This window comes from Rhodococcus sp. NPDC055112 (assembly GCF_053607505.1).
In genome coordinates this window covers 1-55,698 of the sequence record NZ_JBSGTR010000035.1, presented here as the reverse complement: position 1 = coordinate 55,698, position 55,698 = coordinate 1, and the positions used below count along the sequence as shown (strand labels likewise).

Annotated in this window: 59 protein-coding genes, 1 pseudogene and 1 riboswitch; of the genes and pseudogenes, 25 read left to right on the top strand and 35 right to left on the bottom strand. The window is 69.5% G+C overall.

Annotated features, from left to right (window positions below; all coding sequences use genetic code 11):
* Positions 1-154: 154 nt before the first annotated feature.
* The 6 genes from ACWFRB_RS16335 to mnhG are packed head-to-tail and all read left to right on the top strand — an operon-like array spanning position 155 to position 6,368.
* Complete coding sequence (locus ACWFRB_RS16335) at positions 155-2,983, top strand: Na+/H+ antiporter subunit A (RefSeq protein WP_452642176.1); 2,829 nt, start codon at positions 155-157, stop codon at positions 2,981-2,983.
* Positions 2,980-3,564 (top strand): Na(+)/H(+) antiporter subunit C, encoded by a 585-nt coding sequence (locus ACWFRB_RS16330; protein ID WP_452642175.1) that lies wholly within the window; start codon positions 2,980-2,982, stop codon positions 3,562-3,564. Before ACWFRB_RS16335 ends, ACWFRB_RS16330 begins: the two co-directional genes overlap by 4 nt.
* The gene (locus ACWFRB_RS16325) at positions 3,561-5,189 is read left to right on the top strand and encodes a Na+/H+ antiporter subunit D (RefSeq protein ID WP_452642174.1); all 1,629 of its coding nucleotides are present in this window, start codon (positions 3,561-3,563) and stop codon (positions 5,187-5,189) included. Before ACWFRB_RS16330 ends, ACWFRB_RS16325 begins: the two co-directional genes overlap by 4 nt.
* Positions 5,186-5,773 (top strand): Na+/H+ antiporter subunit E, encoded by a 588-nt coding sequence (locus ACWFRB_RS16320; protein WP_452642173.1) that lies wholly within the window; start codon positions 5,186-5,188, stop codon positions 5,771-5,773. The genes ACWFRB_RS16325 and ACWFRB_RS16320 overlap by 4 nt, the downstream gene beginning before the upstream one ends.
* Positions 5,770-6,030 (top strand): monovalent cation/H+ antiporter complex subunit F, encoded by a 261-nt coding sequence (locus ACWFRB_RS16315; protein WP_027501268.1) that lies wholly within the window; start codon positions 5,770-5,772, stop codon positions 6,028-6,030. The genes ACWFRB_RS16320 and ACWFRB_RS16315 overlap by 4 nt, the downstream gene beginning before the upstream one ends.
* Positions 6,027-6,368, top strand: a complete 342-nt coding sequence (mnhG, locus tag ACWFRB_RS16310) for a monovalent cation/H(+) antiporter subunit G (protein ID WP_452642172.1) — start codon at positions 6,027-6,029, stop codon at positions 6,366-6,368. Before ACWFRB_RS16315 ends, mnhG begins: the two co-directional genes overlap by 4 nt.
* Position 6,369: 1 nt before the next feature.
* Here the strand turns inward: mnhG and ACWFRB_RS16305 are convergent, their stop codons facing one another.
* The gene (locus tag ACWFRB_RS16305; protein WP_452642171.1) at positions 6,370-6,681 is read right to left on the bottom strand and encodes a DUF6191 domain-containing protein; all 312 of its coding nucleotides are present in this window, start codon (positions 6,679-6,681) and stop codon (positions 6,370-6,372) included.
* On the opposite strand from ACWFRB_RS16305, the gene ACWFRB_RS16300 reads away from it, so the two are divergent.
* A complete protein-coding gene (locus ACWFRB_RS16300; RefSeq protein WP_452642184.1) occupies positions 6,672-7,181 on the top strand; it encodes a transposase in 510 nt (169 codons plus the stop codon). The two genes, ACWFRB_RS16305 and ACWFRB_RS16300, sit on opposite strands and share 10 nt — an antisense overlap.
* A 571-nt stretch (positions 7,182-7,752) precedes the next feature.
* Here ACWFRB_RS16300 and ACWFRB_RS16295 read toward each other — a convergent pair.
* From ACWFRB_RS16295 to ACWFRB_RS16280, 4 genes and pseudogenes are all read right to left on the bottom strand, one after another.
* Positions 7,753-8,250: a hypothetical protein gene (locus ACWFRB_RS16295; protein ID WP_452642170.1), complete on the bottom strand. Its 498-nt coding sequence runs from the start codon at positions 8,248-8,250 to the stop codon at positions 7,753-7,755.
* A gap of 126 nt (positions 8,251-8,376) precedes the next feature.
* A complete protein-coding gene (locus ACWFRB_RS16290; protein ID WP_452642169.1) occupies positions 8,377-8,514 on the bottom strand; it encodes a hypothetical protein in 138 nt (45 codons plus the stop codon).
* A gap of 271 nt (positions 8,515-8,785) precedes the next feature.
* Entirely contained in the window at positions 8,786-9,637 is an 852-nt protein-coding gene (locus ACWFRB_RS16285; RefSeq protein ID WP_452642168.1) for an alpha/beta fold hydrolase, read from the bottom strand.
* Positions 9,638-9,731: 94 nt separating this feature from the next.
* Positions 9,732-10,963, bottom strand: a pseudogene (locus tag ACWFRB_RS16280) (IS110 family transposase).
* 424 nt (positions 10,964-11,387) lie between these two features.
* On the opposite strand from ACWFRB_RS16280, the gene ACWFRB_RS16275 reads away from it, so the two are divergent.
* Complete coding sequence (locus tag ACWFRB_RS16275; RefSeq protein ID WP_452642167.1) at positions 11,388-11,756, top strand: hypothetical protein; 369 nt, start codon at positions 11,388-11,390, stop codon at positions 11,754-11,756.
* Here the strand turns inward: ACWFRB_RS16275 and ACWFRB_RS16270 are convergent.
* Positions 11,753-12,055, bottom strand: coding sequence for a hypothetical protein (locus ACWFRB_RS16270; RefSeq protein ID WP_452642166.1), 303 nt, complete (start codon positions 12,053-12,055; stop codon positions 11,753-11,755). The genes ACWFRB_RS16275 and ACWFRB_RS16270 overlap by 4 nt on opposite strands.
* Positions 12,056-12,680: 625 nt before the next feature.
* On the opposite strand from ACWFRB_RS16270, the gene ACWFRB_RS16265 reads away from it, so the two are divergent.
* Positions 12,681-13,121 (top strand): Ig-like domain-containing protein, encoded by a 441-nt coding sequence (locus ACWFRB_RS16265; protein ID WP_452642165.1) that lies wholly within the window; start codon positions 12,681-12,683, stop codon positions 13,119-13,121.
* A gap of 301 nt (positions 13,122-13,422) precedes the next feature.
* On the opposite strand, the gene ACWFRB_RS16260 is transcribed toward ACWFRB_RS16265, so the two are convergent.
* The 8 genes from ACWFRB_RS16260 to ACWFRB_RS16225 all read right to left on the bottom strand — a co-directional run bounded on the left by ACWFRB_RS16260 (position 13,423) and on the right by ACWFRB_RS16225 (position 20,722).
* Complete coding sequence (locus ACWFRB_RS16260; protein ID WP_452642164.1) at positions 13,423-13,758, bottom strand: hypothetical protein; 336 nt, start codon at positions 13,756-13,758, stop codon at positions 13,423-13,425.
* Positions 13,759-14,691: 933 nt separating this feature from the next.
* Positions 14,692-14,910 carry a DUF2510 domain-containing protein gene (locus tag ACWFRB_RS16255; RefSeq protein WP_452642163.1) on the bottom strand — a complete coding sequence of 73 codons (219 nt, stop codon included), beginning with the start codon at positions 14,908-14,910 and terminating at the stop codon, positions 14,692-14,694.
* Positions 14,911-15,009: 99 nt separating this feature from the next.
* Entirely contained in the window at positions 15,010-16,173 is a 1,164-nt protein-coding gene (locus tag ACWFRB_RS16250; protein WP_452642162.1) for a hypothetical protein, read from the bottom strand.
* 183 nt (positions 16,174-16,356) lie between these two features.
* Entirely contained in the window at positions 16,357-17,682 is a 1,326-nt protein-coding gene (locus tag ACWFRB_RS16245; RefSeq protein WP_452642183.1) for a DUF5933 domain-containing protein, read from the bottom strand.
* A gap of 38 nt (positions 17,683-17,720) precedes the next feature.
* Entirely contained in the window at positions 17,721-18,845 is a 1,125-nt protein-coding gene (locus tag ACWFRB_RS16240; RefSeq protein WP_452642161.1) for a glutamate--cysteine ligase, read from the bottom strand.
* Positions 18,846-18,957: 112 nt separating this feature from the next.
* Complete coding sequence (gene sodC, locus ACWFRB_RS16235; protein ID WP_452642160.1) at positions 18,958-19,698, bottom strand: superoxide dismutase[Cu-Zn]; 741 nt, start codon at positions 19,696-19,698, stop codon at positions 18,958-18,960.
* Positions 19,699-19,778: 80 nt separating this feature from the next.
* Positions 19,779-20,357: a LytR C-terminal domain-containing protein gene (locus ACWFRB_RS16230; protein WP_452642159.1), complete on the bottom strand. Its 579-nt coding sequence runs from the start codon at positions 20,355-20,357 to the stop codon at positions 19,779-19,781.
* Between the two features lie 38 nt (positions 20,358-20,395).
* Entirely contained in the window at positions 20,396-20,722 is a 327-nt protein-coding gene (locus tag ACWFRB_RS16225; protein ID WP_452642158.1) for a DUF3263 domain-containing protein, read from the bottom strand.
* 215 nt (positions 20,723-20,937) lie between these two features.
* Between ACWFRB_RS16225 and ACWFRB_RS16220 the strand changes: the two genes are divergently transcribed.
* The 3 genes from ACWFRB_RS16220 (at position 20,938) to ACWFRB_RS16210 (ending at position 23,379) form a co-directional block, all read left to right on the top strand.
* Positions 20,938-21,528 carry a peptide deformylase gene (locus ACWFRB_RS16220; protein WP_452642157.1) on the top strand — a complete coding sequence of 197 codons (591 nt, stop codon included), beginning with the start codon at positions 20,938-20,940 and terminating at the stop codon, positions 21,526-21,528.
* On the top strand, positions 21,521-22,480 hold the full coding sequence (locus ACWFRB_RS16215; protein ID WP_452642156.1) for an N-acetylglutamate synthase, CG3035 family: 960 nt from the start codon (positions 21,521-21,523) through the stop codon (positions 22,478-22,480). Before ACWFRB_RS16220 ends, ACWFRB_RS16215 begins: the two co-directional genes overlap by 8 nt.
* 83 nt (positions 22,481-22,563) lie before the next feature.
* On the top strand, positions 22,564-23,379 hold the full coding sequence (locus ACWFRB_RS16210; protein ID WP_452642155.1) for an exodeoxyribonuclease III: 816 nt from the start codon (positions 22,564-22,566) through the stop codon (positions 23,377-23,379).
* Here the strand turns inward: ACWFRB_RS16210 and ACWFRB_RS16205 are convergent.
* Positions 23,376-24,050, bottom strand: a complete 675-nt coding sequence (locus ACWFRB_RS16205) for a hypothetical protein (protein WP_452642154.1) — start codon at positions 24,048-24,050, stop codon at positions 23,376-23,378. The two genes, ACWFRB_RS16210 and ACWFRB_RS16205, sit on opposite strands and share 4 nt — an antisense overlap.
* 191 nt (positions 24,051-24,241) lie before the next feature.
* On the opposite strand from ACWFRB_RS16205, the gene ACWFRB_RS16200 reads away from it, so the two are divergent.
* A complete protein-coding gene (locus ACWFRB_RS16200) occupies positions 24,242-25,414 on the top strand; it encodes a methyltransferase (protein ID WP_452642153.1) in 1,173 nt (390 codons plus the stop codon).
* Between the two features lie 19 nt (positions 25,415-25,433).
* Here the strand turns inward: ACWFRB_RS16200 and ACWFRB_RS16195 are convergent, their stop codons facing one another.
* The 3 genes from ACWFRB_RS16195 to ACWFRB_RS16185 all read right to left on the bottom strand — a co-directional run bounded on the left by ACWFRB_RS16195 (position 25,434) and on the right by ACWFRB_RS16185 (position 27,112).
* On the bottom strand, positions 25,434-26,093 hold the full coding sequence (locus ACWFRB_RS16195) for a hypothetical protein (protein ID WP_452642152.1): 660 nt from the start codon (positions 26,091-26,093) through the stop codon (positions 25,434-25,436).
* A gap of 160 nt (positions 26,094-26,253) precedes the next feature.
* Positions 26,254-26,631, bottom strand: coding sequence for a GNAT family N-acetyltransferase (locus tag ACWFRB_RS16190; protein WP_452642182.1), 378 nt, complete (start codon positions 26,629-26,631; stop codon positions 26,254-26,256).
* 148 nt (positions 26,632-26,779) lie between these two features.
* Positions 26,780-27,112 (bottom strand): GNAT family N-acetyltransferase, encoded by a 333-nt coding sequence (locus tag ACWFRB_RS16185; RefSeq protein ID WP_452642151.1) that lies wholly within the window; start codon positions 27,110-27,112, stop codon positions 26,780-26,782.
* Between the two features lie 254 nt (positions 27,113-27,366).
* Here ACWFRB_RS16185 and thiC point away from each other — a divergent pair, with 254 nt between their 5' ends.
* Together thiC and thiD are read left to right on the top strand one after the other, a co-directional pair.
* On the top strand, positions 27,367-29,058 hold the full coding sequence (gene thiC / locus ACWFRB_RS16180; protein ID WP_452642150.1) for a phosphomethylpyrimidine synthase ThiC: 1,692 nt from the start codon (positions 27,367-27,369) through the stop codon (positions 29,056-29,058).
* A 10-nt stretch (positions 29,059-29,068) separates the two neighbouring features.
* The gene (gene thiD, locus ACWFRB_RS16175; protein WP_452642149.1) at positions 29,069-29,908 is read left to right on the top strand and encodes a bifunctional hydroxymethylpyrimidine kinase/phosphomethylpyrimidine kinase; all 840 of its coding nucleotides are present in this window, start codon (positions 29,069-29,071) and stop codon (positions 29,906-29,908) included.
* A gap of 58 nt (positions 29,909-29,966) precedes the next feature.
* On the opposite strand, the gene ACWFRB_RS16170 is transcribed toward thiD, so the two are convergent.
* The 8 genes from ACWFRB_RS16170 to thiO form a co-directional block, all read right to left on the bottom strand.
* Complete coding sequence (locus ACWFRB_RS16170; RefSeq protein WP_027501286.1) at positions 29,967-30,146, bottom strand: hypothetical protein; 180 nt, start codon at positions 30,144-30,146, stop codon at positions 29,967-29,969.
* A gap of 46 nt (positions 30,147-30,192) precedes the next feature.
* Complete coding sequence (locus ACWFRB_RS16165; protein ID WP_452642181.1) at positions 30,193-30,948, bottom strand: adenylate/guanylate cyclase domain-containing protein; 756 nt, start codon at positions 30,946-30,948, stop codon at positions 30,193-30,195.
* 147 nt (positions 30,949-31,095) lie between these two features.
* Positions 31,096-32,577, bottom strand: a complete 1,482-nt coding sequence (locus tag ACWFRB_RS16160; protein ID WP_452642148.1) for a M28 family peptidase — start codon at positions 32,575-32,577, stop codon at positions 31,096-31,098.
* A gap of 108 nt (positions 32,578-32,685) precedes the next feature.
* Positions 32,686-33,480, bottom strand: coding sequence for an ABC transporter permease (locus tag ACWFRB_RS16155; protein ID WP_452642147.1), 795 nt, complete (start codon positions 33,478-33,480; stop codon positions 32,686-32,688).
* Positions 33,480-34,424, bottom strand: coding sequence for an ABC transporter ATP-binding protein (locus tag ACWFRB_RS16150; protein ID WP_452642146.1), 945 nt, complete (start codon positions 34,422-34,424; stop codon positions 33,480-33,482). The genes ACWFRB_RS16155 and ACWFRB_RS16150 overlap by 1 nt, the downstream gene beginning before the upstream one ends.
* 108 nt (positions 34,425-34,532) lie before the next feature.
* Entirely contained in the window at positions 34,533-35,303 is a 771-nt protein-coding gene (gene thiG / locus ACWFRB_RS16145; protein WP_452642145.1) for a thiazole synthase, read from the bottom strand.
* On the bottom strand, positions 35,296-35,514 hold the full coding sequence (gene thiS / locus ACWFRB_RS16140) for a sulfur carrier protein ThiS (RefSeq protein ID WP_027501293.1): 219 nt from the start codon (positions 35,512-35,514) through the stop codon (positions 35,296-35,298). Before thiS ends, thiG begins: the two co-directional genes overlap by 8 nt.
* 7 nt (positions 35,515-35,521) lie before the next feature.
* The gene (gene thiO / locus ACWFRB_RS16135) at positions 35,522-36,589 is read right to left on the bottom strand and encodes a glycine oxidase ThiO (protein WP_452642144.1); all 1,068 of its coding nucleotides are present in this window, start codon (positions 36,587-36,589) and stop codon (positions 35,522-35,524) included.
* Positions 36,586-36,696: riboswitch (TPP riboswitch) on the bottom strand. (Overlaps the previous gene by 4 nt.)
* 26 nt (positions 36,697-36,722) lie before the next feature.
* Between thiO and thiE the strand changes: the two genes are divergently transcribed.
* Positions 36,723-37,430: a thiamine phosphate synthase gene (gene thiE, locus ACWFRB_RS16130; RefSeq protein WP_452642143.1), complete on the top strand. Its 708-nt coding sequence runs from the start codon at positions 36,723-36,725 to the stop codon at positions 37,428-37,430.
* 18 nt (positions 37,431-37,448) lie between these two features.
* Here thiE and ACWFRB_RS16125 read toward each other — a convergent pair whose 3' ends face one another.
* Positions 37,449-38,348, bottom strand: a complete 900-nt coding sequence (locus ACWFRB_RS16125; protein ID WP_452642142.1) for an NUDIX domain-containing protein — start codon at positions 38,346-38,348, stop codon at positions 37,449-37,451.
* 169 nt (positions 38,349-38,517) lie between these two features.
* On the opposite strand from ACWFRB_RS16125, the gene ACWFRB_RS16120 reads away from it, so the two are divergent.
* The 3 genes from ACWFRB_RS16120 (at position 38,518) to ACWFRB_RS16110 (ending at position 43,279) form a co-directional block, all read left to right on the top strand.
* The gene (locus tag ACWFRB_RS16120; RefSeq protein WP_452642141.1) at positions 38,518-39,870 is read left to right on the top strand and encodes a hypothetical protein; all 1,353 of its coding nucleotides are present in this window, start codon (positions 38,518-38,520) and stop codon (positions 39,868-39,870) included.
* 89 nt (positions 39,871-39,959) lie between these two features.
* Positions 39,960-40,895, top strand: a complete 936-nt coding sequence (locus ACWFRB_RS16115; protein ID WP_452642180.1) for a glutamate ABC transporter substrate-binding protein — start codon at positions 39,960-39,962, stop codon at positions 40,893-40,895.
* 137 nt (positions 40,896-41,032) lie between these two features.
* Complete coding sequence (locus ACWFRB_RS16110) at positions 41,033-43,279, top strand: tetratricopeptide repeat protein (protein ID WP_452642179.1); 2,247 nt, start codon at positions 41,033-41,035, stop codon at positions 43,277-43,279.
* A gap of 46 nt (positions 43,280-43,325) precedes the next feature.
* Here ACWFRB_RS16110 and ACWFRB_RS16105 read toward each other — a convergent pair whose 3' ends face one another.
* The 3 genes from ACWFRB_RS16105 to pta form a co-directional block, all read right to left on the bottom strand.
* Complete coding sequence (locus ACWFRB_RS16105) at positions 43,326-43,922, bottom strand: dihydrofolate reductase family protein (RefSeq protein ID WP_452642140.1); 597 nt, start codon at positions 43,920-43,922, stop codon at positions 43,326-43,328.
* 76 nt (positions 43,923-43,998) lie between these two features.
* Positions 43,999-45,216: an acetate kinase gene (locus ACWFRB_RS16100; protein ID WP_452642139.1), complete on the bottom strand. Its 1,218-nt coding sequence runs from the start codon at positions 45,214-45,216 to the stop codon at positions 43,999-44,001.
* On the bottom strand, positions 45,213-47,309 hold the full coding sequence (gene pta / locus ACWFRB_RS16095; protein ID WP_452642138.1) for a phosphate acetyltransferase: 2,097 nt from the start codon (positions 47,307-47,309) through the stop codon (positions 45,213-45,215). Before pta ends, ACWFRB_RS16100 begins: the two co-directional genes overlap by 4 nt.
* A gap of 656 nt (positions 47,310-47,965) precedes the next feature.
* Between pta and ACWFRB_RS16090 the strand changes: the two genes are divergently transcribed.
* Both ACWFRB_RS16090 and ACWFRB_RS16085 read left to right on the top strand, forming a co-directional pair.
* Positions 47,966-48,313: a hypothetical protein gene (locus tag ACWFRB_RS16090; RefSeq protein WP_452642137.1), complete on the top strand. Its 348-nt coding sequence runs from the start codon at positions 47,966-47,968 to the stop codon at positions 48,311-48,313.
* Positions 48,300-48,905: a hypothetical protein gene (locus tag ACWFRB_RS16085; protein WP_452642136.1), complete on the top strand. Its 606-nt coding sequence runs from the start codon at positions 48,300-48,302 to the stop codon at positions 48,903-48,905. Before ACWFRB_RS16090 ends, ACWFRB_RS16085 begins: the two co-directional genes overlap by 14 nt.
* A 17-nt stretch (positions 48,906-48,922) precedes the next feature.
* On the opposite strand, the gene ACWFRB_RS16080 is transcribed toward ACWFRB_RS16085, so the two are convergent.
* A complete protein-coding gene (locus tag ACWFRB_RS16080; RefSeq protein ID WP_452642135.1) occupies positions 48,923-49,282 on the bottom strand; it encodes a YybH family protein in 360 nt (119 codons plus the stop codon).
* Between the two features lie 116 nt (positions 49,283-49,398).
* On the opposite strand from ACWFRB_RS16080, the gene ACWFRB_RS16075 reads away from it, so the two are divergent.
* On the top strand, positions 49,399-50,352 hold the full coding sequence (locus tag ACWFRB_RS16075; protein WP_452642134.1) for a LysR family transcriptional regulator: 954 nt from the start codon (positions 49,399-49,401) through the stop codon (positions 50,350-50,352).
* On the opposite strand, the gene ACWFRB_RS16070 is transcribed toward ACWFRB_RS16075, so the two are convergent.
* Entirely contained in the window at positions 50,283-50,885 is a 603-nt protein-coding gene (locus ACWFRB_RS16070; protein ID WP_452642133.1) for a suppressor of fused domain protein, read from the bottom strand. The genes ACWFRB_RS16075 and ACWFRB_RS16070 overlap by 70 nt on opposite strands.
* Before the next feature lie 208 nt (positions 50,886-51,093).
* Between ACWFRB_RS16070 and ACWFRB_RS16065 the strand changes: the two genes are divergently transcribed.
* Positions 51,094-51,702, top strand: coding sequence for a glyoxalase (locus ACWFRB_RS16065; protein ID WP_452642132.1), 609 nt, complete (start codon positions 51,094-51,096; stop codon positions 51,700-51,702).
* A gap of 75 nt (positions 51,703-51,777) precedes the next feature.
* On the opposite strand, the gene fgd is transcribed toward ACWFRB_RS16065, so the two are convergent.
* The gene (gene fgd, locus ACWFRB_RS16060) at positions 51,778-52,785 is read right to left on the bottom strand and encodes a glucose-6-phosphate dehydrogenase (coenzyme-F420) (protein ID WP_452642131.1); all 1,008 of its coding nucleotides are present in this window, start codon (positions 52,783-52,785) and stop codon (positions 51,778-51,780) included.
* A 101-nt stretch (positions 52,786-52,886) separates the two neighbouring features.
* Positions 52,887-53,228 carry a YidH family protein gene (locus ACWFRB_RS16055; protein ID WP_452642130.1) on the bottom strand — a complete coding sequence of 114 codons (342 nt, stop codon included), beginning with the start codon at positions 53,226-53,228 and terminating at the stop codon, positions 52,887-52,889.
* A 237-nt stretch (positions 53,229-53,465) separates the two neighbouring features.
* On the opposite strand from ACWFRB_RS16055, the gene ACWFRB_RS16050 reads away from it, so the two are divergent.
* Positions 53,466-53,933 (top strand): C40 family peptidase, encoded by a 468-nt coding sequence (locus ACWFRB_RS16050; protein WP_452642178.1) that lies wholly within the window; start codon positions 53,466-53,468, stop codon positions 53,931-53,933.
* A 97-nt stretch (positions 53,934-54,030) separates the two neighbouring features.
* On the opposite strand, the gene ACWFRB_RS16045 is transcribed toward ACWFRB_RS16050, so the two are convergent.
* Entirely contained in the window at positions 54,031-54,507 is a 477-nt protein-coding gene (locus ACWFRB_RS16045) for a hypothetical protein (RefSeq protein WP_452642129.1), read from the bottom strand.
* A 383-nt stretch (positions 54,508-54,890) separates the two neighbouring features.
* Here ACWFRB_RS16045 and ACWFRB_RS16040 point away from each other — a divergent pair, with 383 nt between their 5' ends.
* Complete coding sequence (locus tag ACWFRB_RS16040; protein ID WP_452642177.1) at positions 54,891-55,652, top strand: HAD-IIA family hydrolase; 762 nt, start codon at positions 54,891-54,893, stop codon at positions 55,650-55,652.
* The last annotated feature ends 46 nt before the right edge of the window (positions 55,653-55,698 follow it).

Here is a 55,698-nt window from a genome sequence, read left to right as displayed (position 1 = left end):
CTTTTGGCCTGCGGGGCGACGCAAAGGACTCACGGGCGGCGAAGCCGCCTGCGTTCGGACACGGGGCATCCACTAAACTCGGACACAGACCCCCGGATACCTCCGGGGCGTACCGACACCCCGCCGCCGCACACGACAAACGACGGAGTGCCCATTGCTTGCTGTCCTGCTCGCCCACGCTCTCGCCGCCGTCCTGGCGCCGCTTGTCGTGCGAGCGATGGGCCGCAACGCATTCCTCCCGCTGTCGCTGGTGCCGCTGGCGAGCCTCGGCTGGGTGATCAAGAACTGGGGCACGCAGCAGAGCCTGCACATCCAGTGGGCGCCCGGGCTGTCGATGGACATCGACATGCGCTTCGACGCGCTCGCCGCGATCATGTCCGCACTGGTCCTCGGGATCGGCAGCCTCGTACTCGTCTACTGCTCGCGGTACTTCACCGACGACGAGCCCCGCCTCGGCATCTTCGCCGCCGAGATGGTCGCGTTCGCCGGCGCCATGTTCGGCCTGGTCACCAGCGACAACATGCTCATCCTCTACATCTTCTGGGAACTGACCACGGTGCTCTCGTTCCTGCTGGTCGGGCACTACGCGGAGCGGGCGTCGAGCCGCAGGGCCGCCACCCAGGCGCTGCTGGTGACCACCGCGGGCGGCCTCGCGATGCTGGTCGGCTTCCTCATCCTCGGCCAGGTCGGCGGCAGCTACCTGATCTCCGACCTGCTCGCGGACCCGCCAGGCGGCTGGCTCGCCGGGGTCGCTGTGGTGCTGGTGCTCATCGGCGCGCTGTCGAAGTCCGCGATCGTGCCGATGCACTTCTGGCTGCCCGGCGCGATGGCCGCCCCGACACCGGTCAGCGCGTACCTGCACGCGGCGGCGATGGTGAAGGCTGGCATCTACCTCGTCGCCCGGCTCGCGCCCGGGTTCGCCGACTCCGCGCCGTGGCGGGTCACCGTGATCACCCTCGGGCTGGCGTCGATGCTGCTCGCGGGCTGGCGGTCGTTGCGGGCCTTCGACCTGAAGCTGATCCTCGCCTTCGGCACCGTCAGCCAGCTCGGCTTCCTCATCACCCTCGTCGGTATCGGCGACAGGAACGCCGCGCTGGCGGGCATCACCATGGTGGTCGCGCACGCGATGTTCAAGGCCGCGCTGTTCATGGTGGTCGGCGTCATCGACCACACCACCGGCACCCGCGACATCCGCAAGCTGGCCCACCTGGGCAAGCGCGCCCCGGCGCTGTGCGTCATCGCGGTCCTCGCCGCCGCCAGCATGGCGGGGCTGCCGCCGTTCCTCGGCTTCGTCGGCAAGGAGGGCGCCCTCGAGGCGATCGCCACCACCGATGCGCTGAGCCCGCCCGTGCGGACCCTCGTGCTCGCCACGGTCGTCGCCGGCTCGATCCTGACGGTGACGTACAGCATCCGGTTCATCTGGGGCGCGTTCGGCCGCAAGCAGCTCAAGCGGCCGAGCCCGGCCGTCCAGGGCATGCACGCCGCCGGCCCGCTGTTCCTGTTCGTCCCCGCCCTGCTCGCCGTCGGCGGACTGGCCGCAGGCCTGGCGGCCCCGGTGATGGACCGCCTGCTCAGCCCGTACGCACAGACGCTGCCCGCGGGCGAGCACGCCGACTATCACCTCGCGCTGTGGCACGGTTTCGGCCTGCCGCTGTACCTGACCATCCTGGTGATCGGCTGCGGTGCGGTGCTGTTCGTCGCGCACCGCTGGGTCAGCAGGCTGCGCTTCGAGCATCCGCCGCTCGGCAACGCCGACCGCGTGTACGACGCCACCCTGCGGGCCATGGACACCATCTCGATCAAGCTCACCGGCACCACCCAGCGCGGTTCGCTGCCGCTGACGCAGGCGTCGATCCTCGTCACCCTGGTGCTGCTGCCGACGATCCTGCTGGTGCTCAACACCGACACCGGGGTCCGGCTGCGGCTGTGGGAGTCCCCGATCCAGTTCGCGGTCGGGCTGATCATGATCGCCGCCGCGCTCGCCGCGACCGTGATGCGCAACCGCCTGGCCAGCGTCATCCTGGTCGGCGTCGGCGGCTACGGCTGCGGCGTCATCTTCGCCCTCGACGGCGCGCCGGACCTGGCCCTGACCCAGTTCCTGGTGGAGACCCTGACACTGGTGATCTTCGTGCTGGTGCTGCGCAAGCTGCCCGCCGAGACCGACGAGCGGCAGTCCGTCGGCTTCAAGGCGCCGCGCGCCCTGCTCGGCGCCGCGGTCGGCGCCACCGTCACGGCGCTCGGCGCGTACGCGATGAACGCCCGGAACACCGCGCCGATCTCGCTGCAGCTGCCCGAGGCCGCCTACACCCTCGGCAACGGCAAGAACGTGGTGAACGTGCTGCTTGTCGACATCCGCGCCTGGGACACCCTCGGCGAGATCTCGGTGCTGCTCGTCGCCGCGACGGGCGTCGCCTCGCTGGTCTTCCGCACCCGCCGGTTCGGCACCGCGCCGCGTGTGTCCGACGCACCGGGGGCCGAGGAGGCCGCGTCGAGCTCGGAAACCACCTGGCTGCGCGGCGGCGACCTGATCGACCCCCGGCACCGGTCGCTGGTCCTGGAGATCACCACCCGGATGATCTTCCCGACCATGATGGTGCTGTCCGTCTACTTCTTCTTCTCCGGCCACAACGCCCCCGGCGGCGGCTTCGCGGGCGGGCTCACGGCGGGCCTGGCGCTGGTGCTCCGGTACCTGGCAGGCGGCCGCTACGAGCTCGGCGAGGCGGTCCCCATCGACGCGGGCAAGATCCTCGGGCTCGGCCTGATGTTCTCCGCGGGCACCGCGCTGGCCTCGCTGTTCCTCGGCGCCCCCGCGCTCTCGTCCGCGACCCTGGAGGTCACGCTGCCGCTGCTCGGCCACATCAAGATGGTGACCGCGATCTTCTTCGACCTCGGTGTCTACCTCATCGTCGTCGGTCTGGTGCTCGACGTGCTGCGCAGCCTCGGCGCGCGCCTGGACGCCGAGGTCGAGGTGAACGCCCGATGAGCGCGAACTTCGGCATCCTCATCATCGTCGGCGTGCTGGTCGCCTGCGGGGTGTACCTGCTGCTCGAGCGCAGCATCACCAAGATGCTGCTGGGGCTGTTGCTGTTCGGCAACGGCGTCAATCTGCTCATCCTCACCGCCGGCGGGCCGCCGGGCAGCGCCCCCATCGTCGGGCGGGCGAACGCGGTGTACGACACCATGGCCGACCCGTTGGCGCAGGCGATGATCCTGACCGCGATCGTGATCACCATGGGCATCGCGGCGTTCGTGATGGCGCTGGCCTACCGGTCGTTCAAGATAAACACCAAGGACGCCGTCGAGAACGACCCCGAGGACACCAAGGTCATCCGCCGCCGCGGCCCCGCCGAGGCACCGGACCACGACCGTTCCGACGACCCGATCACCGGCGACTCCACCTTCGGCGGCGACGCCTTCGACGACAAGGGCAATCCGATCCCGCTCGAACAGCTCAAGAACCTCGAGGACCTCGAGTGCTATGAGGATCTGCGCGAGGGCGACTTCGACGAGTTCGACCCGGACGGCGACGGACCGGTCCGGGTTCCCGGCGGTGATCGCGAATGACCCTGTCCCCCGACCTGATCCAGACCCTGATGCCGCTGCCCGTGCTGGTGCCCATGCTGGCCGCGGCGGTCACCCTCATCGGCGGCCGCAGGCCGCGGTTCCAGCGCGCGGTCACCATGTCCGCGCTCGTGGTCGGCCTGGTCGTCGCCTGCCTGCTGCTGTACCTCACCGACCGGGACGGCATCGCCACGCTGCAGGTCGGCGGCTGGGACTCGCCGATCGGCATCACCCTGGTGGTGGACCAGTTGTCGGCCGTGATGCTGGTGGTCTCGAACATCGTCCTGCTCGCCGTCATGGGGTTCGCGGTCGGGCAGGGCATCCACGACGGCACCGAACGCCAACCGGTGTCGATCTTCCTGCCCACCTACCTGGCGCTGACCGCGGGCATCTCCAACGCGTTCCTCGCGGGCGACCTGTTCAACCTGTATGTCGGGTTCGAGGTGCTGCTCGCCGCGTCGTTCGTGCTGCTGACCCTCGGCGCCAGCGCCGACCGGGTGCGCGCGGGCGTGTCCTACGTCATGGTCTCGATGGTGTCCTCGCTGATCTTCCTGGTCGGCATCGCCCTCGCCTATGCGGCCACCGGCACCCTGAACCTGGCCCAGATGGCCACCCGGCTCGACGGCATCCCGGTCGGCACCAGGACCGCGATCTTCGGCGTGCTGCTGGTCGCGTTCGGGATCAAGGCCGCGGTGTTCCCGCTGTCCACCTGGCTGCCCGACTCCTACCCGACGGCGCCTGCCCCGGTCACCGCGGTGTTCGCCGGCCTGCTCACCAAGGTCGGCGTGTACGCGATCATCCGGGCGCACACCCTGCTGTTCCCGCAGGGCGAGCTCGACAACGTGCTGATGATCTGCGGCCTGCTCACCATGCTGGTCGGCATCTTCGGCGCCATCGCGCAGACCGACATCAAACGGCTGCTCTCGTTCACCCTGGTCAGCCACATCGGCTACATGGTGTTCGGCATCGCGCTGTCCACCCAGCAGGGCCTGTCCGGCGCCATCTACTACGTCGCGCACCACATCATCGTGCAGACCGCGCTGTTCCTGGTGGTCGGCCTGATCGAGCGGCAGGCCGGTTCGTCCTCGCTGCGCAGGCTCGGCGGCCTCGCCGCTGCCAGCCCGGTGCTGGCGCTGGTCTTCCTGGTGCCCGCGCTGAACCTGGCAGGCATCCCGCCGTTCTCCGGCTTCATCGGGAAGATCGCCCTGCTGCAGGCGGGCGTCGCCCACCCGAGCGCGCTGTCCTGGGTGCTGGTCGCGGGCGGCACGGTCACGAGCCTGCTCACCCTGTACGTGGTGGCCCGGATCTGGACGAAGGCGTTCTGGCGCTCGCGCGCCGACGCCCCGGAGGGCGACCTCGCCGACGTCAGCCCGTCCGCCCTGATCGACGAGTCCGAGGCGGACATCGCCTTCGACGACCGCGCCGACGTCGGCCGGATGCCCGCCCTGATGCTGATCCCCACGATCGGCGTGGTCGTGGTCGGCCTCGCCCTCACCGTGTTCGCCGGCCAGTTCATCGCGATCACCGACCGTGCGGCCGCGGACCTGCGGGACCGCTCGATCTACATCGACGCCGTCCTCGGGCCCGGGTACGCCGAGCAGGCGGCCGCGACGGGGGGTACGCGATGAACCGGGAACGGGTGCTCCGCGTCGGGGTCCTGGTGTGGCTGACCCTCGTGTGGATCCTGCTGTGGGGCAACATCAGCGTCGCGAACATCCTCGGCGGCCTGGCCGTCGGGGTGCTGATCATGGTGCTGCTCCCGCTGCCGCGGGTACCGGTCGAGGGCCGGATCCACCTGTGGTCGATCGTCAAGCTGGTCGGGCTCTGCATCGTGTACGCCGCGCAGTCGAGCGCACAGGTGGCCTGGCTCGCGGTGCGCCCCGGCCCGCCCCCGGTGACGGGAGTGCTGCGCGCCCGGTTGGCCATCAAGTCCGATCTGGTGCTGACCCTGTGCATCGACGTCCTCAACCTGATCCCCGGCACCATGGTGCTGGAGGTCGATCAGGTCAAGCGGATGGTGTACGTGCACGTGCTCGACGTGGGTACCGACAAGGCCGTCGACCAGTTCTACCGGACCGTGCGGCAGCTGGAGCGGCTGTTCATCGCCTCGTTCGAGCGCGACGAGGAGTGGAAGCCCTCGCCGTGGCACGTGGACAACCCCGTCTTCGACCCCTCGGCGCACGAGCCAACCGACCGAAAGGATCTGCCGTGACGACAGTGCTCGTGATCGCCGGGGTGATGCTCTCGGTGGCCGCCGTGATGACCTCGTACCGACTGCTCGACGGGCCGTCCACGCTGGACCGTCTGGTCGCGATGGACACCCTGGTCGCGGTGGCCATCTGCGGGCTCGCGGTGTGGGCCGCCTACAGCCTCGACACCACGCTGGTGCCCGCCATCGTCGCGCTCTCCCTGGTCGGCTTCGTCGGCTCGGTCAGCGTGGCTCGGTTCCGGGTGCGTGACGACCAGTGAACACCGTGCTCGAGGTCGTCGCCGCCACCCTCATCCTGCTGGGCGCGCTGCTCGCCATGACCGCGGCCATCGGGATCGTGCGCTTCCCGGACACCCTGTCCCGCATGCACGCCGCGACCAAGCCCCAGGTGATCGGCCTGGTGCTGGTGTTGATCGGGGCGGTGATCCGGCTGCGCGGCAACGTCGACATCTGGATGCTGGTGCTGGTCGGTTTGTTCACCCTGCTGACCGCGCCGGTCATCGCGCACACGGTCGGCCGGGTGGCCTACCGCGAGCAGCGCAGCCGCGACGGGCTCGGCATCGTGGGGGACCTCGACCGCCGGGACGAGCAGGAGTAGCTCAGTCCCCCGAGCCGTCCGTCCGGTCGAGCCGGACCGTGCCGCCGCGCAGGTCGATCCGCATCCGGGTGCCGTCGCCGCTCGACGCGTCGTGCCGCAACGACTTCTGCGTCCGCTGCTCGTCGACGACGTGCCGGTGCGACGGCGACAGCAAGGACTGGATCTCCCCGAACGCACCGGTGACCGCGCCACCGTCGACCGGCGGTCTCCGCTTGCGCCAATAGACCCACCCGCGCCGCTCGGCCCACAGTCCGACCTGATCGAGGACGATGCAGGCCGCCGCGAGAGCGGCGATCGCCACCGCTGCGTGCATCCGCGTCCCCCTTCGCCCGACTGTCGCCCACATTACCGGCGGTTCCCACCGGTAGTAGGTCCCTCACGCCGCCCGCCCGCAGCGCCGACGCGACCCGCTCGAGTAGTTCGTCCGGGTGCCGCACGACCATCTCCTGCGTCGGCACCGTCACCGCGGCACGGATCCTCGCCCGCACCGACAACCCAACCAGATTCGCCAACGAGGCCGCCTTCGCCAGCTACACCGGCACCGCGCCCGTCGAGGTCGCCAGCGCCGACAAGCAACGCCACCGGCTCTCACGCAGCGGCGACCGCTCCCTGAACGCCGCGATCCACATCGTCGCTGTCACCCAAGCTCGAACGCCCAGTAGCGACGGATACACCTACCACCGGCGGAAGATGGCCGAAGGCAAGACGTCGCGTGAGGCCATGCGATGCCTCAAACGGCAAGTTGCGAAACGACTCTGGCGAACCATGCGTGACGACCTCGCCTACCGACTCGAACCGCGGCTCACCGCGTAGTGGCTAGCCGCGTGTCGAACCGTCTACGCGTTGACGGTCGCTAGCCGTTGCTCAGTGAACGCGGGCGGATCAATACCCGTGTCGTACCCGACGCCGTGTCGGCGCGCTCATCGCGGCCGCGCCGCTGGTCGTCCCGGCCGTGGTCGTGCCGACGGTGGCCGGCCTGACCGCGGTGGCCGCTCGTACGCCGCAATGTCGAGCCGACGCCTTCCGCGTTTGGGAGTCGGCCATGCGAGTGCTGAAGGCGTTCTTCACGGCATGGAGCCATCGTGGCCCCGGCGCCAGCAAGTGAATGCCCCCTGGCTCGCTACCTGCCGATGTCGGTTCCGTGATCGCGACCGGGTGACGCGCCCGGGGACGGTCGGCGTTCGGTTGCGGTCGCGCGGTTCGATTGACCGCTGAGGGGACGAATGAACATCGCGCACTACACCGGGTTCGGGCTCAGGCTGGTCCAGCGATCCCCAGGCCGCTGTGGAGATCCTCGAATCCCGCAGCGCGCGCTACGGAATCGACGAACTGATCGTCCCCGGCGAACTCGCCGAGTCGTTCGCACCGACCCTGGAACTGGCGCTCAGTAGATGACGCTCCAGTACGCCTCGACGGCGAAACCGACGATGTAGCGCGGATTCTGCGGGTCGTCGGTCACCGTGACGGTCGCCTTGGACAGGTCGATCTTCATGCCGTCGCCGTTCAGGAACTGCTGGCTGTTGGCGGTATTGGTGAAGAACGGCGCCTCGAACGGCTGCGCACGCAGGCTCGGTGCCGCGGCCCGCAGCACGCGGGTCGCGTCGGTGCCTTCGCACACCGCGAACTTCTCCTTGGAGCTCCTGGTCGCGCCGATCAGGAGCACCGGCCGCTCACCGTCGAGGCAGCGCGCCCCCGGATCGAGCCAGCCCTGCTTGTCGGCGCCGCTCGGCAGCACCCCGTCGACGACCGGGGCCTTCGTCGGCGCGGGTGCCGACGACACGATCGTCGGCTGCGCGGATCCGGCGTCCTCCGCGCCACACCCGGCCACGGCCACCCCGACAACGATCATTCCGGCGCCACGCGCCTTTACCCACCCGAACACGCTGACAAACCTAGCAATCCGGCGCTCTGAAGATTCGCACCGCCCAGCCTTACTCATTCTGCTGGCCCTCGTCATGACCGTGGCCGCGGGCCACAGCTCACACAGGCAGACCGGGCGCAGCCTCCGTCAGTGGGCGATAGCCGTCGGGATCGGGGGCGGCGGACTGATGGTCGCCAGCGCTGCAACGTCGACGGCGGCGTCGAGCAGCACCCGGATCTTCGTTGGGATCAACGGAGTGCTCATCATCGCCGTACTGACCGGCACGGTCTGGATCGTGACTCGCCGATCGTAATGAGGCTCGGTAGGGCGACCGGGCTGGAGGCGCATTGAAGCCGGCTACGCGAGAAAATGGTGCGGGCCGACGCTTCCCTCGTCGACCCGCACCAAGTCCCAACAGCCAGGTATTCGAACAATTCGGCGCTTGACAGCACACACAGACATCTCAGTGCGCTAAGGCGCAAGAAGCACAGCAGCTTCGCCGACCCAGTTCACGGCAGAGTCTGGTGCTCGTTCGGTCATCGAGTTGATCGTCAAGTCACCGGAGCAGGAACTCGAGGGTGATTCGCTCGAATGCCTCCTTGGCTTCGATCATCACCCAGTGCCCGCAGTTTGGGAAGACGTGCAACTCGGCATTGGGAATCAGGCGCATCGGGATCATCGGCATGTCCGGCGGGCACTGGCGATCGTCGCGACCCCACGTCAGCAGGGTGGGGCATTGCACCTTGCCCATCATCGACCAGTAGGGAGGCAGCCCGGAACTCACCATCGCCTGCTGCTGTGCCTCGAAAGCCGCGGACCCATACATCGCGGCCAGCGTCTTGTGCGACTCCGGATCGTTGGCCGACTCCCAGCGTTCCTCGATCCGTTCCTCAGTGATCATGGAGCGGTCGTAGACCATGCACTCGAGCCACCGAACCAGCTTCTCGCGGCTGGGCCCGTCGGCGAAGTCCTGCAGCAGCCGTGTGCCCTCACTCGGGTTCTGGCTGAAGATGTTCGGCCCCACGCCACCGATGGTGACGAGCTTGCCTACCCGCTCGGGGTGCTTCATGGCCACGTTGACACCGACGACCCCGCCCATCGAATTGCCGATCATCGCGGCCGATTCGATACCGAGGGCGTCCATGAAGCGGATCACCGCCGACCCGGCGGTCAGCACAGGATGTCCGTCGACCGGATCGCTCACACCGAACCCCGGAAACTCGAGGATGTAGCAGCGGAAGTGCTGGGCGAACACGTCCAGGTTTCCTCGATAATTCCGCCAGCCGCTGACCCCGATGCCGGAGCCGTGCAGTAGCAGCAACGGCGGCCCCTCGCCCGCCTCGTGGTAGCGCAGCACCCCCTTGTCGGTGACGATTTCCCTTTGGGTCCCCTCATAAGTCACGTCCATCCCGTCACACTAGAACACGTTTCAAAAGTGAGCAGGAGTGGGCAGAGACTCGTTCTGGGCGTTGTGGTGACATCGACCTAGTCCCGGCCGCGTGTCAGGCAGCTACCGCTGAGGTTGGAGGGAAAGCCCGGACTTCGTCGTAAAGGTGCGCGCTTCGCAGGCATGTGTGCAACTGCCCGAGGAGTTTGCTGAACAGGTGGCGTTGAGCTTGCTGGCTCCAGTCCCCGGCGGCCCGCCGGCGGTCGAAGTGTTCCCGGGCGCCGGGTGAGTTCTGGATCGCGACGAGCGTCCAGAACGAGCCGACCGACGCTAGTCGGTTGTTCTTGATCTGCCGGTGTATCACCACAGTTCGCTTGCCGCTCGCGCGGGTGACCGGCGAGGCGCCCGCATACGCCTTCAATCCACGTGCATCGGCGAACCGTGAGCGGTCATCGCCGATCTCGGCAAGTAGTCGTGCCCCGCTGATCGCGGCGAGCCCTGGAAAGCTGGTGATGATTTCGGCATCCGGATGGCGCTCGAAGTGCTCGGTGGTCGCCGAGGTCAGGGCTTCGACCGCGGTGCAAGCGGCGTCGAGACGGTGCACCAGCGTCCGCAGTTGGATGCCCATTGCCTGCTCGATCAGCGTCGGCTGACGCAGTTGTTCACTGCGAAAGACCTCCCGAAGGCGCGCCGCATCGGCATCAACATTGCGCTGACGGCCCGCCTTCCTCAGCAGGGCGCGAAACCTGGCGATTGTCAGCTTCGCCGCCGCCTCGGGTGTCGGGGCGGCGGCGAGAACCGTCCGGGCGTCGGCTCGAGTTATCCCGCCACCGCTCAACGCATCGAACGCGGCCAGGGCGGCGGGGAAGTAGTCCTTGAGCAGCGAGCGGATCTGGTTGCCGAGCGCGGTGCGCGCCCACACCGCGTCCTGTTGAGCGCGGGCGAGGACCTTGATCGCGCGTGCGAGGTCGGTGTCGTCCGGGATCTGTCGGTGCGAGGTGGCGTCGAGGCGCAGAATGTTGGCGAGCATGACCGCGTCCGCGGCATCGGACTTCGCGCCGGAGACAGTGCGCTGGCTGCGGTACCGCGAGGCAGAGAGCGGATTGATCGCGTACACGACCCGACCGCTCGCCCGCAGGGCTGCGACCCACAAACCACGGTCGGTTTCGATGGCTACCGGTATCAGGTCCTCGGCCGTGTCGCCTGCGTCAACGAGCATCTCGAGCTGGCGGGCGAACCCGCCGGCGTCGTTGGCCACCCGTTCCTTCAGCAGCACAGCCCCGTGCAGTCGATGATGGCGATGTCGTGATGGTTGTCGGCCCAGTCGATCCCACAGAATCTGTCCACCTGCTGCACTCCTGTCACGTCGAGGAACACGGTCGGTCGAACCGAGGTGGAGTCACACGACGCCCTAATTGCAGGACTCATCAAGATGGTCCGTCATCTCATCAGTCGTGTCGTGACGCCAGCACACCGCAGGGGCCTCGATCTATCGAAGAGCTCGCAACTCGTGAACACCACTTCAGAGGTTGATCCCTGCGGCCGGCTCGCACCACGAGCAGGACACCACCGAAACCCTCCACACCGGGTGAGCCGCGCCGTTCTGTGTAAAGCCATCCCACAAGCCGGCCGCCAGGAACCCATAAGCGTCACACCCACACCGGCGCGGAGGGGCCGGTCACGCAGGCGTTCGGCCCGCGTAGGAATCAATTAGGAACCCTCCGCTGCCCACCTGGCGCCACCAGCCACCATACCCGATAGACTCGCTCATATGTTCGAAGAACTCGACTCCTGGGACGAGTTATGGCCGCAGACCCCCACGCTGCGCCGATTCGAGCCACCACGACCCGTGATCTTCTACGCAGACCGCGCGCTCCCGCTCGCCCGCAATCAGCGCCGAGCCGACCGTATCGCCCTCAGGGTCCGCGCCGGAGGCCTGCGCATCGAAGGAAAAATGCGCGCCTACCAGCACGCATGGGCCCAACTCGCTTCTCTGCACCAGTCAATTCGGACTGAGTTTGTGCCGTGGGGTGATCGCGGGTTTCGACCTGTGTTGTCGATATCCGGCAGTAGAGCCGCATCGCCGGTATCTGGTGCTGGCTACCGTGCAACCGATCCGGTCGTGTTTTCCGTTAGTTAGGCATGAACACTCTCGATCCTGCGAACCAGGCGGGCGACATGAAGTCTGATCGCGACGGCGAGTTCGAAGGACTCGTCCGGCGGCGCCTGGTCAACTTGCTGATCGATCATCAGCGCGGGCCGTCCGTGCGACGGGCCGGCCCGGCCCCAGACTTGGTAGCGAGGGGAAGTCCTGGGCGGCCGATCGGGCGGTGTTGCCGTCGTAGGCGTAATCCGCTCGAACATCACACGCGGTGTGTCGATGTCGCCGGCCACGCGAACGAGATGGCAAGCGTCGTCGAGTTCGGTCAACTCGAGCACGTCCCAAGCTAGGCCTCGACCCGGACTAGGAGAAAAGCTGGTCGAAGAACTGGTTCATGCCTGCCTTTGATCGCGTTGGCGTGCGCGGCAGCGTGATGGCCGCGACCGCGGCGAGTGCCGACAACATTTGTGGCGATTCCTGGCCTCAGGTGTCAATTTGCGATCTTCCGAGTAATGAATTTGACGTGCATGGAATGCGCCTCAATCTGAAAGTGCGCCCATGCTGTGAATATATCGATATATGCGCACTTTGATACCCGTCGCATTAACCGAATCAGCTGCCAGATTGACAATAAACATGCCTGTATCTTGCCTGGAGGATTCGCGTTTCTGCGGTCGGGCCTCGTAGGAGGTCGGCGGGTTTTTTGCTGCAAAAGTGCAGTTCAGACCCGGTTGGTGTCGTGTTGTAGCTTCGGGTGAAGGATGTGCGAGCGCGTCTCGGGGTGGGCTTTGATTCACCGACAGAACAATTTATCGAATTTTTCCCCACGGGCATGCGATCCGTATTACGGTATCCCCGGAATTCATCCAGTCGATCGTTCAGATCGTACGAGAAAGGGAATTTATGTTGAAGCACCCGATTAAAGTTGCTGTGCTCGCCGGCCTCGTTGCCGGGGGGTCACTGATGACCGCCGCTCCTGCGATGGCCGCTCCGGTTACCACTTCCCCCCCACCGCACAGCGGCTCCGCCGATGGCGGCGGCAGCCTCGCGAACATCCTCGGCCCCGACTCCCCCCTCGCGCCCCTCCTGAAGCTTCTTCCGACCGGCTCCCTCGGTACCGGCAAGGTCGTGGATGCGACGACGACGCTCGCGGGTCCGGCTACGGCGAAGACCGGTAAGAAGGCGTCGTTCACGGCGACCGTCACACCCTCGTCCTCCACGGGCAAGGTGCAGTTCAAGGTCGACAACAAGGCGGTCGGAGCGCAGATCCCGGTCGTGGGCGGCACTGCCAAGACGGACCTGACGTTCGACAAGGCCGGCGCGAAGTCGGTGACTGCGGTGTTCGTCGGTGCTGACGGCAAGGAGTACGCCTCGGCACCGCACACCGTTACCGTCACCAAATGACAGGCGCTCGATGACGAGAGCCTGACGTCGCGGCGTCGGCTGCAATACGGCGGGTGGGTGTTGATCGAGCCGATCACACCCACCCGCCTGGCGTTCTTCGTCGTGCGCGCCCGACGCGAGGCATACGAGGAGAGCCCTCATGATTTCGCCAGTGGTTACTACCGTCCCCGCCTCCTTGAGGTTGACCCCCGCGGTCGAAGGTCAGGGTGAGGTCGATGCCTTCGGTTTCGTCGAGCCAGCCTTCGTCGTGTGCGCGTTGGTGAGGTTGCTCAAGGTCGGTTTCACTGAACTTGGTTGCGACTCAGACTCGCTCGAACGTCGGCTCTGCGGGTTGACCGCCGAACGCAACCGCCCCATCGTCGCCTCGACGTCCTCGCGGGTGGCGCGATCCCACCGCACCCCGAGTGCCGCCAAGACCTTCCACCACCACCAGCAGATCCTGCGTATATGACCGAACCGTCAGCGGGCTGAGGTCGGACGGAACCAGGCTCGACAGATACGACGAGACCGCCTCGACCTCCGTCCCGTCGACCAACACCACATACGGCACCACACCAGGCGGCTCGGCACGCTGTATGACCCCCACCCCCGGCAGCACGATGCGGCCCTCACGAAACGCTCGCCTCAGCTCGTCCACGCCACGCACCCTTTGTCAACATCAGGCCCGCAGATCGCCCGTTGAAGGTGCAGTTAACAGGACCGACTCCCAATGGCTCGCCGCCATCGCCGTCCCGGTCACCAACGGCAACGGCCACACCACCCTCGCCTTGTGGGTGCCCTCCGACGCCATCGAAGTCCCAGGCCAGGACGACGCCGAGCGATGCGATGCACCACCGATCGACGCGGCCGCCGCACCGCGCACCGGTCAAAAAGACGATTTGCCCACTCCTGCAGGGGGCCGGCCTAGCGCAGCTCCCGCGGACCCGGCCCTCAGCGGGCCCACCTCAGGCAGCTCGTACCCCAGCACCGTCGGCCGCCACCGGCGGGTGTAGTGATTGCGGGGCTCCGGCCCCACACCCCGGCCAATCTCCAAGGGTGGGTCGGAGACCTTTCGGGTGTGGTGTTCCCTCAGACCGCGCGTTCAGCTTCACGATGGCCTCGGAAAAGTCACCCTCCCACCGGTGCTCGCCAAACCCGGTCGTCAGATCGGCATTCACGGTTCGGTCTGCAGTCGGGTCACAGGTGATGGCCGCTACCGGCTCGAAGTCGTCGGGGACGGTGCCCGGTCGCGGCTGTTTCGCCAGGAGATCCTGCGGTGTTGCGGCTATGCCGTCGAGGTCCGTCGGCATCCGGCACGTCGCCGCGCCCACGACCTCCGCAGGCTCCCGGACCGGCGCGGGTCCGTGGATATACCCGCACCCTGCCAACACAGTGGCCAACGCCAGAAACACCGAAACGCGTCGACTCATCACCGATGCATGGTTACGCGAGCTAGTCGTTTTCGGGCTATTTTCGTTCCATCCACCACGAAAACGACCAGCTCGCGGTTGATGTCCGGGCCACCATCCGCAAGCCGACATGCGGCGGCGCAGCCACAGAGCACCACTGGGTCGACCGACCCACGGCTCGGTCACTGCCCGATGAACTGCCCGATGCCTTCGCCGCCGAGGATTGCGTTGCCAAGCATCATGCCGACCACGGCCGCGATCAGGACTCCGACGACATTCCAGACGCTGCCCTTCCGTTTCTTGGGCGCTTCGACAGATGCGCCTTGCTGCCAGGCCTGCCCATCCCAGTACAGCTGCGAGCCGGAACCGTCAGGGTTCGGGTACCACCCGGGAGCATTCATACATAAGTGGTATCAGACGAACCCGACAATCCAGTCATCCGAGTGGCTTTCAGCCCGACATACGAAAGCGGTTGGCTCGCGGCGTAGTTCAAGCCCGGGTCAGCGGCCACACGGGTCGGCGGGCGAGGATCCAGGCGCACCCGCCGTCCCCGGAGTTCCCGGCGCACCCGGAGTTCCCGGCGCACCCGGAGTTCCCGACGTCCCCGGAGTTCCCGGTGCAGCGGACGCCCGCGGCTTATGGGGCGCAGGCAGGTCGGCCGGATCGGGCTGTGACGGGTCGGGGTCGCTGACCAGCCGCACCGAATAGCTGAGACCGCCCGCGCGCCAGGTGGCCGGCTCCGTGGTGGGTCTGAGCGGGGACGCGCCCGCCCGCGCACACGGGTCGACAGGGAGGCCGGGAGACTTCAACTCGGAGACGTCGTTCTGCTCAGGGGTGGCCGGGGCGGCGGGTCCCTGCGTCGACGTCGGCGCAGGCGCCACCAGTACGGCCGTGAGACCGGCGAGCAGGACCGCGACGACCGCGGCCGCACCGGCGAGCACCTTCCCCTTGGGAAGTGCCTTCGCCTCCCCCGGCGCCGTCGCCGCGAACGCGGCGGGCACGGACGCCTGGCCTTCCGCAGCGCTGATCGCGGCGCCGGTCGCCAGATGCCACCGGCCGGCATACGGGACCACGGCGGCCAGGCCGAGCGCACCTGCTGCGGAACGGATCACGCTCGTCTCGGACGGCCGGATTCCGAGCACGACGACGGCGACCTTGCCGCGCGGGGCACCCGACCGCATGTCCTCCAGCAGCGCGCTGGTGAAGGACACCTCGCTGAACGTCCCCGCTGTCACCCGCTGGACGCCTGCCTGTGCCACACCGGACCGCAGATCGACCGCGTGGGCGAGCACCTCACCCGGCCACTCGGCCAGGACGAGAGCGGTGCGGGCGCCTGCCAACTCGGGTATCGAGCGCAGGAAGGCCAGCCGGGCCTCGGCCGCACCGACCACCGTGACGGTGGGCACGCCGTCGCTGCCCAGCTTCGCCTTGATCGCGTCCGCCGCCACCGGGTCGGCGGCAACGATCCCGACCGCCGTCGGGCTCAGTCCGATCCGCCTGGCCCGGTCCACCATCTGTTCGGTGGCCCAGACGGCCTGTCCGACATCGTCTCCGGCCCTGTCCTCGAAGCGGCTGTCCACCGGCCCGAGACCGGGCACATCGGTATCGATGAGGACCGCTCGCACGCCCTCCTTGCCGAGCGTCACTCCCACTGACTCCCGCACGCGTCCTCCACCGTTTCCCGTCGACAGTGGCTCGCGGGTAACCGGAAGGGACGCCTGTGGTTGCGGCCCGCCGAATTCCTCACTCAGTCCGTCGAATCGAGGTCACCGTAGCGGACCGCCCCCGAGGCGTGCAGCCGTACCCCGCCCGCGGCGCGGTTCGGACCCGCCGAGCGGCGTCGTCCGCTAGCTCGCGGCGCGCACAGGAACCGGGTCGGCCTCGACCCGTCCGCCCCACCGACCGAGTGCGGTCCCCGGTGCGGCGAAGAAGGTCGCATGGAACCCGAGCACCACCACGCCCATGACGCCGAGGATCAGCGGGCCGAAGAACAGCGGGTACTCCGCGATCTCCACGGCCAGGTACCGGTAGCCGAGCAGCAGCGCCGCGAACGCGACCGCACCGCCGACCACGAGCCGCACGCGGAACCGCCCCCAGCCCCGCTCGGGGTCGCGCAGCGCGGACTCCAGGGTCAGGCACAGCACGACGCCCGCGACCAGGTCGACGCCGTAGTGGTAGCCGAACCCGAGGGTGGCCATCAGCGTGCACACCAGCCAGAAGGTGCCGCCCCAGCGCAGCCACCGCGGACCGCCCCTGGAGTGGATGAAGATCGCCAGCGCCCAGGCGGTGTGCAGGCTGGGCATGCAGTTGCGCGGCGCCGGACTGTCGAACGGGATCGCCACCGGGTCGACGACATTCGGCACCACGGCGGGCCAGTAGTTGCCGAGCTGGGAGCCCTCGCCCGCGGTGCCGAACGCGAAGTCCGGGCCGACCACGGGGAAGAGCACGTAGAACAGCGGACCGATCAGCCCGATGAGCAGGAAGGTGCGCACCAGATAGTGCGACGGCCAGCCGTTGCGGAGCTGATACAGGGCGACGACGATCGCCGCGACCGGCAGCTCGATGTACACCCAGTGCAGCACCCCGTAGCCGACGCCGCCGAGCGCATCGACCACGCCGCCCATCACCCAGGACGGATTGCCCAGCGCCCGGTCCGCGAGCTGCACGTATTCGTCGAGCACCAGCGGGCGGGTCAGCACGGTGATCTGCAGCCAGACGTCGCCGACCTTGGTGGCCAGGATCAGCAGCGCGCCGAGCCCGACGCCGCGCAGCGCGCTACGCCGCTGTTCGCCGGTCCAGGCCACCGCCGCGTAGAGCCCGATCCCGGTCAGTACCAGGGTGGGGCCGTTCCCGATGGCGACGGGCCCGTCGAACAGCAACCGGCCAGCCGCGAACAACAGGTCGAGGACGATCGCGGCGGCCAGCGCACGGATACGCTGCGGGTTGGTGAGCCCGACCAGCGCGAGCGCGAATCCCGCCCACGGCAGCGACATCGATTTGGGGGTGCCGACGAAATCCTTGGCCAGGCTGTGCAGCGGGCCCTCGAAGCCGTATCGCATCGCGACCAGTTGCAGGGCGACCAGGGCCGCGACCAGGACTACGCCCGCCGAAATGAGGGTGGGGTGCGACCGCAACGAGAGCCGACCGGTCCCGGAGACCGGTGAGTCGTTGATCAGCACCGGTCCATAGTAAACGGAGCGTGAACGCGGACTTACGTGTCGAGCTCGGTCACCAGGGAATCGACGACGAGTGTCAGGTCACCGCCGGAGGCCGCGGCGACCTCGCGCTGACGGAGGTAGGACGCGCCGCGCTGCGGGATGTCGGCCACCCGCGCCAGTTCGTCGGCGCAACCGAGCGACCTCGCCACCGGCATCAGCTGCTCCAGCAGATCGTCCAGGTCATCGGTGACCAGCCGCTCGTTGCTGTCGGCATCGAGAATGATCTCCGCGTCGAGCCCGTACCGCGCGGCCCGCCACTTGTTCTCCTGCACGTGCCACGGCGGCATACCGGGCAGCTCCTCGCCCGCATCGAGCTTGCGGTCGAAATACACCACCAGGCAGTGGATGAGGGCGACGATGGCGCCCAGCTCGGTCCGGGTGGAGATGCCGTCGCAGACGCGCACCTCGATCGTCCCCCACTGTGGTGCGGGCCGGATATCCCAGTGCAGCCCACCGAGCTTGTCGATGACGCCGGTCTTGAGCTGATCGTGGGCGAATCCCTCGAACTGCGACCAGGTTTCGAACTGGAATGGAAGACCGGCCGTCGGCAGTTGCTGAAACATCAACGCCCGGTTGCTGGCGTATCCGGTATCCACGCCGGTCCACATCGGCGATGAGGCCGAAAGCGCAAGCAGGTGAGGGTACTTCACCAGCAGCGCGTTGAGGATCGGGAAGACCCGATCGGCCGAGGAGATCCCGACGTGCACGTGCACACCCCAGATCAGCATCTGGCGTCCCCACCACTGGGTGCGCTCGATCATCTCGTCGTAGTGCGGGCTGCGGGTCAGCTGCTGGGTGGACCATTCCGCGAACGGGTGGGTGCCCGCGCAGAACAGGTCGACGCCGATCGGGTCTGCGACCCGGCGCACCAGGTGCAGGGTCTCGCTCAGGTCGTCGATCGCCTCGCCGACGGTGTCGCAGATCCCGGTGACCAGCTCGACGGTGTTGCGGAGCAGTTCCTTGTGCAGGCGGGGCGACTCACCACCCGCGAGGGAGTGCGCCGCGTCGAAGATCTGTCCCGCGGTGTTCGAGAGATCGCGGGTGGTCTTGTCGACCAGGGCGATCTCCCACTCGACGCCGATTGTCGGCCGGGGCGAACCGGCGAAGTGGACTCCCACACTGCGAATCCAACCACAGCGATCCGGCAACCGCCGTCACCGGGACCGGGACCCCGAACACCAGAACGACCCCCCACCGTGGCGGTGAGGGGTCGTTCTGCTGTTCAGTGCCCTACTCGATGACGGCGCAGGCGACGCGGCCACCCGCATCACCGGTGGCCAGCGTGGCCTGGTCCGGCACCGGAGCGTTCTCCGGGAGGGTGTACCGGTTCGGGATGTTAGCGAAGTTGTCCGCGTTCGCGTGCACGACGATCGCGGTGCCCTTGCCGTGGTTGCGCAGGTCCTCGAGGGTGACGGCGTCGGTGGTGGTGACCAGCTCCGCGGTGCCGTCCTCGCGCACCTGCAGCGAGGTCAGGTCGCCGCTCGCGGGATGTCCGGTGTGACCCTCCGCCTGGAAATGCCCACCGGCGGAGAGGAAGTCGCCGGGCGCGCCGCCGGACGGCGCCACCGAGTTCGCTTCACACTTGGCGACCTCGTGGATGTGCAGGCCGTGGAAACCGGGCGTGAGGTGCTCGGCCTCGACCGAGACCTGGACGAAGCCGTCACCCTCGGTGAACCGAACGGTGCCCACCTCGGCGCCCTTCGCGTCCTTGAGCTCGACGTCGATCGCACCCTCCTCGGCCGCCGATCCGTGGCCGCCCTCCGCCGAGCCGTGGCCCGGAGCGGACGCTCCCGTCCACACCGGAGGGGTGGTGCCGGGGACGTCGCTCGGCTCCTGGCCGTTGGAGCACGCGGTGAGGCCAAGGGCCGCGATCGCGACCATCGGGGCGACGACGCGCCAGGACACGCGGGCGGGACGGCGTGCACTCTCGGCACCGCCGAGATGCGAGTCGCGTCGGGTAAGCAGGGCCATCAAACCGCTCCTTCTAGATGGGCTGGAAGTGAACTGATCATAGACAGGCGCGCGGAACGGTCGTCCGCTGGTGCGTCCACCTAGGGCGCGGTGACGATCACGATGACGCCGGGCGACGCGCTCGTGATGCCGGGGAACCTCGGCTCGGCGGACACTCCAAGCGTCTCGGCGATCTCCATCGCGGCGGCCTTCTCCGCAGGCGACGAAGCCGAGTAGTACACGGTGGTCGAGCTCACGGAGCCGTCGCTGTAGTTGCCGGTCTCGCCGACCGTCCAGCCATCGGACTCGATGGTCCTGGCGGTCTGCGCGGCCAGGCCGCTGACCGTGCTGTTGTTGAGCACCCGGACCGGCACCGCCGACTTGTCCTGGACCGGTGCGGTCGTGGTGGTGGTTGCGGCGGCAGCCGTGGTCGGGGTGATCGCGGCGGGCGGGCGGGCCGAGGTGGCGGCGGCGGGCGGCCTTGCGGAGGTGACCGAAGCGGCCCCGTTGCCCGTTGCCCGCGCAACGCTCGAGGTGGTGGTCTCGGGCTGCTCCGACCCGGAATCGTCTCCGGAGAGCGCCATCGCGCCGATGCCGGCAAAGGCGATCGCGAGCGCAATCAGGACCATCGCGAACGCACGCAGCGGTGGTCCGCTCGGTGGCTGCTCAGGAGTGCTCACTCGAATGACCTTAGAGGCCGCGCCGCGTCCGCCGACACCTAGGTGATGTCGAATCCGAGGCGACGTGCCGCGCGCGCCTTCTGCCTACTCGCCCGCAGACGGCGCAGCCGCTTGACCAACATCGGGTCGGCTGCGAGGGCCTCGGGGCGGTCGACCAGCGCGTTCAGCACCTGGTAATAGCGGGTGGCGGACATGTCGAAGAGTTCCTTGATGGCCTCTTCCTTGGCGCCCGCGTACTTCCACCACTGGCGCTCGAAGGACAGGATGTCGTGGTCGCGGCGGGTCAGTCCGTCCTCGCCGATCGCGTTCGCCTCTTGCGGGTCGGTCTGCTCGGAATTCCGGTTACGCGCCGCTGCCCCGTCCATCTCACTCCCTCAACTTCGAGCTCTCGCCCAACGCCACTGCTCTCGCGTGATGCATCGAAACCAAAGTTCCCCGACGACCCGGCTGGCTTCACGATTACCGGGCAACGAATTACATATCTGTTCTTCCCGGGGATTATTCAACCATGATCCGCACGGGCGCGGCCTGGTTGCGGTGCTGGCGCGTCGCGTCCGGGCGCCCCACTATCCTTGCTCGAATGGCAATACTTCCGATCCGGATCGTGGGCGATCCGGTGCTCCACGAGCCCACGCGGCCCGTCACCGAATCGCCGGCGGAAATCGCCGAGTTGATCGCTGACATGTACGAGACGATGGACGTCGCGAACGGCGTCGGCCTGGCGGCGAATCAGGTCGGCGTCCCGATGCGACTGTTCGTCTACGACTGCCCCGACGTCGACGGCGACGGGAACTCGATCCGCCGTCGCGGCGCCGTGGTCAACCCGGTTCTCGAGACCTCGGAGATCCCCGAGACCATGCCTGACCCCGACGACGACGAGGAGGGCTGCCTCTCCGTTCCCGGCGAGCAGTTCCCGACCGGCCGCGCCGACTGGGCCAGGGTGACCGGCACCGAGGCCGACGGCTCGCCGGTGGAGATCGAGGGCACGGGGTTCTTCGCCCGGATGCTCCAGCACGAGGTCGGACACCTCGACGGGTTCCTCTACGTCGACGTGCTGATCGGCCGCAACGCCAGGGCCGCGAAGAAGATCATCAAGCGCTCCGGCTGGGGCGTCCCGGGCAAGAGCTGGGTGCCGGGCACGGTCGAGGATCCCTTCGGCCACGATGACTGACATCGTGCTCGGTAGCCGGGTGGTGTTGCGATACGAACTGCCGCCCGGCTACCCGCAGCCCCTGACCGACATCATCGGGGAGTTGGTGTCGCTCACACCGGCCGTCGTGGTCCGCGCACCGGACGGTCGAGTGGTGCAGGTCGTCCCCGACAAGGTCGTCGCGCTCAAGTCGATCGGCGCCCGACCGATCCTGAGCCGGGAGATCCGCGCGCTCGAGCTGGCCGCCGCCGACGGCTGGCCCGGCCTCGAGCAGAGCTGGATCAACGGCTGGCTGGCCCGCTCCGGTGGCGGGTTCACCGGCCGCGCCAACTCGGCGTCTCCCCTCGGGAAGGCCGACCGGATCGGCGACCTCTACAGCGGCGACACCCTCGAACGCCTGCAGAAGTGGTACGCCGATCGCGAGCAGCCGCTGCGGCTGCTGCTGCCGGACCGCCTCGGCAACGCCCCCGCCGACTGGGAGACCTCGGACGAGGTGCTGGTGATGGCCGCGGAGATCGCGAACCTCACCCTGCCCGAAGGCGATTCGCTGGTGACCGTGTCCGGCGAACCCGACGATCAGTGGCTGCCGCTGTACGACCACAACGGCGCAAAGCTGCCGGACTGCGCCCAGGAGGTGCTCGGGTCGGTCCGCGACGGCGAGCTCGGCTTCGGCCGGCTCGGCAGCCCGAGCACCGAACTGCTCGCCATCGCGCGGGCCGCCGTGACCGAGGCGCCCGACGGCCGACGCTGGGTCGGACTGAGCGCGGTGGAGGTGGCGCCCGCCCATCGCAGGCGCGGGCTCGGGATGCTGATCTGCGCGGAGATGATCCGCTGGGGCCGCGACCGGGGCGCGACACACGCCTACATCCAGGTGGTGGCCGACAACGAGGCGGCGATCGCCCTGTACCGCACGATGGGGATGCTCGACCATCACCGGTACCGCTACGCGGCGGCGCCAGGCACCGCCTGGTAGCCGCACGAGTGTGCACGGACGACGGCGCCCTCCGGACCCACCGGGGGCGCCGTCGCACTCGCACTCGCACTAGGCTGCCTCGAATGCGATTGGCGACGTGGAATGTGAACTCGGTCCGGGCCCGCACCGATCGGGTCGTGGACTGGCTGGTGCGCACCGACACCGACGTGCTGGCGATCCAGGAGACCAAGTGCCGTGACGACCAGTTCCCGACGGAACGGTTCACCGAGCTCGGCTACGAGGTCGCCCACATCGGACTGAGCCAGTGGAACGGCGTCGCGATCATCTCCCGCGTCGGACTCGAGGACGTGCAGATCGGCTTCGAGGGGCAGCCGGGCTTCGCCAAGCCCGCGGCGGACAGCCTGGACATCGCGACCCCGGTCGTCGAGGCCAGGGCCATCGGCGCCACCTGCGGCGGGGTCCGGGTGTGGAGCCTGTACGTGCCGAACGGGCGCGAGCTCAGCGACCCGCACTACGAGTACAAGCTGGACTGGCTGGCCACCCTGCGCGACGACGCCGCGAAGTGGTTGGCCCAGGACCCCAGCGCCCAGATCGCGCTGGTCGGCGATTGGAACGTGGCACCGACCGACGAGGACGTCTGGGACCCGGCGCTGTTCGAGGGAAAGACGCACACCTCGCAGCCGGAACGCGACGCCTTCGACGCCTTCCATGAGGCGGGCTTCGTCGACGTCGCCCGCCCGTTCACCCCCGGTCCCGGCGTCTACACGTACTGGGACTACACACAGCTCCGGTTCCCGAAGCGCCAGGGCATGCGGATCGACTTCGTCCTCGGCTCCCCCTCGCTGGCAGAACGGGTCTCCGGCGCGTCCATCGACCGCGAGGAGCGCAAGGGCAAGGGCGCCAGCGACCACGCCCCCGTCGTGGTCGAGCTGGGCTAGCCGGAGACGCGGCGAGCGCGCAGCAGTGCGGCGGTCAGCCACAGCGCGCCCGCCGCCACGAGCACCCCGTGCGCGACCCGCATCCAGGGGCTGCCGAAGAACTGCGGGATGAACAGGGCGAACCCGACCGCGAGCGGGACCCCGCTCCATCGCGCCACCACCCCGGACCGCCAGATCCCGACCGCTGCGGTGACCGTGCCCGCGGCGACCAGCAGCAGCCCCACCGCGAACATGGTCATCTGGGTGCCGCCGCCGCGAACGCCGTCGACCAGGCCGAGCAGTTCCGGGGTCCCGTCCGCGACCGCGCGCCCGCCGATCGCGTGCAACCCGAAGTCCTCTGCGCCGTAGTAGGGCAGGGTCATGCCGACTCCCACCCAGGTCAGCGCGGTCGCCGCGATCCCGGCTCGGTCGCCATCGGTACCACGGAGGATCTCCCGTAGTGCCTGCACGGCGAGGCCGAGCAGCAGGAACCCGATCATCCCGAAGAAGTGCGCCGCGACCCACGCGCCGGACGCGTAGGCCCGCGCGCCGTCCATGGTGGTCTGGTTCAGGTAGTCCGAGTACGGCCGGACCGCGGGATAGAGCAGGAACAGCACCCCCGCCGCACCGAACAACACCGCGGCCGCGGCTCGTGCGCGATCGGTGCCAACGCCCTGTGCTGTGTCGATCATGCTTTACCTCCTCAGTAACGAGAGCAGCGCTCTCTATTATGAGCAGTGTTCACTATGGCGCCGGAGAAAACAAGAGCAGTGCTCTCAAATTACGGACGCTCGGCCGCCCGGTCTACGATTCATCCACCATGTCCGCCCGGTCCGGGCGTGCTTCGCAGGCATCGCGCCGCCCCCATCGCAAGGAGTCCGCCGTGGAGACCCCGCGCGATCAGCCCGACCGCACCGAGGTCGAATGGTTCGAGGCAGGCGAACGCCGCGCGGCGCCGTGGCGGTCCAACAGCAGCGTCAAGCCGCCGAAGAAGGTCGAGACCTTCGGCGACGAACTCCGCGCCGACGATGCGATGCGGCTCGCGTCCGAGGGCACCGCGATCCTCTGGCGCGGCGATTTCCTCGGCGCGAGGCAGTTGCTCGACGCGCTCAAGCGCCGGCTCGACCGGCAACAGGTCAAGGCCGATCCCGACCTCGCCGTCACCTTTCATCGGCACCGGCAGGCCAGGGCGCACCGCACCCGCATCCTGAGCATGGTCCTGATCGAGCTCGGCGCGGACTTCGGCATCGACCTCCGCCGCGCCCCCGACATCAGGGACGCGTGCCGGGAGGCATACGGCGAGGCGGCCGAGCCAAGCGTCGCCTCCCTGCAGGAGCTGCTCGGGGCGGTGGGCGCGCACGAGTGGCGGCGGCGCGGCGTGCTGGTCCCCGCCCTCGAGGCGCGAATCCACCCGCACTACGGCGTGTTCGCCCCCACCAGGAACGAGTACGTCGACCTTGTCGCGGAGGCGCAGTTGCCCACCGCAGGAACGGCGTTCGACCTAGGTACCGGGACCGGTGTGCTGGCCGCCGTGCTGGCACGTCGGGGTGTCGGACGGGTGGTGGCCACGGACATCGAACCCCGCGCGGTGGCCTGCGCCACCGACAATCTGCAGCGGCTCGGGCTCGCCGACCTGGTGGAGGTGGTCCGCACCGACGTGTACCCGGCAGGCACGGCCGACCTGGTGGTGTGCAACCCCCCGTGGGTGCCCGCCGCCCCGACGTCCTCGATCGAGCTGGGCGTGTTCGACCGCAAGGGGCACATGCTCACCGAGTTCATCCGGGGCCTGCCGGATCATCTCAACCCCGGCGGCGAGGGCTGGCTGGTGCTCTCCGACCTGGCCGAGCGCCTCGGCCTGCGCACGCGAGCACAGCTGACGGACCAGTTCGAGCAGGCGGGCCTGACGGTGCTGGGCCGCACCGACACCCGGCCGCGACACCCGCGCGCGAGCGGAGCCCGCCCCGAGGGACGCGGCACGGGCGGACGCGACCCGTTGTCCGCCGTCCGCGCCGCCGAGGTCGTCTCGCTCTGGCGACTCGCGGTCCGCGCGCACTGAGGCGCGGACCGGCAACCACCTAGCGGACGAGCTCCCTAACCAGGCCGTCCGCGCAGCCGCCCGCGAAGCCGGTCACCGCACCCGAGGCGGCACCCACGGCCACCCCGCCGACCAGCCCGGCCGGACCCGCGGCAACGCCCGCGGCGGACGCCGCGGTCACGGCGCCGGACAGTGCTCCCGCGATCGCGGGCTTCACCCCGGACTTCACGCACTCCTCGGCGAAGGCACCGGCCTGGTTGACGACCTCCGCGGCCACCACGACCCCGGCGTCGATCGCGGTGTCGACGACCGCCGACACCACCTTGCCGCCCTCGGCGATGGAGTAGGTGATGCCCTGGACCGCGCCGTTGACCTCGAGGCGCAGCGGAAGGTTCTCCAGGACGCGGCCCGCCTCGTTCACCGCGGCGATGGCGTTCGTCTGGGTGTCCCGGACGAACCGTCCTGACTCGAGCTTGATCTGCGCGGTGCTCGCCTCGACCTGGGTCGCGACGAACTTGGCGAACTCCCGGATGGGACCCGCCTGCGCGGGCGGCGCGACGGCCACCGAGGCGAGCGCGAACCCCGCGACGCCGAGCGCGACGGCCAGCGGGGCCGTCGCCGCCCTGGCATCGGCCGAGATCCCGGCCACCCGACCCGACCTGCCCTTGGCGCCCTCGCGCACGGCAGCAACGATCGTCATTCTTCCCCCAGTTGCACGGCGCGTCGATGCGCGAAGCGATGAGATACGCCCGCCACCGCGGTGCCGGGGGAAGCCGAAATCTGTTTCGGATCCCCGTTTTCCAGCCCCGACCGCGACGGGTCAGGGGAAGCATAGGGTCAGTGCCGCTCTCCGTGTCGGGCTACGGCGAATTCGGGGTCGGACTGAGGTTCTCGTCGACGATCAGGTCCAGCTCCTCGGGGTGGCTGCCCAGGTAGCGCTGCACGTACGTGCAGACCGGTCGCAGCCGCCAGCCGCGTTCCCTCGACAGCGCCAGCACGTCGCCGACCAGCACGGCGGCCCAGCCGCGACCGCCGTACTCCTCCTTGACGACCGTGTGCATGAGCGCGACCACCTCCCCGCGGCCGCCCGTGAACTCGGTCGACTCGCCCCCGCCGCGATAGCCGAGGATGCCGATCAGGTCGTCGCCGACCCAGAGGTCGAAGCGGGCGTGCGAGGGGTTGTCCACGACGCGCGCGAGCGCCGGGTTGGCGAGGACAGGAGCGGGCGCAGTCACCACCGCTGCCGGGACGGGAGGTCGCTTGAAGATGTGAGACACCTCACCATGGAAGCAGTCCCGCCCCGGCCCGGTCGCCCGATTTGGGGCCGATGGTGCGATTTGTTGCCCAGTCACCATCGAATCGTGGCCGAATCGGCACCCGAAGTTCTCACACGGGGACGATGAGGTCCCTGTACTCGGGGTTGTCCGCGACGAATCGCTGGAGATAGGTGCAGACCGGCCGGATCTTCCAGCCGTAGGCCCGCGCCGCGTCGAGGGATCGGCGCACCATCACCGCCGCGAGTCCCCTGTGACCGAAGTCCTCGACGATCACGGTGTGCATGAACGAGACCACCGGCGTCGCGACGGTGGACCGCTTCGCGCTCCGTGTGTCCAAGTCGTAATAACCGAGAATGCCGACGAGGTCCCCGTTGAGCCTCAGCTCGAACCGGTTCTGACCTGCATTGTTCGTCACCTCTGCCGTCGGCGATTCCGTGATCATGTGCCCATCTCCTTGCCCGATCCGTAATCACAATGTGATTTCCGCCACTATAGGCAGCAGGCCGCTCCGGCGTCCCGATTAATGCCAAGAAATCTCCACGCACCCAGCCGCGGTCGCCCGCCCGAGGAATGTGCCCTATGGTCGTGGCCGACAACTACACACCCCACGGGGGCTCGCACCAGCGGGCTGAGAGGACGGCTAGGGCCGTCGACCGTTGAACCTGACCGGGTAATGCCGGCGTAGGGAGAGCACGCATGAGGGACACCTCTGTTTCTGGCACCACCGTCACCACCGGCCCCATCGAGGGCAGCAGCAAGCAGTACCTGACCGTCGACGGCCTGTCCGTGCCGGTCCGCCGGGTCCACCTGACCAACGGCGAACACCTCGACCTGTACGACACCTCCGGCCCGTACACCGATGCGCTGGCGACCATCGACCTCGAGGCCGGCCTCGCGAAGACCCGCGACGGCTGGGCCAAGCCCGATCCCGTCGACCTCGGCGGCACCAGCCGCAGCGGCGGACCCAATCTCGCGCGCACCCAACTGGCCTGGGCCAGGGCCGGGATCATCACCGCCGAGATGCGGTATTGCGCTGCCCGTGAAGGCGTTCCGGCCGAGGTCGTGCGCGAGGAGGTGGCCGCCGGGCGGGCCGTCATCCCCGCGAACCACAAGCATCCCGAGTCCGAACCGATGATCATCGGCAAGCGGTTCCTGGTGAAGATCAACGCGAACATCGGGAACTCCGCGGTCACCTCCTCCATCGCCGAGGAGGTCGAGAAGATGGTCTGGGCCACCCGATGGGGCGCGGACAACATCATGGACCTGTCCACCGGCAAGGACATCCACCAGACCCGCGAGTGGATCCTGCGCAACTCACCGGTGCCCGTCGGCACCGTGCCGATCTACCAGGCGCTGGAAAAGGTCAACGGCGACCCGACCGCACTGACGTGGGAGATCTACCGCGACACCGTGATCGAGCAGTGCGAGCAGGGCGTCGACTACATGACCGTGCACGCCGGGGTGCTGCTGCGGTATGTGCCGCTGACCGCCAAGCGGGTCACCGGGATCGTCTCTCGCGGCGGTTCCATCATGGCGGCCTGGTGTCTCGCCCACCACCGAGAGTCTTTCCTGTACACACACTTCGAGGAACTCTGCGAGATCCTGCGCGAGTACGACGTGACGTTCTCGCTCGGTGACGGGCTGCGCCCCGGATCCATCGCGGACGCCAACGACGAGGCGCAGTTCGCCGAGCTGCGAACCCTCGGCGAACTGACCAAGGTCGCGAAATCCCATGGCGTGCAGGTGATGATCGAGGGTCCGGGACACGTCCCGATGCACAAGATCGTGGAGAACGTCCGACTCGAGGAGGAACTGTGCGAGGAGGCGCCGTTCTACACCCTCGGCCCGCTCGCCACCGACATCGCGCCCGCCTATGACCACATCACCTCGGCGATCGGCGCGGCCATGATCGCGCAGGCGGGCACCGCGATGCTCTGCTATGTGACGCCGAAGGAACACCTCGGCCTGCCCAACCGGGACGACGTGAAGGTCGGCGTCATCACCTACAAGATCGCCGCGCATGCCGCCGATCTCGCCAAGCAACACCCACGGGCGCAGGAGCGCGACGATGCACTGTCGCGGGCGCGCTTCGAGTTCCGCTGGCGCGACCAGTTCGCGCTGTCGCTGGACCCGGACACCGCCCGCGAGTACCACGACGAGACCCTGCCCGCGGAGCCGGCGAAGACCGCGCACTTCTGCTCGATGTGCGGGCCGAAGTTCTGCTCCATGCGGATCTCGGCGGACGTGCGCGAGTTCGCCGAGCGCAACGGGCTGCGGACGCAGGAGGATGTCGACCGGATGATCGAGGCGGGCATGGCCGAGAAGTCAGCCGAGTTCACGGACAGGGGCAACCAGGTCTACCTGCCCGTCGTTTCGGCCGGTGGATAGGCTCTCACGCGTGAAGTTGCTGCCCCTGACCCCGGACGGACAGACCCCGATCCGCGTCCTCACCATCGCCGGAACCGACTCCGGCGGCGGTGCGGGCATCCAGGCCGACTCCCGCACGATGGCCATGTGCGGCGTGCACGCCTGCGTCGCGGTCGCCGCGGTGACGGTGCAGAACTCGGTCGGGGTCAGCGGCTTCCACGAGATCCCGCCGCAGATCGTCGCCGACCAGGTGCGCTCGGTTGTCGGCGACATCGGGGTCGGGGCGGCCAAGACCGGGATGCTCGCGTCGACCGCGATCATCGAGGCCGTCGCGGAGGTGTGCGGCGAGGTGGGTATCGGGCGCGGGCAGGCGGTGCCGCTGGTCGTCGACCCGGTGTGCGCGTCCATGCACGGCGACCCCCTGCTGCACGCCGAGGCGCTCGACGCGGTCCGGCACACCCTGATCCCGATCGCCTCGCTGGTGACGCCGAACCTCGACGAGGTCCGGCTCATCACCGGGATCGACGTGGTCGACGACGCCTCCGCCCGTCGGGCCGCCGAGGCGTTGCACGGGCTCGGGGCGCAGTGGTCGCTGGTCAAGGGCGGACATCTGCGCACCTCGACCTCGAGCACCGACCTGCTCTTCGACGGCGAGGACTTCCACGAGTTCACCAGCCCGCGGATCGACACCGGGAACGATCACGGCGGCGGGGACACCCTGGCCGCCGCGATCGCGTGCGCGCTGGCGAACGGGTATCCGATGCCCGAGGCCGTCGCGTTCGGCAAGGACTGGGTGACCCGATGCCTGGCCGCGTCGTACGACCTGGGCGCCGGCCACGGTCCTGTCTCCCCGCTCTGGCGCCTGCACTGACATGTCTGTGCGCGTCGCCCCTGCCGAGTCGGGGGCGACGCGCACAGCACGCGCAACGTCAGCGCGAGTAGTCCCGGAAGGTCATGACGCCCCCGACCAGGACCACCAACACCGCGAGGATGTAGACCGTGACGCGGAACCAAGCCGGCCCGTAATAGCTGACCACCATCGACGCACCGAGCGCCGCGAGAATCATCACCACCCCGTAGAAGGGCGTGCGTTGCTCCCTGTCCACCATTCATCCAGTGTCCGCCGACGGCGCCACGGGTGGCAATGCCCCGACCTCATCGCGTCTGGACGGTGAAGATGCGCAGGCCGTCCGGGACACCGCGCATCGGGGCGGCGAACAGCCCCCGCCGGTAGGGCTTCGCCGCGGCGCCGAGATCCGCCAGGAACCCCGGCTCGAGCGCCGCCAGCGTGGACTCCGAGACGATGACGTTGCCGTCCCCGCCGAGCTCCATCATGCGGGCGGCCACGTTCACGTCCACCCCTAGCCAGTCGGACGCCACCTGCCGGGGCGACCCGGTGTGCACGCCGATCCGCATCCGCGGCCGGTGGCCCTCGACCTCCACCTCCGCGAGCTGGGTACGGGCGGCGAACATCGCCTCGACGGCGCGGTCCGGCCTGGTGAAGACCGCCATCAGCCCGTCGCCCATCCGCTTGACCACCTGGCCGCCGCGGTCGACGATCGGCGTCTCGACCGCCTTCGCGACCTCGCGCAGCAGTTCGAGGGTCACCTCGTCCCCCGCGCCGAGCGACCAGCTCGAGAATCCGATCAGGTCGGTGAAGACGATGGTCACCTCGCGGGGTCCGCGGCCGCGGCCGGTCCGCTCGAGCAGCGCCTGCCAGACCTGGAGCGCGCCGAGGCTCACCTCGCGGGAGGCACCTGGCCCGTCGTCGAGGAACCGGTCCGCCGCCCTGGCCATCGCCCGCACGCCGCCGGGACCAGCCGTGGACAGCGGATCACCGAAGGACGGGTCACCCGGCAGCGCCCGGCGGATCCTGCGGAACGCGTCGACCACCTGCGGTCGGGTGTTGATCCCGCGGACCCACTGGGCGACGGTCTCGGGCCTACTGCGCCCAGACGCGGGGTCGCGGTCGCTCGCGTCGGTGGGGTCGACGCCCGAGGTCGAGGGGTCCTCAGTCACAGGCCGAAGTGTAACTCAGAGTCACAGATACTATCCGGATCATTGTCCGGCACCCTCCCGCGCCTTCGCCCTGTCCGCCCTTGCGGGAACCCCGTCCGGGCCATCGATGGAGTTCGCGTACGTGCCGACGCCGAACGCCACCGCCGCCGCGTTTTGCGCCAGCGCCGCCCGGTCCACATTCGCCAGGGTGTCCTCCGGCGAGTGGTAGCCGGGATCGAAGGTCTCGCCCGCGGTCCCGCCCCACTTCAGTGCCTGCTCCTCGGACTTGCGCTCGTCCGCCCCGCTGTCCACCCCGCCCGACGGTATCCCCATCTCGATGAACGGGCCGTAGTCGGATCGGCCGTCGAAATCGGTTCCGTCCGCAACGATCCCGCGCCAGGCGAGGTAGCCGCCCAGGGTTCGCTCGATCGCGTCGGAACCCTGGGGTCCCGGCCCGGCGCCCTCCCGGTCGGAATCGTCGCCGTCGAGGGTGAAGTACCCCGCGTTACGCGAGCCGAGCATGTCGAAGTTCAGGTACAGCGCGATGTCCTCGCGTTCACCCTCGCCGAGCCCCTCTGCGTACCGCTCCGATCCGACCAGGCCCAGTTCCTCGGCGCCCCACCAGGCAAAGCGCACCGCGTTCGTCACGTTGGGCGCGCTGCCCAGACGCAGCGCGGTCTCGAGCACGGCGGCCGACCCGGAGCCGTTGTCGTTGATCCCCGGGCCCTCGTCGACGCTGTCCAGGTGCGCGCCGACCAGCACCACGTTTTCCGTCGACCCGGTGGTGGTCTGCGCGATCACGTTTCGGCTCGTGGTCGCCTCTGTGGCGGCCTCCAGCTTCAGCGACAGCTCCGGTGCGGCAGCGACCGCCGGACCCTCGGAGCCGGGCACGCTCACGGCGGGGATCCGAGGGTCCGTGTCATCCCCCAGCGTGCCGCCTGCCAACGGGCCGTCCTCGTTGTTGAAGACGACGATGGCAACGGCGCCGCGGTCGGCCGCCATCCGCTCCTTCTCCGAGAAGGGGCAGACCCCGCGCCGGACCACCACGATGGCGCCCGCGGCGTCGCGCCCGTCGTAGTCGGTCGCCTCGCAGCCGGGGCTGCCGTCGTCCGGTAGGGCGAGTGTCCGCGCCGTGATCCCCTCCTGCGGCGTCGCGGGCGAGTACTCCAGGGTGCTGGCGGTGAACTGGCGGTCACCCGCCCGCAGTTCCACCGGCCCGGCGATGAAGCGGTCCACGTCGAACTCTGGGGTGGACACCTCGAAGCCCGCGTCCCGGAGTCGGTCGGCGACATAGTCGACGCTGGCGTCGTAACCCGCGGTCCCCGCGGCCCGGTTGCCCCCGTTGTCCGAAGCGATCCGCTCGAGCGCCTCCATGTGCGCGGCGACGGCGTCGCCACCGACGGCCGCCGCAAGCGATTGCCCGTCCACCGGCGGCGCGGGCGGCGACTCCTCCTCGTCCCGTCCACACCCGGACACCAGCGCGATCCCGGCCAGCATTGCGGCGGTAGATGCTCCGACCCGTGCCCGAATGGACTGTCGCATTCGCCGAGCGTACTGCGCGCGGGCGGCGGGTCGGCCCGAAAACACACGTGCGCGCCCGGTACCCGAAATCGGGTACCGGGCGCGCATGCTCGAGGTGTGGCCGCGAATTCAGGCGTCGCGGCGGTTCACGGTGAACAGGGCGAGTCCGAAGATCACCGCGACGAAGGCGGCGAAGTACACCAGGCTGCCCCACGGTCCCCAGTGGAAATCGACGCCCTGCGGCGCGCCGAGGAAGTTGTTCGCGTTCATGAAGGGGAGGAACGGCTTGATGTTCTCACCGACCCGCCCGAACAGGCTGAACAGGTTCTCGATCATCAGCGGCCAGAGCAGCAGCAGCGCGATGGCACCCGCCGACTGCCGGAGCAGGGTGCCGACCGCGACGGCGAGCACCACGCACAGGAAGGCGTAGATCGGCACGCCGTAGATCGACCGCCATGCCTCGCCGCCGGACAGTTTCAGCGCCGCACCCGCATCGGATCCCGCCGTCGCCTTGGCGATCGCGTACGCACCGAAGGTGAGCACGAAGGTGAGCAGCGCGCCGAAGCCGCCGATCAGGCCTGCCTTGGTGATCAGCACCGAATCGCGCTTCGGCACGGCCTGGAAGGTGGTGCGGATGATGCCGAACCGGTACTCGCTCGTCACCGCGAGTGCCGCCAGGATCATCAGGACCAGCACGCCGAACCCGGACACCCCGCCGACCGCGTCCGCCAGCGTGGGCAGGAAGGGCTCGAAGTCCGGCTTGTCCCCCTGCGCGATCTGGTCGTTGAACTGGTTCATGCTGGCCTTGGACGTCACCCCGATCACCGCGGCCAGGCCGAGGCCGAGCGCGATGATCGCGACGGTGCACCACCACGGCGACCGGGTCGAGGTGAGCTTGATCCGTTCTGCGTTCACGACACCCATCAGAGCGCCCCTCCCATCACGTCGTCGACGCCTGCAGCGTGGTACTGCACATCGTCCCCCGTCAGTTTCATGAAGGCGTCCTCCAGGGACCCCTGCTGGGCGGCCAGCTCGTGCAGGACGATGCCCTGGCCGCCCGCGATCTGGCCGACGACGTCGGTGGTCGCCTCGAGCACGATGAGTGCGCCGCCGAGTTCGGAGGTGCCGTCCTCACGGACCGTGAGCCCCTGCGAGGTCAGCGCGCTCCGCAGCGCATCCAGCTGGGGGCTGCGCACCCGCACTGTCGATTCGGACGACCGGTCGACGAACTGCTTGACGGTCGTGTCGGAGATCAGGCGTCCCCGGCCGATCACCACGAGATGCTCGGCGGTGAGCGCCATCTCGGAGAGCAGGTGGCTGGACACCAGCACCGTGCGCCCCTCAGCCGCCAAGCGCTGCATGAACTTTCGGATCCAGACGATGCCCTCGGGGTCGAGTCCGTTGACCGGCTCATCGAACAGCAGGACCTTCGGGTCGCCGAGCAGGGTGGCAGCCAGTCCGAGCCGCTGGGACATGCCGAGCGAGAACCCGCCTGCCTTCTTGCCCGCGACCTCGGTCAGGCCGACCAGCCGCAGCACCTCGTCGACACGGGACATCGGGATCCCATTGGACGCCGCCATCCACTGCAGGTGCGCCTTCGCGGACCTGTTGGGGTGCACCCACTTCGCGTCCAGCAGCGCGCCGACGGTTCGGAGCGGCTGCTTCAGGTCGTGGTACGGCTTGCCGTCGATCAGCGCGGTCCCCGCGGTCGGCCGGTCGAGGCCGAGGATCATCCGCATCGTCGTGGACTTGCCCGCACCGTTCGGTCCCAGGAATCCGGTCACCATGCCGGGCTGAACCGTGAAGGTCAGGTCTTCGACCGCCTTCGTGGGCCCGAACTCTTTCGTCAAACCCCTCACTTCAATCATGACGTGAAGGATTCCTCAGTCCGGGCCCGCGCACATCGCCCGCAGGTCGCGTCCCGTGTCATACCTAGGGATGACCCGACCCTGAGGGCGCACGGCGATCGGTCGGGGTCAGAGGTCCGGCGAGGACGCCTGTGCCCAGAACCGCTTCGGGATCCGCCCGGCGTGGCGGGCCAGGTACCCGGCGGTCACCGCGGACGCCATCGCCGATGCCATCAGCGCCGGGTCCTTGGCCCTGGTCACCGCGGTCGCGAGGAGGACGGCGTCACACCCGAGCTCCATGGCCAGCGCCGCGTCGCTCGCGGTGCCGATGCCCGCGTCGAGGATCACCGGGACCCCTGCGGCCGCCACGATCATCTCGATGTTGTGCGGGTTCGAGATGCCGAGCCCGGTACCGATCGGCGCGCCGAGCGGCATCACCGCCGCGCACCCGACATCCTCGAGCCGCCGGGCCAGCACCGGATCGTCGGTGGTGTACGGCAGCACGGTGAAGCCGTCGTCGACGAGTTGTTCTGCGGCGGAGACCAATTCGATGGCATCTGGCAGGAGGGTGCGCTCGTCGGCGATGACCTCCAGTTTCACCCAGTCGGTCTCCAGCGCCTCCCGGCCGAGCTGCGCGGTGAGCACCGCCTCGGCGGCACCGCGGCAGCCGGCGGTGTTGGGCAGCGGCGCGATGTCCAGCTTGCGGAGCAGGTCGAGCACCCCGGTGCCGCCCGCCGCGTCGACGCGGCGCATCGCCACGGTGGTCAGCTCCGTGCCGGACGCGACGAGCGCCTCCTCCAGCACCGCGAGGTTCGCCGCGCCGCCGGTGCCCATGATCAACCGGGAGCCGAAGCCGCGGCCGGCGATGGTCAGTCGGTCTGCGACGAACGGCTCAGCCACCCTGCACCGCCGTCAGGATCTCGATCTCCCAGCCCTTGCCGACCGGGGTGTCCCAGGACGCCCGCGGGAACACCGCACCGTCCACCGCGACCGCGATGCCCTTGCTGGGCAGGCCGAGGTGCTCCAGCAGCTGGGCCACGGTCAGCGGCTCGGACAGCTGATGGTCCTCGCCGTTGACGGTGATCCCGATGTTCACCGGTGTGTTCGTCATCGAGTCCTCACTCATCGTTGAAGGTGAAACGTTCGGGGGAGGCACTCTTCGCCTCCGCCAACGGTGCGCCGTCCAGCTCGGCGACCACCGCGTCCGCGGTCAGCGGGGTGAGCAGCACCCCGTTGCGCCCGTGCCCGGTGGCCAGCACCACCCGGTCCGACACCCGGCCGATGATCGGCAGGTTGTCGGGGCTCATCGGGCGAAGTCCGGCGGCACACTCGTGCAGCTCGTACTCCCCGATGCTCGGCATCAGCGTCTGCGCGTCGGCGATCAGGTCGCGGACCCCGGCCACGGTGACCTGGGTGTCCTCCCCCGACTCGTGCTGGGTCGCGCCGACCACCAGGCCGTCGCCGCGCGGCACCAGGTACACCGGACGCCCGTGCACGCTGCCGCGAATGGTCATGGTCGGGGCAGGCGCCACCCCGGGCCTGCGGTGCAGCCGCAGGATCTCACCCTTGACCGGACGGACCGGCAGCCCGGGCCACAGCCGCGCGGACGCGGTACCGGCGGACACCACCACCTGGTCGGCGGCGATCGCGCCGGGGTCGGTGACCGCCTCGGCGACGAACTCCACCCCCGACTGGGCGCAGGCCGACCGCAGCGCCGCGATCAGTGCGCGGTTGTCGACGGCGGACTCCGTGGCGGCGAGCAGGGCCAACCGGATGTTCGGTGCCAGCGATGGCTGGGCGGCCCGGATCTGGGCGCGCGAGAGCAGTTCCAGCTGGTAGCCCTGGCCTGCGATCCACTCGGCGACGGTCCGCAGGTCCGCGGCGTCGGCGGCGTCCAGCGCGACGGTGAGCGAGCCATGGGACGTGAACAACGTTTCGCCGGACAGGGTCTCGAGCTCGGCGCCGAAGTCGGGCCAGCGGGCCAGCGAGGCGGCCCCGACCTGCAGGACCGCGTCCTCGCCCGGCCAACCCTCCGACAGCGGCGCCAGCATCCCGCCCGCAACCCACGACGCCCCCGATGCGGGCGCCGGATCGTGGACGGTGACGCGCCAGCCGGCCTGGGCGGCACGCCACGCGATCGACAGACCGATCGCGCCGCCACCGATCACCGCGACTGTTCTGCTCACCACTCCACCTCACTCCCTGCGCCGGCATGATCCGGGTCAGGTATGACGGTCGGGGCTCGCGGCCCCCTCTCAGCCCCGCGTTCGCCGGGACTCCCGTGTCACTTCTCTCTGCGTAGAGACTACCGTTGAGAGCGTGCACCCCTCGCATTCCGGCAGGCACCTCACCCCTCGAGAACGCCTCGCCACCGCCCGTCTGTATCTCTGTACCGACGCCCGTCGCGACAAGGGCGACCTCGCGAAGTTCGCCGAGGCCGCGCTGTCCGGCGGCGTCGACATCATCCAGCTGCGCGACAAGGGGTCGGCGGGCGAGCGGAAGCTCGGCCCGATGGAGACCCAGGAGGAGCTCGGCGCGCTGGCCGAGCTCGGCGCCGCCGCCCGCAGGCACGGCGCGCTGCTGGCCGTGAACGACCGTGCGGACCTGGCACTTGCCGCTGGTGCCGACGTCCTGCACCTCGGCCAGGGTGACCTGCCGGTGCACTACGCCCGCCGGATCCTCGGCCCGAACGTGGTGATCGGCCGCTCGACGCACAGCCGCGCGCAGGCACAGCTCGCCTCCATCGAGGACGACGTCGACTACTTCTGCACCGGGCCGGTGTGGGCGACCCCGACCAAGCCCGGCCGGACCGCCTCGGGCATCGAGCTGGTCCGCTCGACCGCCGACTCGCACCCGACCCGCCCTTGGTTCGCGATCGGCGGCATCGACGAGGAGCGGCTGCCCGAGATCCTCGAGGCCGGGGCCGACCGCATCGTGGTGGTGCGTGCGATCACCGAGGCGCGCGACCCGCAGGCGGCAGCCCGTTCGCTCACCGACGCCCTGACCCGCAACGCCGTCCGCCGCTAGCCGGCACGCGGCGCGGGCTCAGTCCAGCCACCCCAGCACGGTCGACGGCGACAGCTGCACGACCGTCTCCGGCAGGCGCTCGCGCAGCCCGCGGTCCGCGGTGACCACGGCGGTCAGGTGTTCGTCGGTGCCCCCGAAGGCCGGGTGTCCGACGCCGCCACCCGCGACCATCGCCAGCTCCGTGCCCGCACCCGCCAACAAGGCAAGCTCGTCGTCGCCGCTGCCAGCGGCGACGTGCACGGGCACCCGGGCGTCCACCGCGGTGACGGTGCGCGCCTGACCCTCAAGGACAGCCTCGATCCGCGGCAGCCAGCCGAACCCGCCGTCCGGCAGCTCGATGGTCCTCGGCAGGGTCGCGGCCAGCGCGGCGAGCAGTTCCCCTGTCGCCCCTGCCCGGTCCCGCCACCAGCCGTTCGGCCGCGAACCCAGCACGTTCGCGGTGTCCAGCAGCAGCCGGACCGGCGTGCTCCGCAACTGCGGCCAGCTCGCGGCGAATCCCGGGTGCAGCAGCAACCCCGACACCTCGTCCTCGGGCACCCAGCGCAGTTCCGTGCTCTCGCCGTTCGGCACCGTCGTCAGCGGACCGGCCGCGTCGGCGATCACGGTCGTGTAGCTCCACCCGCTGCTGGCACGCGCGGTCACCCGTTCCGCACGGACGCGCAGTTCGCAGCCGGGGATGCCTGCCTCCTCCTCGGCCTCGCGGATGGCGGCGTGGACTGTCGACTCGTGGCTGTCGCGGGCACCGCCGGGCAGCGCCCAGGTGCCGCCCTGATGACTCCACTGGGCGCGGTGCTGCAGGAGCACGGTCGGGGTTCCGTCGGCCGCGGGAGCGCGGAGCAGCAGCCCCGCCGCGCCGAATTTGCCCCAATGCCGAATTCCGTCATCGCTCTTGGCCCAGCCGTCCCCGTCACCGCGCATCGACTTCGTTCACCTGCCCCACATCCGGCCACGTCGCACCCCACGCGGTCCCTCACGCCTCGTCAACTCGTTCACGACCGAACTTAGGCCAGTCACGCACAACAAAGCTCAGTTACTGCTTATATGCTCCCCCTTGACTGGCATCCGGGCCAGCTGGGAAGGGTGCGTGGTGGCCGTTCGGGAAGCACCGTCGACGGAACCGCTCGGCGATGACCTCGCGCCGCGGTCCGTGCCTGCCGATTCCCAGGGCCGATACAACCGGCTGTCCGAGTTCCTCAGGACGACCCCCGCCAAGCTGCTCGCGCTCGGGACCGCGCTGATCGTGGTGTCGCTGATCGCGGGCACCGTCGCCGCCATCCAGGTCGCGGACCGGCAGCGCACCCTCGACACGCTGCTCAACCAGGTCGAGCCCCAGGCGAACGCCACCCAGAACCTCTACAGCTCCCTCTCGATCGCGGACGCCGCGGCCACCACCGCGTTCATCTTCGGCGGCATCGAACCGGCCGTGGTCCGCGACCGGTACACACAGTCGATCGGCGAGGCGGCCGCCGACCTGATCGGCGCGTCCAGCGGCATCGTCGAGACGAACGCGGCGGGTCAGAAGCTGCTCACCGAGCTGTCCACCGGGCTGCCGGTCTACACCGGCCTGATCGAGACGGCCAGGTCCTACAACCGCAGCGGCTACCCCGTCGGCACCGCGTACCTGCGCGAGGCCTCGTCCATGATGCAGTCGACCCTGCTCCCGATCGCCGAGGAACTGCACGGCCAGCAGGCGGAGGCCGTCGTGCAGAACCAGGACGAGTTCGCCACCCCGCCCTGGCTGGCGATCGGTCTGCTCCTGCTGTCGCTGATCGCCCTCGTTGTCGGTCTGGTCCTGCTCGCCGGATGGACCCGGCGGATGCTGAACCCGGGACTGATCCTGTCCGCCGTCGCGATCGCGGCGCTGCTCGGGTGGCTGCTGATCGCCGGGCTGATCTCCTCGACGTCCACCGGACGGGCCCTGGAGCAGGGCGCCCGGCCGCTGATGCAGCTGACCACCGGGCGCATCCTCGCGCAGCAGGCCAGGGCCGACGAGACCCTCGGCCTTGTTCGCCGCGATGTGAAGGGCGGCTATGCGGAGGCGTTCGGAACGCACCTGGCACGCCTCGAAGAGATCCTGGCCGACTATCCGAACGACGGCCGCGTAAAGGTGGCCACCGATCTGGTCGGCCAGGCGGCCGGGGCCGGGAAGGACTGGTCCGCCGCGCACGAGCGGGTGCAGCGCCTGCTCGACAACGGCGACTGGGCCGGGGCCGCCGCCGTGGTCACCGGCCCCGGTGAGGAGGACTCGACGGCACACTTCGCCAGGGCCGACGCCGCGCTCGACGAGGCCATCGTGACGACCCGCAGCGAGCTGCGCGCCGATATCGGCCGCGCCCACTCGACCCTGTACGGCCTCGGATCCGGCGCGCTCGTGCTCTCTGCCGTGGCCGCGGCAGGCGTCGGGGTCGGCCTGTGGCCACGGCTTCGGGAGTACCAGTGACGAGATCTGCGTCCGGATCGGCAGGGCGACGCCCGACGCGACCGCGGTGGCGGACCGCTGGGGCTGCCCTGCTCGTCGCCGCGTCCCTGATGACGGCCGGCTGTACGCAGGCCGAGCCGGGCATCGTCGCGGACACCCGCGGCTACACCGAACCTCCCCTGCCCGAGGGGGCCACGATCGCGCCGCGTCCGACGGGACCCCCGACGGACGCGGCGAACTGCGGAGACCCGACGGCGAGCCTGCGTCCCTTCGCCGGCGTCCCACCCGAGCCGCCGCCGCCGAGCGCCTCCCTCGCCGAGATCCGTGCCAGGGGCAGGCTCATCGTCGGTCTCGACACCGGCAGCAATCTGTTCAGCTTCCGCGATCCGGCGACGGGCGCCATCGAGGGCTTCGACGCCGACATCGCCCGCGAACTGGCACGCGACCTGGTCGGCGACCCGAACCGGGTGGAGTTCCGGATCCTGTCCTCCGCGGGCCGCATCCCGGCGCTGATGAACAGCACGGTCGACGCGGTGGTCAAGACGATGACGATCACCTGCGAGCGCCGGGAGAAGGTCAACTTCTCCACCGTGTACTTCGAGGCCCAGCAGCGGGTACTCGCGGTCAAGGGGTCCGGCATCACCGGCGTCGCCGATCTGGCGGGCAGGCGGGTCTGCGCGGCCGAGGGCACCACCTCCGTCGATCGCATCCAGCGGGTTCAACCCGAGGCGACCGTGGTGACGGTCCCGAACTGGGGCGACTGCCTGGTGGTGTTGCAGCAGCGGCAGGTCGACGCGGTGAGCACCGATGAATCGATCCTGGCCGGTCTTGCGGCACAGGACCCGTACCTGGAGATCGTGGGCGAGAGCCTGAGCTCGGAGCCGTACGGGATCGGGATCAACAAGTCGGATGACGACCTGGTGCGGATGGTCAACGGAAGCCTGGAGCGGATGCGCCGGGACGGCACCTGGAATCGGATCTACGATCGGTGGCTGAGAGTACTCGGGCCGTCGCCGGGCCCACCGGTCCCGCACTACCTGGACTGAAAGCGGAGACAATGGCTGGAACGCAAGGAGATCCGGGACCGGAGCCGTCGGTCCCGGAGCCGCCGATCGCGTCGACCGAGCGGTCCGAACGGACCCAGGCCTCGACGCCGGAGCCGTCCGCCCGCACCCAGGCCTCGATGCCGGAGCCGTCCGTCCGCACCCAGGCCTCCGCACCGGAAGTGTCCGGCCGCACCCAGGCGACCGCACCGGAGTCGTCCGCACCCGCCCGCACCACCGGGCGCGGGAGTCGCTCGCAACGGTCGCGGACGAGCGTGCGCCGTCGCCTCGGTGCCGGGCTGGTCGAGGTCCCGCCGGTCACCGCCGTCGAGCCCGCCGACGCGGTGATGGTCGATCCCGTCGTGCCGGAGAACAAGCGGTTCTGCTGGAAGTGCGGGAAGCCGGTCGGCCGCAAGAACCACTCCGAACCCGGGGCGTCGGCGGGCACCTGCCCCTCCTGCGGCACCATCTTCGACTTCACCCCGCTGCTCGGCGCCGGCGACCTGGTCGGCGGCCAGTACGAGGTGCAGGGTTGCATCGCACACGGCGGGCTCGGCTGGATCTACCTTGCGATCGACCGCAACGTCAGCGACCGCTGGGTGGTGCTCAAGGGCCTGCTGCACTTCGGGGATGCCGAGGCACAGGCCGTCGCGCTCGCCGAGCGGCAGTTCCTGGCGGAGGTGGCGCACCCGAGCATCGTGAAGATCTACAACTTCGTCGAGCACCCACGGCCCGACGGCAGCCCGATGGGGTACATCGTCATGGAATACGTCGCCGGGCATTCGCTCCGCGACGTACTCAGCACTCACCAACGGCCGGAACGGATTCCGGTCGAACAGGCGATGGCGTACGTGCTCGAGATCCTGCCCGCGCTCGGCTACCTGCATTCGGTTGGCCTGGTCTACAACGACCTCAAGCCGGAGAACATCATGATCACCGACGATCAGCTCAAGCTGATCGACATGGGTGCGGTCGCCGGCATCGAGGACTACGGCTACCTCTACGGCACTCCCGGGTACCAGGCGCCGGAGATCCTCAAGACCGGCCCGACCATCGCCTCCGACATCTACACGGTCGGCCGGACCCTCGCCGTGCTCAGCCTCCAGATGCCCTCCGCCAAAGGCAAATATCTCGACGGCCTGCCCGGCTCCGAGCAGGCACCGCTGCTCGCCGAACACGAGTCCTTCCATCGGCTGTTGCTGCGGGCGACCACCGCCGATCCCGACCACAGGTTCAGCTCTGCGGAGGAGATGGCCAGCCAGCTCACCGGAGTCCTCCGCGAGATCCTGGCCCAGCAGAGCAACGAGGAGCGGCCGGGGCTCTCCGAACTGTTCAGCCCGCAGCGCACCACCTTCGGGACCGAGGAGGCGGTGCGGCAGACCGATGTCTATGTCGACGGCCGCAAGCACGAGCCGACCATGTCGGGGCGCGACATCACGGCCGCGCTCGCCGTTCCGCTGATCAACCCGTCCGATCCGAGCGCCGCCCTGCTCGCAGCCGCGGTGCACGCCGAGCCGGATCAGACCCTGGACGCCATCCGCCACGCCAGGGCGAACGGGCTCGAACGAACGGTGGACGGCAGCGCGGGGTTCACCGCCGAGATCGCCCTGGCCGAGGCGAAGGCGCACCTCGACCTCGGCGACGCCACCGAGGCGTCACGGGTGCTCGGTTCGCTCAGCGCGACAAAGGGATCGAACTGGCGGGTCGACTGGTACGGAGGCATGACCTCCCTGCTCAGCGCCGAGTACGAACAGGCGATGAGCCAATTCGAGTCGGTGCTCGGGGCGCTCCCCGGCGAGATCGCCCCGAAGCTGGCGTTGGCCGCCACCGCGGAACTCATTCTCCAGCACTGGGACACCGACCAACCAGAGCAGTGGCGCGGATTCGCCGAGAAGTACTACCGAACGGTCTGGCGTACGGACCGCAGCATGGTCAGCGCCGCCTTCGGGCTCGCCAGGCAACTGGCCGACCGCGGTGACGTCACCGGTGCGATCGCGGCCCTCGATCAGGTGCCGCCGAGCTCGCGGCATTTCAACGTGGCCCGGATGACCTCGGTGCTCACGCTGCTCTCGGGCGGGCCGATCGAGGAGATCCGCGAGACCGCGATCAGGGAGGCCGCGCGCCGAGTGAACGCGTTGCCGCCCAACGAGGGCAGGGCCCTGCAGATGCGCACGCTGGTGCTCGGCACCGCGCTGGACTGGGTGCTGCTCGGCCACGTCGCGAAGTCCGAACACGAACCGATCCTCGGTGTCGCGTTCACCGAACGGGGACTGCGCGCGGGCACCGAGGCCGGGTTGCGGGCCCTCGCGCGCAACGCCGAGGACCGCAGACACCGATACGCACTCGTGGACCTCGCCAACTCGATCCGGCCCAAGAGCCTGGTCTGAGCCGGCATCGCACGGTCCCCGCCCGATCGGACGGGGACCGTCGCAGCTAGCCCGCTGTGACCGGCCGGTAGGTGCAGACGTGCACACCCGCGGGGCTGATGGCCGTGGAGACCAACTCGAGGCTGTTCAGCTTGCCGCCGTCGGGGAAGATCTTCTTCCCGCCACCGAGCAGCACCGGCATGACCATGAGCCGGAGCTCGTCGACCAGGTCCTCCTGCAGGAGGGTGCGCACCAGGGTTGGGCTGCCCATCACCACCAGGTCGCCGGCCGCGGTCGCGCGCAGCTCCCGAATACGGGCAACGGCCTCGTCGCCGGTGATCCGCGTGGTGTTCTCCCACGTCAGCTGGTCCTCACCGAGGGAGTCGGACACGACGTACTTCGCGATGGCGTTCATCCTGTCGGCGAACGGGTCACCTGCCCGCTCGGGCCACGCCCCCGCCATCGTCTGCCATGTCCGGCGTCCGAACAGCAGCGCCTCGGCCTTGCTCAACGCATCGTCGAACGCGCCGCCGACCACCTCCGGGTCGAAGAACGGGTGCGACCAGCCGCCGTGGGCGAAACCACCGTCGGTGTCCTCCTCGGGTCCACCGGGGGCCTGCACGACGCCGTCCAAGCTGATGAACTCGCTGATAACGATGCGCATGGGGCTCGCTCCTCTTCCGTTGTTTTCGTCTCTGGTGGGCTTCTTCAGGGATGTAGACCCTCGCGCCGCTCGAAAATCATCGCTGCCCCTGCTCGCCCGCGCGATCGGTGGCGAAGCGGCGCGCGGCCCTTGCGATGGCCAGCTCCTCGTTTGTCGGCACCACCAGCACCGTGACCCGCGACGAGTCCGTCGAGATCACCCGGGCGGAGCGGTCTTTCGCCGCATTACGCTCGGGGTCGATCTCGATCCCCAGCGTCTCGAGACCGGCGAGCGCGTCGGCACGGACCTCGACCGCGTTCTCGCCCACCCCTGCGGTGAAGGCGATGACATCGACCCGGCCCAGGGTCACCAGGTACGCACCGATGTACTTGCGCAGCCGGTGGATGTAGACGTCGTAGGCGAGCCGGGCCGCCTCGTCGCCCTCCCCGATGAGACGGCGGAGCTCGCGGAAGTCGTTGACCCCGCACAGCCCCTTGAGCCCGGACCCGCGATTGAGCAGGTCGTCGATGGCGTCCACGTCCAGGTCCGCGCTGCGCCGCAGGTGCATCACGATGCCCGGGTCGATGTCGCCGCTGCGGGTGCCCATCACCAGACCCTCGAGCGGGGTCAGCCCCATCGAGGTGTCCATCGCCCTGCCGCCCGCGATGGCCGAGGCCGAGGCCCCGTTGCCCAGGTGCAACACGATCTGGTTGAGCTCGGCGTTGTCCCGGCCGAGCACCTCGGCCACCCGGCCGGAGACGTACTCGTGCGACGTGCCGTGGAATCCGTAGCGGCGCACCCCGTGTGCCGCCGCCACCTCGGCATCGATGGCGTAGGTCCTGGCCTCCGCGGGCAGCGTGTGGAAGAAGGCGGTGTCGAAGACCGCGACGTGCGGGACGTCGGGGAACACCCGCATCGCACTCTCGATGCCGACCACGTTCGCCGGATTGTGCAGCGGGGCAAGGGCGGACAGCCGGGAGATCTCAGCGATCACGTCGGCGGTGATCCGCGTCGGCCGGTAGAAGACCTCGCCGCCGTGCACCACGCGATGGCCGACCGCGGCAACGCCTGCCGTCGTCAGATCCATGCCCGCCTCCGCGAACATCGCGAAGGCCAGCCGCAGGCCCTCCGCGTGGTCGGCGATCGGACCGCGATGCTCGCTGTCGGTGCCGCGCTGCCGGTGCCCGATCACGCCGTCCGGCTCGCCGATCCGTTCGACGAGCCCCGAGGCGATGGCCTCGCCGCCGTCGGGGTCGATCAGCTGGTACTTGATCGAGGACGAACCCGAATTGATCACCAGCACAGGACCGTTCACCGCTGATCTCCTTCTGTGACGCCCTGCGCCTGGATGGCCGTGATGGCGACCGTGTTGACGATGTCCTGAATCAGCGCGCCGCGGGACAGGTCGTTGACCGGTTTTCTCAGGCCCTGCAGGACCGGGCCGACCGCGACGGCCCCCGCACTGCGCTGCACCGCCTTGTACGTGTTGTTCCCGGTGTTCAGATCGGGGAACACGAACACCGTGGCCCGCCCCGCCACCTTCGAATCGGGCAGCTTCGTGCTCGCCACCGTCGGCTCGATGGCCGCGTCGTACTGGATCGGCCCCTCCACCAACAGGTCCGGCCGCCGTTCGCGGACCAGGACCGTCGCCTCGCGGACCTTGTCCACCTCAGCGCCGGAGCCCGAGTCGCCGGTCGAGTACGACAGCATCGCGATCAGCGGGTCGATGCCGAACTGGGCCGCGGTCTGCGAGGAGGAGATCGCGATGTCCGCCAGCTGCTCCGAGGTCGGGTCCGGCACGACCGCGCAGTCCCCGTAGGCCAGCACCCGGTCGGCCAGACACATCAGGAAGATGCTCGATACGGTCGAGACGCCCGGCGCGGTCTTGATGATCTCGAACGACGGCCGGATCGTGTGCGCGGTGGTGTGCGCGGCACCGGAGACCATGCCGTCCGCGATCCCCAACTGCACCATCATCGTTCCGAAGTAGGAGATGTCGGCCATCACCTCGCGGGCGCGTTCGACGGTCATCCCCTTGTGCGCCCGCAGCCGCGCGTACTCCTGCGCGAACCGGTCGGTGTACTCGCAGTTCGTCGGGTCGAGCACCGTGGCCGCGCTCAGGTCGACGCCGAGCTCGGCGGCGCGCCTGCGCACCGGGCCCTCCTCACCGAGGATGGTCAGGTCGGCGACCTTGCGCTGCAACAACCGTCCGGCCGCCCGCAGGATCCGGTCGTCGTCCCCCTCCGGCAGCACGATGTGCTTGCGGTCCGCCCGGGCCCGCTCGATCAACTGGTACTCGAACATCTGCGGGGTCACCACCTCGGGCCTGGCGACCTCGAGGCGGGCCAGCAGGTCCGCCGCGTTCACGCGCTGCTCCATCAGGCTCAGCGCGGTGTCCACCTTGCGCTGCGAACCGACCCCGACCCGTCCCCTTGCCTGCGCGGCCGCGCTGGCGGTGTCGAATGTCCCGAGGTCGGTGGTGAGGATCGGCAACCGCGGTTTGAGGCCGGCGACAAGCTTCGCGATGGCGGGGTGCGGCGCGATGCCGCCGTTCATGATGATCCCGGCGAGCGACGGAAAACCCTCCGCCTCATGGGCATTGACCATCGCGAGCAGCACGTCGGATCGATCGCCAGGGGCGATCACCACCACGCCCTCGGAGAGCCGCTCGAGGATGTGTTCGGCGGTCATCCCGCCGACCATCACGCGCAGCGCCTCGCGCTGCAGCAGCTCGGGATCCCCGCTGTACAGCTCGCCGTCGACCGCCGTCAGCAGCTCACCCATGGTCGGCGCGACCAGCAGCGGGATCTCGGGCAGGGTCCATGCAGGCACCGCCATCGGCTCCAGCGCCGTCGTCACCTCGCCGAGCCGGGCGGGGTCGCAGCGGTTCGCGACGATGCCCACCAGGTGGGCGTGCTGGGCGCGCAGCTCGGCCGCGCAGATCTGGGCCAGCTGCAGCACCTCGTCGGGGGTCCGGCCAGACCCGCGAAGCGCCAGCAGCACCGGCGCATCCAGGTTCACCGCGATCCGGGCGTTGTAGCTCAGTTCGCTCGGGCTGGCGACGTCGGTGTAGTCGCTGCCGATGATCACCACGGCGTCGCACTGTTCCGCGACATCGTGGTAACGCGAGACGATCTCGCTGAGCGCCAGCTCCGGATCGGCGTGCACCTGCTCGTAGGTGACGCCGAGGCACTGCTCGTAACTGAGATCCGCCGACGCGTGGTCGAGCAGCAGCTCCAGGATGTAGTCCGGCTCGTCGGTGGAGCGCGCGATCGGCCGGAACACCCCCACCCGGGCGGCCGAGCCGCTGAGCATCTGCAGCACGCCGAGCGCGATGGTCGATTTCCCGGTATCGCCCTCTGGGGAGGCGATGTAGATGCTCGAGACTGCCGACTCCGCGGATGCCATGGCGTCCACCCTAATGGTGCGGATCGCGGTCCGCCGACGGCCACGGCCCCTCGCCGCGGGCGCGCCGGAGTCGGGTAGTCGACTACGCGTGCCCGGCCCGGCACCCGGTGGCAATGTCGTTCTCAGGCCGGATCGTGTGATCCGGCCCCAGGGGATGAGTGTCGATGCGAACTACATCCCGGTCGATGGTGTCCGTGCTCGCCGGCGTGGTCGTCACGCTGGCGCTGGGCCTGTCCGCACCGGGTGCCGAAGCGGCGCCGCAGCAGTCGGTCGCGCTGCCGGTGGCAGGCATTCCCGGTTGGCCGGATCCGAACCCGGACGGCCCCGAATTGCCCCCTCTGCCGCCGATACCGCAGATACCAGAACCGCCCCCGGTGCCCCCGATCCCGCCGATACCCGAACCACCCCCGGTGCCGCCGGCCCCGCAGATACCCGAACCACCCCCAGTGTCCCCGGCCCCGCCCGCACCCGAACCGCCGCCAGTACCCCCAGTACCCCCGGTACCCCCGGCCCCGCCCGCGCCTGGACGGCCGGGCCCCGCATCGGCAGTCGTCACCGGCACGCCTAAGGTCTCGCCGAGCACTGCCGTCCACGGCCCGAAACAGGGTGGGTCGACGCCCACCATGGGCCCGACCGGTGCGCCTGCAAGCGGACCCGTGACCGAGGGGCAGCCCGATCCGCGTCCGGCTGTCACGTCTGATCGAGGTCCGTCGGGCACCGACGGGAACGTCACACCCGATGCGGCGGATTCCCCACCGGTCGCCCTGATCGCCCTGGCGGGGCTGACCTCCGTCGCGGCGGCCGCGGGCACCGGGGCCGTGGTGCGGGCCCGGCAAGTCCGGCGGTGGCCGACCGAGCACGTGCACACCCAGCCGAAGCCGGGGTCTCCCGTCGTCGCGGTCGAACCGCCGCCGGGCCAGATGCACGGTCATTCCGTGCGCCTCGAGCCAAGGGACGACGCCGGCAACCAGTTCATCGAGGAGAACGGCCGTGACCAGAACTGAGATCGTGACCAGAACGACCCTGCGCGCCACGGTGTTCGGGCAGCAGTCCGACGTTGCCCTGACCTCGCGCATGAAGCCACACCTGCCGCCCACCGGGATGACCCCGGACCGGGTGACCACCACGCGCGCGGTGCCCCGCTCGGCGCTGCGGCTGATCGACAACCGCATCCTGTGCACCGCGTTGCGATTCCTCGATCAGGACCCCTGCCCCCTGCTGTTGGCCGGTCTGAAGAAGTACCGGGCCCTCGCCGAGGCCGCGCGCGTCACCGCGGCCGCACCCGGCCGCGAGGAGGTGGTGATGCTGGTCGATCCCTACCGAGTCATCTCCGAGCACCGGCCGGAGGTGGCGCTGCTCATCGACGGCACCGAGGTCGCCCGCGTCGGATTCGACCTGCGGATCGCTTTCGGCATGTGCGAGACGGCGGTCGCGGTGCGGCTCGGGGCGATCGATTCCGTCGACTGTGAGGCAGGAGCAGTGTCCGTGGATCTGTCCGTCCCCGGCGGCGAGAAGCTACTGCACGGGGAGGCCGAATACTCGGTGCGGCGCGAGCTGCGGCCACCGGTCATGATTCCGGTCGATCCGCGCGCCTGACGTCGCCGGTGAGCGGCTCAGCCGCGGGACTCCGGGCGGTCGAGGACCCGCAACCAGCTCCCGTCCGGCTGACGCCGCACCACCTGGACCCGCCCGCCGGTGTCGTCCGCGGGCCGGGTGGAGGTCATCGCGAGGTCCCCGCTGCGCACGGTCGGCATCGGCTCCTCGACCTCGAAGTGCGGCCGGTCCGCCAGGAGCTGCTCGATGACGGCACGGATCGCCTCCCGTCCCACGGTCTCGCTGCCAGGGGGGAAAGCCAGCACGGCATCGGGCTCGTACAGCTCGGCGATCCCGGCCGCGTCGCCTGCATTGGCTCGCTCGACGAACATCCGGGCCAGATCCTCTGGCGTGGTTGCCTTTTCGCGTACTGCGGTCATCGCGGTCTCCCTCGTCCTCGCTCCGCGCGGAGCTGGTGTGCCTGACCACTCCATCCTGCGAGGACCGCGGCGATAAGTCCAAGAACTAGTTTGTCTCGTAGCTAGAATCTCCGGTTATGGAACTTCGTCAACTGGAGTACTTCGTCGCGGTGGTCGAGGAGGCGAATTTCACCCGGGCCGCCGAGCGGGTACACGTCGCGCAGCCGGGCGTCAGCGCGCAGATCCGGCGGCTCGAACGCGAACTCGGACAGGAGTTGCTCGACCGCTCGGGACGCACCGTGCGGCCGACCGCCGCGGGCGAGGCGGTACTCCCCCACGCCAGGGCCGCCCTGGCCGCGGTGGCCGGGGCGCGGACCGCCGTCGACGAGTTGGCGGGACTGATTCGTGGGCACGTGTCGGTCGGGATGGTCACCGCCGGCCCGACGGTCACCGTGGCGGACATGCTGGCCGGGTTTCACGCCGAGCACCCCGGCGTGGGTATCTCGCTCTCGGAGGACACCTCCGAGCGGCTACTCGGCGGACTGCGCGAGGGCAGGCTCGACGTCGCGCTCATCGGTCTGGCCGGACCGCCGCCACCGGAGGTGTCCGTTCACGTCCTCGTCGACGAGCCGTTCGTCGCCGCGGCCCCGCCGGGCGACCCACTGGCCGCCCGCGACACCATCACCCTCGAGGCGCTCTGCGACCGCGAACTGATCGCCCTGCCCCGCGGCACCGGCCTCCGCACTGCCCTCGACAACGCCTGCGCCCGAGCCGGATTCACACCCCGCGTCGCGTTCGAGGCGAGCGATCCGAATGTCCTGGCACGGTTGGCGGCGCGCGGGCTCGGGGTGGCCGTCCTGCCGACGACGGTCGCGGCCGCGCACGCGAGCGAGCTGCGGGCCGTCACCATCACCCGGCCCGGATTGCGCGGCCGCATCGCGCTCGCCTGGCGCTCGGACGGCCCGGCCAGTTCGGCGGCCGCAGCGCTGGTCGCGCACGCCCGGCAGAGCCTGCCCGCGCGTCAGAACACCGGCGCGCGATCGATGTCCGACACGTCCGCGCCTGCCTCCTCGAGCCGCCGGAACAGCTGATCGGTCCCGTTGGCGGCCGAGAACTCGAGCTCACTGTCGCTGATCGGCACCGCCTGCAGCCAGGTGTCGACACTCTCCTCGGTGTCGACCAGGATCTCCAGGTCCGGCCAGATGAACGGCACCACCAGGAGCAGGTGCTTCATCGACCGTGCCGGGTCCACCTCGCGGATCGCGTTCGGGATGATGCAATTCGGCGTGAGGTGGAACGAGCCGGACGCCACCGCGAAGGCGCACTGCGCGAGCACATCGGCCAGCGCCCGGTAGTCGGCGCGGCCGACCGTGACCAGCTCGGTTCGGATCGGCCGACCGTCGTCGGTGGTGACATTCGTCGGGAAGCGGGACATGTCCAGCGTCGCGTACGAGGCGTAACCCGGCCCCGGGCAGCCGTCCCCGACGGCGATCGACACCTCGTCCGGGGTCTCGCCGTCGGTGTCCGCGTCGACCGCGGCCCGGAATCGCAGCACCTGCGGCAGCCCGCCGAACACCGCCCCGATCCGGCGTGCGGCTTCCATGACCTCGTCGCTGGCATCCATGACGGGCAAGCCTAGTGCGCCGACCGGACGCCGGTCGGCTCGGAGGCGTGCCGGGCCAGCGCCCGCCGATCCGTGCCCCGATCAGTGGGCGGTTCCGTGGTCGCCACGGATGTGGACGGCCCCGTTACGGGAGATGCTGATGGCACTTCCGATTCACGACACCGAGCATCGACTCCGACTGCCAGCCCACCTCACCGAAGGAACTGACATGACCTCCATCGACCTCATCACCCTCGAAGTTCCCGACCCCAAGGCCGCCGAGGCCAGCTACGCCGCCGCCTTCGGATTGGGCGACAGGGTGAGGGTCCGCGCCTCCGAGACACCGACGACCGGCTTTCGCGGATTCGTCATGTCGCTCGTGGTCGCCCAGCCGAGCACCGTCGACAGCCTCGTCGGCACCGCACTCGACGCCGGCTTCACGACGCTGAAGCCCGCCAAGAAGAGCTTCTGGGGGTACGGCGGCGTGGTCCAGGCCCCGGACGGCACGATCTGGAAGGTCGCGACGTCGAACAAGAAGGACACCGCCCCGGTCACCCGTGAGGTCGACGACATCGTGCTGCTGCTGGGGGTCGAGGACGTCAAGGCGAGCAAGCAGTCCTACGTCGACCGCGGGCTGTCCGTGGGGAAGAGCTTCGGCAGCAAGTACGTCGAGTTCGCCACCCCGGGGTCGCCCGTCCGGCTGGCGCTCTACGGACGCCGTGCCGCAGCCAAGGATGCCGGCGTCTCACCGGATGGCACCGGATCGCACCGGATCGTCATCGGCAGTGACGCCGGAGCCTTCACCGACCCCGACGGATTCGCCTGGGAACGGGCCTGACGCACGGACGCACGCCGCCGGCCGGGAATCGCCTGCCACCGCACCCGGTGGCAGGCGTGCCGCCGTCAGGCCGACTCAGCCCAGCGCACGCAGCCGCGGCGCCAGGTCGCGCTCGAACAGCTCCAGGAACCGGCGCTGGTCGTGGCCGGGGGCGTGGAAGACCAGGTGGTTCAGGCCCGCATCGGTGTACTGCTTGACCTGCTCGACCGCCTCGTCGGGGTCGGAGGCGACGATCCACCGCTTGGCGACCTGCTCGATCGGCAGCGCGTCCGCGGCCGCCTCCATCTCGATCGGGTCCTCGATGGAGTGCTTCTGCTCGGCGGTCAGCGACAGCGGTGCCCAGAACCGGGTGTTCTCCAGTGCCAGCGCGGGGTCGGTGTCGTAAGAGATCTTGATCTCGATCATCTTGTCGATCTCGGCGACGTCACGCCCGACCTTCTCCGCGCCCTCGGCGACGGCGGGCATCAGCTTCTCGGTGTAGAGGTCCATGCCCTTGCCCGAGGTGCAGATGAAGCCGTCACCCGCGCGGCCCGCGTACCGGGCGACCACGGGGCCGCCCGCCGCGATGTACACGGGGATGCCGCCCTCGGGGACGTCGTAGATCGAGGCGCCCGCGGTGCGGTAGTACTCGCCCTCGAAGTCGACCCGCTCACCCGTCCACAGCTGGCGCATCAACTGCACCGACTCGCGCAGCCGCGCGAAACGCTCCTTGAACTCCGGCCACTCGCCCTGGTAGCCGGTGGCGATCTCGTTGAGAGCCTCACCGGTACCGACGCCGAGCATGATGCGTCCCGGGTAGAGGCAACCCATCGTCGCGAACGCCTGGGCCACGACGGCCGGGTTGTAGCGGAAGGTCGGGGTCATCACCGACGTGCCGAGCTGCAGGGTGGTGGTGCGCTCGCCAACGGCGGTCATCCAGGAGAGGGAGAACGGCGCGTGTCCGCCGTTGTGCCGCCACGGCTGGAAGTGATCGCTCACGGTCGCGCTGTCGAGGCCGTGCGCCTCGGCCAGTACGGCGAGTTCCACCAACTCACGCGGCCCGAACTGCTCCGCAGAAGCCTTGTACCCGAGCTTGAGAGCCACCGTTCCTCCTAGCGAGTGCTACCCGTCACAACCGAGACTCACTATGCACGGGACATTCTCGGCCCGCCACGGGGGGTCGGGTTCGCCCCGGCGCCGCCCGCTCATAGCGCGCCGATCACCGTCACCACCACGGTGATCCCCGCGACCAACGACACGGCGACGGCGAACAACCACAACTCTTTGGCCTCGGGCATCGGCGCACCGCGTTCGAGCGCGTGCCGGACCTGCAGCCAGCGCCGCATGCCGACGAGCGAGGCCGCCACGGCCAGCAGGATCAGGATGAGCCCCAGCAGGGTGCGCACCCATCCGGTGCTGAAGTCGGGCACCAGGTGGACCATCGCGATGCCACCGGCCAGGAACCCGAGCGAGGTCCGCATCCACGCCAGGAACGTCCGCTCGCTCGCCAGGGTGAACCGTTCATCGGGCCGCTCGATTTCCGCCACGGGGTGATCTTCGCACCGGCCGTCGTGCCTGCGTCGAATCCGCGCCGGTTCGCGCCCGCAGTGTTGCGCTGTGGGCCACAATATGCAGTGACCTGTAACACTCCGCGACTGTTCTGTGATCCAAGGTGTCAGAGATCCAATCCCAGGTGCCCCACCGAGGAGGACATTTCCGTGACCCCATCCACGACGAACGGCAGATCCGGGAAGTACCTACGCAGGACACTCGCCGGGACCGCACTGGCGGCCTGCCTCGTGACCTTGCCCGTCGCACCGGCCCTGGCCCAGCCCGGCAGCTCCGGAAGCGCGGGGAGCTCGGGAAGTGCGGGGAGCTCCGAGTTCGCCCTGCCCGTCTCGAGCCCCGCGGGTCTCGTCGCGCTTGCGGCGGCCACCACCCAGACCGGCAAGCCCTACCTCTGGGGCGGCACCGGCCCCAACGCCTGGGACTGCTCGGGCCTGACCCAGTGGGCGTTCCGGCAGGCCGGGGTGCAGCTGCCGCGGGTCAGCCAGCAGCAGGCATGGGCAGGCAACCCCGTCCCCGCGTGGGCGATGGCTCCCGGCGACATCATCACGTTCCGCGCCGCGAACGACCACGTCGGCATCTACGCGGGCTTCGGGCAGGTCTTCAACGCCTACGGAGCAGGCGTACCCATCGGGTTGACCCCGCTGTCCGAGCTGCCGCCGATCAACCAGGTCCGCCGATTCTGAGGCCTCCCGGCCGCGACGGTTCCTGCCGACCCCACCCCACGCACGCCGGATGGCCGGCATCCGCGGTACGGATGCCGGCCATCGGGTCACGGGGCTACTAGCTGCCGAACCCGCCGAGCAGTTCGAGCAGGCCGAAGTCCTGGCTGCCCGAGCCGGGGGTCGGGGTCGCGGTGCCGGTCAGGGTCACCTTCGCGACCGGGCCGAGCTTGACGTAGGGGTTGACCTTGTCGCCTTCCTTGCACTGGGTGATCACGGCGTAGGTGCCTGCGGGCAGCACGATCGAGGTGCCGGTGGCGGCGCCGCCGCTGAAACCGGCGTACTTGATCTCGTCGACGCGGGTGGTCTTGTCGTAGATCGCGGCGTCGAACGGGAAGATCTGCGCCTCGCAGTGGTTGAGCGGCTCGGTGGTGGCGATGTCGTGGAGCGCGACGGTGATGGTGTTCTCGCCGTGCGTCACCGTCGACGAGCCGGTGACCGCCGCCGAGCCGAGGGCGGGGTTCGCGATCAGTGCGAGCGCGGAGAATCCGGCGATGGCACCGGCACCGGCGATACGGCGCTTGATGGAAGTAGCCACGTGAGTGTGTCCTTTTCGGTTGTCGCCGCGCGCTCCGACGCGCACGGTGAATTAGTCGTCGCGCCCGAACCACACGGGGGTGGCCGGCAGGTCAGATCTGCCGTGCAGCGCGAAACATGGTTAGCCTGCCCTTCATGAGGGCAGGCTTAGTAAAGGCCGTGCGCCGACCGATGTCAACCTCCGTGACGACGATCACTTTCGCATTCAAAACCACTGGTAAAGAGCTTGCAGACCGCCCAGTTCGGATCGTCCGAATCGCCCGAAAATTCGAACCGCGGGACGTCCGCCTGCCCACATGTCGGCGCGAAGCGACACCGGGAACACCGACCCCGCACAATTGACCGGTGACCACCGACGAGCGGAACCCCGGCTGGACCTATCTCATGGACATGGACGGGGTCCTCGTCCACGAGGACCACCTGATCCCGGGGGCCGACGAGTTCCTGGCCGAGCTGCAGGCGGCGGGCACCCCGTTCGTCGTGCTGACCAACAACTCGATCCGCACTCCCCGCGACCTGCGCGCCCGCCTCGTGCAGACCGGCCTCGACATCCCCGAGGAGGCGATCTGGACCTCGGCGCTGGCCACGGCGACCTTCCTGCGCACCCAGCGCCCGAACGGCAGCGCCTACGTGGTCGGCGAGTCCGGACTCACGACCGCGCTGCACGACATCGGGTACGTGCTCACCGATCGGGATCCGGACTACGTGGTGCTGGGCGAGACCCGCACCTACTCGTTCGAGGCGATCACCACCGCGATCCGATTGATCGAGCGCGGCGCCCGGTTCCTGGCCACCAACCCCGACGCCACCGGGCCCTCACGCGAGGGTTCGCTGCCCGCGACCGGGTCGGTGGCGGCGCTGATCACCAGGGCCACCGGGCGGGAGCCGTACTACGTCGGCAAGCCGAACCCGTTGATGATGCGCTCGGCACTGCGGGCGATCGGCGCGCACTCCGAACACACCCTGATGATCGGCGACCGGATGGACACCGACGTCGTCTCCGGGCTGGAGGCGGGGCTGCAGACGATCCTCGTGCTCACCGGCATCTCCACCCGGCAGTCCGTCGAGATGTTCCCCTACCGACCGACGCGGGTGATCGAGTCGGTGGCCGATCTGGTCGGCCGCACCGCCAACCCGTTCGGCTAGCCGCTGCGCGCCCGTGCGTGGTTGACGAGTCCAGGGACTCGTCAAC

Coding starts and splice junctions, on each gene's coding strand:
- ACWFRB_RS16330 (WP_452642175.1), top strand. CDS start 2,980: ATGAGCGCGAACTTCGGCATCCTCATCATCGTCGGCGTGCTGGTCGCC.
- ACWFRB_RS16325 (WP_452642174.1), top strand. CDS start 3,561: ATGACCCTGTCCCCCGACCTGATCCAGACCCTGATGCCGCTGCCCGTG.
- ACWFRB_RS16320 (WP_452642173.1), top strand. CDS start 5,186: ATGAACCGGGAACGGGTGCTCCGCGTCGGGGTCCTGGTGTGGCTGACC.
- ACWFRB_RS16305 (WP_452642171.1), bottom strand. CDS start 6,681: ATGCACGCAGCGGTGGCGATCGCCGCTCTCGCGGCGGCCTGCATCGTC.
- ACWFRB_RS16285 (WP_452642168.1), bottom strand. CDS start 9,637: ATGGACGTGACTTATGAGGGGACCCAAAGGGAAATCGTCACCGACAAG.
- ACWFRB_RS16275 (WP_452642167.1), top strand. CDS start 11,388: ATGTTCGAAGAACTCGACTCCTGGGACGAGTTATGGCCGCAGACCCCC.
- ACWFRB_RS16265 (WP_452642165.1), top strand. CDS start 12,681: ATGACCGCCGCTCCTGCGATGGCCGCTCCGGTTACCACTTCCCCCCCA.
- ACWFRB_RS16255 (WP_452642163.1), bottom strand. CDS start 14,910: ATGAATGCTCCCGGGTGGTACCCGAACCCTGACGGTTCCGGCTCGCAG.
- sodC (WP_452642160.1), bottom strand. CDS start 19,698: ATGGCCCTGCTTACCCGACGCGACTCGCATCTCGGCGGTGCCGAGAGT.
- ACWFRB_RS16225 (WP_452642158.1), bottom strand. CDS start 20,722: ATGGACGGGGCAGCGGCGCGTAACCGGAATTCCGAGCAGACCGACCCG.
- ACWFRB_RS16220 (WP_452642157.1), top strand. CDS start 20,938: ATGGCAATACTTCCGATCCGGATCGTGGGCGATCCGGTGCTCCACGAG.
- ACWFRB_RS16215 (WP_452642156.1), top strand. CDS start 21,521: ATGACTGACATCGTGCTCGGTAGCCGGGTGGTGTTGCGATACGAACTG.
- ACWFRB_RS16210 (WP_452642155.1), top strand. CDS start 22,564: ATGCGATTGGCGACGTGGAATGTGAACTCGGTCCGGGCCCGCACCGAT.
- ACWFRB_RS16205 (WP_452642154.1), bottom strand. CDS start 24,050: ATGATCGACACAGCACAGGGCGTTGGCACCGATCGCGCACGAGCCGCG.
- ACWFRB_RS16195 (WP_452642152.1), bottom strand. CDS start 26,093: ATGACGATCGTTGCTGCCGTGCGCGAGGGCGCCAAGGGCAGGTCGGGT.
- ACWFRB_RS16185 (WP_452642151.1), bottom strand. CDS start 27,112: ATGATCACGGAATCGCCGACGGCAGAGGTGACGAACAATGCAGGTCAG.
- thiC (WP_452642150.1), top strand. CDS start 27,367: ATGAGGGACACCTCTGTTTCTGGCACCACCGTCACCACCGGCCCCATC.
- ACWFRB_RS16170 (WP_027501286.1), bottom strand. CDS start 30,146: ATGGTGGACAGGGAGCAACGCACGCCCTTCTACGGGGTGGTGATGATT.
- ACWFRB_RS16160 (WP_452642148.1), bottom strand. CDS start 32,577: ATGCGACAGTCCATTCGGGCACGGGTCGGAGCATCTACCGCCGCAATG.
- ACWFRB_RS16155 (WP_452642147.1), bottom strand. CDS start 33,480: ATGGGTGTCGTGAACGCAGAACGGATCAAGCTCACCTCGACCCGGTCG.
- ACWFRB_RS16150 (WP_452642146.1), bottom strand. CDS start 34,424: ATGATTGAAGTGAGGGGTTTGACGAAAGAGTTCGGGCCCACGAAGGCG.
- thiS (WP_027501293.1), bottom strand. CDS start 35,514: ATGACGAACACACCGGTGAACATCGGGATCACCGTCAACGGCGAGGAC.
- ACWFRB_RS16125 (WP_452642142.1), bottom strand. CDS start 38,348: ATGCGCGGTGACGGGGACGGCTGGGCCAAGAGCGATGACGGAATTCGG.
- ACWFRB_RS16115 (WP_452642180.1), top strand. CDS start 39,960: ATGACGGCCGGCTGTACGCAGGCCGAGCCGGGCATCGTCGCGGACACC.
- ACWFRB_RS16110 (WP_452642179.1), top strand. CDS start 41,033: ATGCCGGAGCCGTCCGTCCGCACCCAGGCCTCCGCACCGGAAGTGTCC.
- ACWFRB_RS16105 (WP_452642140.1), bottom strand. CDS start 43,922: ATGCGCATCGTTATCAGCGAGTTCATCAGCTTGGACGGCGTCGTGCAG.
- pta (WP_452642138.1), bottom strand. CDS start 47,309: ATGGCATCCGCGGAGTCGGCAGTCTCGAGCATCTACATCGCCTCCCCA.
- ACWFRB_RS16080 (WP_452642135.1), bottom strand. CDS start 49,282: ATGACCGCAGTACGCGAAAAGGCAACCACGCCAGAGGATCTGGCCCGG.
- ACWFRB_RS16075 (WP_452642134.1), top strand. CDS start 49,399: ATGGAACTTCGTCAACTGGAGTACTTCGTCGCGGTGGTCGAGGAGGCG.
- ACWFRB_RS16070 (WP_452642133.1), bottom strand. CDS start 50,885: ATGGATGCCAGCGACGAGGTCATGGAAGCCGCACGCCGGATCGGGGCG.
- ACWFRB_RS16065 (WP_452642132.1), top strand. CDS start 51,094: ATGACCTCCATCGACCTCATCACCCTCGAAGTTCCCGACCCCAAGGCC.
- ACWFRB_RS16040 (WP_452642177.1), top strand. CDS start 54,891: ATGGACATGGACGGGGTCCTCGTCCACGAGGACCACCTGATCCCGGGG.